The following is a 48,133-nucleotide window of genomic DNA, read 5'->3' as shown; positions in this document are numbered from 1 at the left end:
GAGGCTAATGTCCCCATCTCCGGTGGCTGCCGAGCCGCCGGAATATACAAACCCCGAAGGGGTTTGCGCGAGAGGCGCCGTTTTCGTGCGCTGACCGGCAAAAATGTAGCGCCCCTCATAGCTGCTGTTCCCCAAACTGATGACCTGAGTGATGATCTGGCCTATTTGATCGGCCAGGTTCGCCCGTGCCGAATCGTCGAGGCTGCTGTTAGCCGCTTGTAAAGCGATGGTTCGTGCCTGCTGCAACAGATTGTCGGTACTGCTCAGCGCCGAATCGGTGGTGGACAGAAAGTTTACGGCAAGGTCAATAATGTTGTTGTACTGATTTATTTGCGAGTTAAGCTGTTGCAGCTTCAGCACTTCGCCCGTGCCCACCGGGTCGTCGGAAGGCTGATTGATTCGCTTTCCGGTGCTCACCTGTTTTTCTGCCACGCCAAAGCGCGAGTAGGCGTCTTCTACGCCGAGAATAGTATCTTGTACGATCTGTTGTGTGCTAATTCGCATGGTTCTGACTCCTTTCAGAGGGGCGAATCGCCCGAACGGTTCCAAAGGAAACGGCCTCCATGCCGTCTGTCCCTAGAGATTATCGGTAAAAATTAGGCTCCTACCGGAGTGCTGCCGGCGCCAAGGCCGTTGATAATGGTATCCAGGAAGGTATCGGCCATGTTGATCACTCGTGCGGCCGCCTGGTAGGTGCGCTGATACTGCAACATGTTGGTTAGCTCCTCATCCATGTTCACGCCCGAAACCGACTGTTGCTGGCTTTGCAGCTGTGAGACGATCTGCTGTTGGTTATTGGCTTGTGCTTGCGCCGTCTGCGTGTCCGAGCCAATCGTGGATATCAGCGCGTTATAGTAGTCGTTCAACGTGGCGCCGCCGATAACGGCCGTGTTGGCCAGGTTGGCAATTTGGCTTGCTACATCACCGTTCCCCGGTGCAAGCGGGTTGGGTGGCGTGGGAACCGAAGCCGCAGCGATCTTTTGAGGATCGGCGATAATGGCCGAATTCACCGAGATGGAGGCAGCTGCGCCAGTGCCCGGCGGGGGAGGCGGTGAAGAGAAGAAGAGCGTACCGGTAGACCCATCTAACCCCATGCCGGTTTGATGGATGTTGTTCACCGCGTTGATGAGGTTATAGGCAAGGGTATCGAGTTGGCTCTGGTAGCCCTGAACCATCGCCGACGCTTTCAAAAGTCCGTAAACCTCACCCCCTAAAAGCGGGATGGCGTTTCCTTGCGAGTCCACAAGGCCCAGAGTATTGGCGCTGCCGACCGAAGTTGAGGTGTAGGAAAGCGGTTCGACCGTATCCCCCTGAACCAGGGTAAACCCGCCCACATGCACATCTATCTCCCCATTCGGTTGCCCGGTTTGTGGGTTGATCTCATCCACAATCTGCAGGTTCACCAAACCGCTTAGTTGAGAAAGCAACGCGCTGCGTTTATCTATAAGATCGTTCGGATGTTGCCCCGCGGCGATGCTTACCCCGATCTGGTGGTTCAGAGTGGCGATCTGCGTTGTGATGTTATTGATCTGCTGCACATCTAGTTGAATACGTGAATTGAGGTTGGGCAGCAGTTGGCTCAGCGAATTGCTCACGTTATGGAAGGCATTGGTGAGGGTTACCGCCTGATTGACAACTGTGGCGCGAATGCCGGGGTCTTCCGGATTGGCGGCGAGATTGCTGAAAGCGTTAAAGAAGTTCGTTAGCTGCTGCCCTATGCCGCTCGAGCTAGGCTCGGAGAAGGCCGTCTGTGCCTGGCCGAGCACCTGCTGAAGCGTGTTGTAAGCGCTCTGATCGGAGTTGGCAGCCAAAATTTGGCGATCAAGAAACTGATCGCGCACTTGGTTAATGGCCGTGATCGTGGTACCCGTGCCCAGTTGCCCGGGCGAAAAGCTATCTAGGCCGGGCAGGGTAAACGGAACGGTCTCATCGAAGGCCACCGTTTCCCGCGCATAGCCGGGAGTATTGATGTTAGATACGTTGTTAGAAACGACATCGAGGGCGATCTGGCTGGAGGCCAGTGCCGAATAGCCGATCTCTAATCCGAAAAAGCTAGATGGCATGGTTTCTTCTCCTTGAAGGATGTAGGTCAACCGTATTTTTGACCCCGACGCTTCCGTGCGTCTACAAGATTGAGAATACGAGCAAAGCCTTTAGGCCTTGCTGTCTATGTAAAAACTGGGCGTTACTACCTCGTTAAGATTCGTTCCGTAGCGGGCCGGTTGCAGCGCTGCCGCGGTGAGCAGGCGTAAACTGAAGACGATGTAGTGAAGGCCGTTGCGAAGCAGCAGGCGATTGCGCTCATGCACTGCCGTTATCTCATCATGCACGCGAAGCAGTTCCTTCCGTAGTGCGAGCAGCGCCTCTTGGTCGGGTTTCGTTAAATGCGGTAAGAGCTGCTGCAGGGGTGGAACCCCTTTTAGCCCAAACGCCTTGCCCAGCTTGCACGCGATCTCCACGCGGGTGCGTTCGAGCGCCTCTTGTTCGCTCAGGCAGGCCTGCTGTCGCTCGTTTAGTTGCTGCAACAGGGCGACATCGTTCTTTACCAGCGCGGCGTTCTGCTCTTTGGCGAGTTCAAGCAGTTGCTGCGACAGTACCAGTTGACGCTGTAATATTTTGCGCAGGCTTGTGATCAAATGACTTGTGGATGTTGCCGACATCGTTGATTACTTCTTCCCTTCTGCGGCGGTGCTCGTCCCGAGTAGATGGGGTGCAAGCTCATCGTAGAGCGTTTTGGCCAGACCTAAACCGCCGTTCTTGGCGAGTACCTCGGCAAGGCGACGCTCCATCATATCTTGGTAGTAGCCCATCTCATAGCTGTTGTCAGAAAGCGAATCGCCTCCCACCATCTCTTTCAACGTGGGGCGCAGAAGCGTTGTGAGAAAAAGCGCCTCAAACTCTTGCGTGGCTTTCTTCAGCCGCTCCTGCTGTTGCTGTAGGGTGGTATTGCCCTGCGTTGTCGAAACGACCGGTAGTGGCGATGACACTGTACTCATAATGGCCCCTCCCTTATTGAATATCTATCTCGGCCTGTATCATGCCGGCAGCGCGCATGCCTTGAAGAATGGCGATGAGGTCGCGCGGAGTGACTCCCAGCGCATTGAGGGCATGCACAAGCTGGTCTACCGTTGTTGTTTGTGGAATAACGGCAAGTTGCCCGCCATGTTCTGTGGCCTGGGTGCTCTTCAACGGCACGACGGTAGCTGGCGGCGGGTTGACCGAAAACGGAGGTGGCGGCACCACTACGGGCGTGTTACTTACCTCCACGTTGATGTCGCCGTGGGCTACAGCCCCTGCACCAAGCCTTACATTGCCGCCTATCACCACCGTACCGGTGCGCTCATCCACCACTATGCGTGCGACTACATCCGGCGTGAGGGTTACCTCTTCCACTTTAGAGATAAAGCCCACGAGGTTTTGCCGCCATTGGTCCGGCACCACCACCTCTACGGTGGCACCATCCTCCGCCAATGTGCTCACATTAAGCTGCTGGCGAATAGCGTTGGCCATACGGCTTGCCGTAGTAAAGTCAGGCGACTGCAGGGTGAACTCTAGGGTGGTGCCATCTTGGCTTAGCGGCATCGGCACGGCCTGCTCCACATAGGCCCCTCCGGGGATGCGCCCCACGTTCACATCGTTCTTTTGCACTTTAGAACCGCCTGCCTCATAGTTGAAGCCCCCGATGGAGATAGGGCCTTGGGCTACTGCGTAGATTTGGCCGTTCGCAGCACGCAGGGGCGTCTGCAGAAGCGTGCCCCCTTGCAGCGATTTGGCGTCGCCCATCGAGGAGACCACCACATCTATGCGGCTGCCCGGCTTTACGAATGGAGGCAGGTCGGCCGTAACCATAACGGCCGCCACATTTTTGACCATTACCGCTGAAGCGGGCACATCTATTCCGAAGCGCCGCAGCATGTTCACCAAAGAGGCCTGCGTGAACTGGGTGGTCTGTCCATCGCCGGTGCCTTCCAGCCCCACTACAAGGCCGTAGCCGATGAGCTGGTTGCCTCGTACCCCTTGCAGGTTTGCGATGTCTTTCACCCGCGTCAGCCCATTGATAGGAGCGAAACCGGCGTTGGCCATTGCTTCTGCAGAGGAGGGCGTTGGCCTTGAGGGCTTCAAGCTATTTTGAGCCGGAGTGCTGGAAGGCGGCGCATCGGCCCAAGAGGCGACACAAAGCCCGAACGCCATCATCCCAGCGATCCATAGAACGGTAAGTCGTGCCATTCTCTTTTTGCCTCACTCTCTATCCGTACTTCCCCGCGCTTAAAAGAGGAAGCGAAAGATGCGTGTAAGAATGCCTTCATGCTGGGTATCTCCCACGATCCCTTTGCCATCGTAGGCCACTTTTACGTCGGCTACCAGGCTGGAGGGCACCGTGTTGTCAGGCCCAATGTCCTCTGGACGTACGATGCCGGTAAAGGTAATCTTCTGGGTCTCTTTGTTGATCTTCATCACGCGGGTGCCCTCCACAAGCAGGGTTCCGTTCGGTAGCACCTTTTTCACCCGCACCGAGAGGGTGGTAACAAATGTGCCGGAGCGCGATGTGGTACCGTCGCCGGTAGCGTTGCGCGAGTTCGAGGCCGAGAGCGCCAAGCTACGGAAAAAGTTGTGGATAAGCCCTGTCCCGCCGAAAGCATCCACCGAATCGGTCTGCGAGGCCTTGGTGCTGGCCGTGGTTTGGGCTGTCGTGCTCTCCTCCACCGTGATGGTGAGTACATCGCCTACGTTATGGGCACGAAGGTCGCTGAAAAGGGAGGCGGCGGAGGCACTGCTGCTTCCCTTAAGCTCCTCGTTGGCCTCCTTTACCGGGAAGAGCGACTGGGCCTTTCCTTGAGAGACTGCAAGCAGCAGTCCTAGCATGAAAATCGCGAAAGAAAGAAAGCACCTATAGTTTCTTCGCATCTTTCTATCTCCTTTCAGTTGTCCATCACCTCTGCGGTATGGGCGTCTAGCACCACAGCATCAATGACCTTGTGCGTTGAGGTGATATAGACATGGATGGTATCGCCCACCCGGGCCGACTGTTGTGCGGTGCCATAGGCGGTAATGCGCGCCTGCCCCACGATGTACAGCACGGTAATGATATTTCCGGCCTGCACCACTGGCGGCACCTCGAGAGCGGATGCAGGAATGGGCGCACCGGCCAAAATGCGGCGTGTAGCGCGTTTTCCTATCGCATCTTTGGCGTCGGTAATGGGGTCGTTAAAACCTGGAGGGAGGTCCACTGTCTCCAGCGAAACATCGTCGGGCCGAAGAATATCGCGTGGCTCAAGCGTTCGATTCGCTACCAGAGCCTGTAACTTTCGATGTACGTGAAACGTCACAGTGGTGGCCTGCACCGGCTTGCCGTCCACACAAAGGCTAACGGGCACGAAGAGCGTCCCAAGGTTGGGGTCTCCATTTACCTGGCCGGCGACTATCTGAAGCTGCCCCGTGGGCAGCACCACATTTCCTTCCACCGGATCGGGCACTAGCACGGCTCCTGTAATGCCCTGAACCGCCTTTTGCGCGGCGGCCAAAGCAGCCTGTACGATCTGGCTCGCGGCCACGTTGTTGGCGGCACGTCGCACCAAAATCATCGTCGGCGCCTTAATGTGAACGGAGGGATTGGTCAACTGTGCTTCACGCAGATGCACCAATATGTCGCCTGCCATGATCGAGCGTGATAGGCCGGGCAAGGGCGCTACCCCCACGACAACGGCAGCGATGGCTTGCTGGAGCGCAGGACTTCCGCCCTGAATGGTGGCGATGTCGCCCACGTGAATGAGGTTGCCGTTCACAACGCTTTCGGCTTTGGCAACGATGGTGACCCCAGTAGAGGTGGACTTTTCGGGCTTCTTGGCCGCATACCCCTTGCCATGAAAGCCGAGCACGAGCCAAATGGCAAGAACGAACGCGAATCGCTTCATGACCTTAACCCTGCTTGATGGAGTTTGCAATGCCGAGCATGCTGTCGGCGGATTGAATGACCTTAGAGTTGGTCTCGTAAGCCCGCTGAAGGATGATCATCCGCACCATCTCGGAGACGATATCCACATTGGACGATTCGATGACCCCCTGTTGCAGCGTGCCCGCCCCCTGGGTTCCCGGTGTGCTGTCTACTGCCGGGCCGGAGGCCGGAGTGGGCATGAAGAGATTGCCTCCCATCGCGCGAAGGCCGGCGGGGTTCACAAATGTGGTGAGCTGAAGCTGCCCAACAACGGTCGCCTGTTGCTGGCCTGCACGTCGCACACTTACCTGCCCGTCAGGGCTGACGGAGAAAGAGACCGCATCGGGCGGTATCACGATCTCCGGTTGTAACGCGTAGCCATCTGGTGTAACCAGTTTCCCGGTTCCATCCACTGCGAAGTTGCCGGCCCGAGTGTAGGCCGTCGTCCCATCCGGCATGAGAATTTTAAAGTAGCCGTTTCCCTGAATGGCCAGATCGTATTGCCGTCCCGTCTGCTGTAGTGTGCCTTGTGTGTTCACCGTGGTGGTGGTTCCAGAGGATACGCCAAGCCCTATCTGCTGGCCGGTGGGAAGCATGGAGTTGGGGCCTGTCTGCGTGCCCGGCTCCTGAGGGGTTTGATAGATCAGGTCCTCGAAGTCTACTCGACTGGCCTTAAAGCCCGCCGTGCTGACGTTGGCGAGGTTGTTCGCGATGACATCGAGACTAAGCTGTTGGGCCGCAAGCCCTGTTGCAGCGGTAAAAAGCGCGCGATCCATAGTTTATGCCGTTCCTCCAAAATGGTAGCGTTGTGAAGGGCCAAAAGCCCTTAAAAGCGTTGAGTAGAGCGCCGTCAATCGGACGAGCGCGAACGGCCTCCTTCGGCACGCGCCATGCCGAAAGTCCGGCCGTAAGAGGGCAGGTTTCTAACCCAGCCCTTAAGCCACACTAGGAAACACTGCCCACATTGTTGGTGGTCTGCTTTAACAACTCATCGTGTGTGAGAATGGCCTTCTGAGCCATCTCATAGTTGCGCTGTACGACGATGAGGTCTACCAGACCGGTTACCACGTTGACGTTGGATTGCTCTAGAGTTCCCGGAAGCACCTGCGGATTAGGCACCTGAACAGGCGCCGGGCCGCCGGTAAGGGCGAAGAGCGAATCGCCTTGCTTTTGTAGAAAGTTGGGGTCAATGCGCACGATGCGTAGGCGCGCCACCGGCCGGTTGTTCACCGTAACATTGCCCATACGATCGATAGCCACATTCGGCCCACGCCCAACATTGATCGGCTGTCCTCGATCGTCAAGCACAGGAAAGCCGGCTGCCGTGTAGAGATTGCCCTGACCGTCTAAACGGAAGTTGCCGGCTCGCGTATAGCGTTCTCCTGCCGGCGTGCTCACCGCAAAGAAAAGCCCCTGGCCAAGGCTCGCATCCAGCGGGTTGCCTGTCTGCTCGATGGGGCCGACACTCCAGTCCGTATAGATTCGGTCGGGCATAACTCCTGTCCCAAGCTCCCCGATGGGCACCCCTTGGGCGTTATTCCCGTTCAGACGCTCAAGCTCCAAAGCCGTGAGCGAACGGAAAGTAGGCACGTCCTGCTTATAACCCACCGTAGTTGCATTGGCGACGTTTTGCGCTATCACGTCTTGAATGGTCTGTTGAGCGACCATGGCGGAAGCGGCGGCATAAAGCCCACGTTCCATAACGTTACTCCTTGAAACACCGGGGTTTGTCCTGATCGGTGCCATGCAGAGAGGCTTTTTCGAGGAATCCTCTCGAAAGACACCGGTCTGCGTTCTTCATAAGGGGATTATTGGTAGTTGCATCCCAATTTTGCAGAACTTTCCCGGCCGCACTCTTTCTGCCCCATTGGCATGGCGACCGAAATGCAGAGAGAGGAGGATTTGTAGCAGGGTCTGTTAGCTAGGCCGAGGAAGAGGTGGGGGCGAGTATCTGCCGATAGAGCGCCAAAGTACGAAGCGCACTCTCTTCCCAAGTGAAGCAACGTGCACGAAGAGGCCCTTTTTCCCTCAAACGGTCTCGTAGGTCTGCATCCTGTAGCACAGAGAGGAGGGCATCTGCCCACGCCCACGGATCGTTAGGAGAGATGAGAAGCGCCGCCTCGTCCACCACTTCGGGCATGGGAGGCGCTTGGGCAACGAGGGTTGGCGCGCCACACGCCATGGCCTCAAGTGGCGGAATGCCAAAGCCCTCATAAAGCGACGGATAGGCGAATACGGCGCAGGCCGTGTAGAGGAAAGGCAGGTCTTCATCCGGCACATAACCGGTAAACACAAGGGACTCGGCAGCGGCAAGGCCGCCGTGTTGCGCTACCCGAGCGCGAATGGTCTCCTCCTGAACTCCCCAACCCTTCTTGCCCACAAGCACTAAGGAAAGGGGCTTGCCGTACCGAGCATGGGCGATTCCAAAGGCCGCAGCAAGTGTTTCGATGTTCTTTCTTGGCTGCAGAACCCCCACGGCAAGCACGAAGGGGGTGGAGACTCTGTATTTCTCCATCACCACACGCTGCGCCTCTGCAGGAGCAATCGGCAGGAAAAAGAGGGGAGAGACGGCATTGGGAATGGCAACAACATGTTCGGGAGGGCATCGGTACAGGCGCAAGATGTCCTGGCGCGATGTCTCAGAGACCGTGATCACTTTCGCTGCACGCCTTATAGAGAGAGCGACCCCGATGTTAAGCAGAAGGCGGTGCTTCCATGGAAACCATTCCGGGTGGAGACGAAAGGAGATATCGTGTACGGTGGTGATGACCGGGCAGGAGCAACCAAAAGGAACGGTGTATTGCACATGGAGTAGGTCGCAGCGGTCGTTTCGAGCGATGGCCGGCAGTGTAAAAAGGCTCCATAGCCGCTCATTGCGGGCAGGGATCACGCGCAAAACGAGATTTGAGGCCGAGGGCAGCACCTCTTTAGGAAAAGGACGGTGGCTGTACACATAAAACTGAAGGTCGGGAGCTAGCCCTGGCAAGGCAGAAAGCAGACCACGCCAATAGGAGCGGTCACCGGTAAAGGGGCCGGTAAGGGTTCGCCCATCTATGCCAACACGACTACTCAATCTGGCTCATCTCCGCAGCACGTCCCGATAGAGAGTCACCAAATTGCGGGCCATTTGCAAGTAGGGATGCGCTTTCGCATAGCGCAACGCCGCCTCTTGCAGCATCCGCAGGCCGTGCGGGTCGCCAAGTAGCCCCTCCACAGCCCTCGCCAACGCAGTGGGGTTGCCCACCGTAACGAGATGGAGGCAGGGAGGGTCGGTAGAGGCGGCGATCTCGATATGTGGGGGAATGCTGGAGGCTACAATAGCGCGTCCGTAAGCAAGCAGGTTGGCCAGCGAGCCGGAGCCGGAAGTCTGCAAGTAGGGTGCCAAGGCGATATCGGTGGCCGCCATAACGGTGGGAATAGAGGTCTCAGGCAGATAGTCGGTAACCACAAGGCGACCTCTTAGATTCCACGCTTCAGCTCGCCGATAAATCTGGTCTACGTAGTCGGTGCGATCGTCCGGGTGCCTTCCTCCGGCAAGCAGAAGCACTACGTTGGAAGGCAGTTGACGCAGCGCCTCTAGAGCCACCAGATGCCCCTTTTTCTTGGATATAAAGCCGAAAATGGTGAGTACCCGCTTCCCCTGCAAATTCAAGACCCGTTTGGCCTGCTCCGAGTCGGGCATGGGCGCGGCAGGAGGCACGGGATGCGGCATTCGTACTACCCGATCCGAGTCGCACCCGATGTTCTGCAGCGCCACGCGATCGGCCTCCGTATGGACTACGAGGCGCTGAAGGTTCGGCGCGAGAAAGGAGGCTCGGTTCACTTTAGCAAGTGCAATCCTTTTCAACAAGGAAGAATCCTGCGGTAGGGCAAGCTCATGTACCGTCATAACAACCGGAGGGCGGATCTCTTGGAGGAAGTCTAGAAACCGATTTTTTAAGGGAGAGACACCGCCAAAGAAGAAATACTGATGCTGCACATGGGCGATATGAACGCCTTGTCGGCTCATCTGCTGCCCCAGCGATTGGTAGAGCCGTTTGCGTGCGCCACGCCGCCAAAGCGCCTGCCATGTGGAGAGCTTGGAGGCATCACCGGGTGGTTCTACAATAGTCACATCCTCTACCTCTGGAAGTGCCTTTAAAGCCTCCACAAGATGGCGGCTATAATCGCTAATCCCACACTGTGCCTTCCAGGGAGTGAACATAGCAATACGAAGTGACGATTCGGTTCGCATCTCAATGCTCGAAGCTTGGGCCGCCGTGTTTGCGGATCAGCTCTACGGTCTCTTCCCATCCACGCACGCCACTCGTTGCTCCGAGGGCCATCACGCAAGAAGCCCCTACAGCGTTGCCCAGCCAGGCGCAGCGCTCCAAATCCAACTGTTTCACAACGCCGGCTAAAAAGCCGGCCACCCAGGCATCTCCCGCGCCCAGCGCGTCTACTGCAGGAACCTTAAAGGCCGGAAGCTGCACCTCTTCGCCCGCAGCCGAGCGTACGTAACAGCCTCTTTCACCCAACTTCAACCCCACAACACGCACCCCATGATCGAGGAAGAACTTGGCCACATCTCGCGGGTCGTTGCGCTCTCCCGCTATTTTCCGTGCCTCTTCCCAACTCGGCACGAAGTAGTCCACATGAGGCAGATACGACTGTATGAGGGAGAACCAACGGTCTTTGGCATCCCAAGCCGTATCGAGGCTTGTGATCACCCCGACCTCACGCGCCCGTTTCAGCAGTTCTACCATCGGATGGCCATCCAACCCGGGCAGTAAAAACGCATAGGCGATATGGAGGATACGGCTTTGACGTACCCTCTGAAAATCAATATCCTCTAAAGTCAGCGCGGCGTTAGCCCCCAAGTAGTGCAGAAAACTTCTCTCCCCATCGCCATGCACCAAAACCATCGTCGAGGAGGTCGCCTCCCGCGTGTCACGCACGATCCCCGTGACATCAAGCCCCTGTGCCGCCAAATGATGGGTCAAAAAATCGCCAAAACCGTCCTTACCCACTTTCCCTACGGCAGCCGTTGAAATACCCAAACGGGCAAGCGCCGTGCCGGTATTAGAAACCCCGCCTCCGGCGTGAAGCTCGATTCGCTCCACTAACGCCAGCTTTCCTCTGTCGGGGAAACGCTCTATCGGCTTTCCGACCACATCCGCAACCAACACACCCACACAGGTAACGTCAACCATAAACGTCCTCCTTCTGCTGCTTAGGAGTTAATTCTTTCTCAAAAGTCCATCCTCCTGCAAGGGCTATTGCAAATGCAAGGTAGGAATTGGGTGCTGTTCTGCCGAAATGCCGATTAAACAAGGGAAGGAGCTACGTTCATGCCTCTCATCGGGATCAACGCTTGGTCGTTGCCCTCTGGCCTGCCGCTCCGTCAGGCCTTCCAAGTGGCCAAAGAGGCCGGATTCGACTGTGTGGAGGTGAATTTGGCCGAAGAGGGCGAGGTCTCTTTACAGTCAGATGAGCAAAGCGCCCGTCGTATCGCCGAAGATGCCGCGCAATGTGGGGTAAAACTACTTAGCCTCTCAACCGGTCTCGGCTGGAAATACCCCATCGCCGCGCCAGACCCCGCCATCCGTGAGAAGGGATTCGAGGTGGTGCGATTTCAGCTTCAGGTGGCGAAGTGGCTTGGCGCCGATACCGTACTCGTGGTGCCGGGTGTGGTGACCCCCGACTCCTCCTACGATGCCGTCTATCGGCTGACTTTAGAGGGGTTAAAGCGCCTTGCCCCCGAAGCCGAGCGTCTCGGCGTGCATATCGGGGTGGAAAACGTGTGGAATCGCTTCCTGCTGTCTCCTCTTGAATTTGCCCAGCTGCTCGACGCCGTGGACCACCCCCATGTGGGAGCCTACTTCGATGTGGGCAATGTGCTTACGTTCGGCTATCCGGATCAGTGGATTCGGATTTTGAACACACGCATTCGCAAGGTGCACGTAAAGGATTTCCGAACGACAATAGGCAATATTAGCGGTTTTTGCAATCCGGCTCAAGGCGATGTACCTTGGGAGCGGGTACGTATCGCCCTTCATGAGATCGGCTACGAGGGGCCTATTACTGCAGAGGTAGAAGGCTATCGCACCCTGCAGACGCTGGGGCTGAAGCACATCGCCGAAACGTTGCGTATGCTTTTTGAACCCCGCTCCCATGGAGCGAATGTCTAGAGGGCATCGCGCCTGAAAAGTTGCGATTCGGAAGATATTCTTAAGGAGTTTAGGACTATGTCTATCGAGGCGGAAACACACACCGAGGCGGTGGAAACATCGCGGCGCCTTAGCAGCACCGTGGTAGCTCTTGGGTTCGTAAGCCTTTTCATGGATATGTCTACCGAGATGGCCTACACACAGATTCCCCGATTTCTTACCCTTGTGTTGGGCGTGCCGGCCTCCATTGTGGGGCTTATCGAGGGGCTTGCAGAAAGTGCTGCCAGCCTTTTTCGTCTTGTTTCGGGCTACCTTTCCGATCGTTCTGGGCGACGCAAGCCGCTCACCGTCTTCGGCTACGGCAGCAGCGCTTTGGCCAAGCCTCTCATGGCGCTGGTTACCCTATGGCCATTCGCGCTGCTGCTCCGCCTTATAGATAGGCTGGGCAAAGGCATTCGCACCGCTCCACGCGATGCCCTCATCACGGAAGCCACCCCGATCGCGTTAAGAGGGCGGGCTTTCGGCCTGCATCGTGCCATGGATACCATCGGCGCTGTGGTGGGGCCGCTGCTCGGCATCCTTATATTGAAGGCAATAAGGGGCGACCTATCGCATCAGTTGCGTGCCCTCTTCCTCTTCGCCGGCATCCCCGGCCTCCTAGCCGTTCTTACCCTCCTGCTGTTCGTTCATGAAAAGCGCGACTCGGCGCCCAAGAAACCGGCAACGGCTCTTCCTTTACCCAAATGGTCGGAGCTAAGCCCGCTCTATCGGCGATTCCTCGTCATCGTCTTTCTGTTCAACCTCGGCAATTTCAGCGACGCTTTTCTTCTGTTGCGTGCCCAAGGCGTTGGCTACACGGCCACCGGAGTTATGGCGCTCTACGCGCTTTTTAACGTGGTGGAGGCGCTTTTAGACTACAACATCGGCATTCTCGGAGATCGCATTGGCCGCAGACCGCTGGTTATAGCCGGCTACCTCGTTTTTGCTGTGGTCTATTTAGGCGTCGGATTAGCGCCTTCAAAACTCGTCCTTGCCGTCTTTTTCATCATATACGGTCTCTACTATGCGCTGACTCAGGGGGTTCAGCGCGCTTTTGCCGCCGATTTTTCCGACCCCACCAAACTGGCCACTCAAATAGGAGCCTATCATATGGTAGTCGGAATAGCGCTTCTGCCTGCCAGCCTTATCGCGGGAGCGCTCTATCAATATCGTCCTTTTCTACCCTTCATCCTAGGAGCCTTGCTGGCCAGCCTCAGCGCCCTGCTCCTCGCCAGACTGCCCTCTCCAAATACAAACGGGTAGGTTCAAAGAACCTACCCGTTAACTAATCGCCCCTCTGAGACAGCAGCTTGGCAAGCACTCAAAGCAAGCCCATGGGTCGTACAGGACTCGAACCTGTGGCCCGCTGATTAAGAGTCAGCTGCTCTACCAACTGAGCTAACGACCCTCGCCTGTTTCTTAGTATACTGCGAAGCCCACGAAATTGTCAAAAACCTCATCGTCTACCCAAAAGCGAAGCCTAAGGTTCATAGCCTGGCCCAAAGAGGCCAAGCCTTTAGTCAAACTGGAACTTTGCCGTGTGAAATAGGGTATATTAACCATAGTTCAATTTGGAATGAACCATGAGGCAGCAATGACGGAAACACAAGAAAATCTTCCGGGCCAGTCCGTAGAGGACTATCTCAAAGCCATCTACCACATGGAGTTTGAAGGCCGCACGGCCAACACGGCCGATTTGGCCTCCCGATTGCACGTAAGTGCGCCCGCCGTTAGCAAAATGCTACGTCGGATGACGGAGTTGCAGCTGGTGGAACACACCCCCTACCATGCTATTCAGCTCACCGACCGCGGGCGCAAGGTAGCTTTGGAAATTATTCGACATCACCGACTGCTAGAGCGCTACCTGGTGGACGCCTTAGGCTATAGCTGGGAAGAGGTTCATGCCGAGGCCGAGCGACTGGAACACCACATCAGCGAGGACTTTGAATCGCGCATAGATGACCTGCTGGGTCACCCAACTACATGTCCGCATGGAGCCCCTATTCCCTCGCGTGACCTTAAGGTGATGCCCTCTACAAGTCGTCCGCTTGATGAGATGGCAATTCCCGGTCGCTATACCGTAGACCATGTGGTGGATGAGGACCCAGAGCTATTGCGTTATCTCAAAGAGCGTGGGCTTGTGCCCGGTTCCGTTGTTGCGCTTTTGGAACGCGAGCCGTTTGGGGGCGACTTCACAGCACAGGTGGGGCAGGATATCGTGCGCATCGCCCCTAAAGCGGCCGCCCAGGTTTTTGTTTTACCTTACGAAGAACCAACACAAATCTATCAGAACAAGGAACAGGAGGAGTGAAAGTGGATACCGTTCGCAGCGAAACACCAGAGAGATCGGCCCTCAACGGATGGCATACTCTTCCAAGTCTTCCCTCTCTTCCGGAGGTCTTTCGTTCCATACCTGTCCCTAAAAGTGCCACTTTCTGGCGTAGGCTGCTGGCCTTCGTGGGGCCGGGCTATCTTGTGGCTGTGGGTTATATGGACCCCGGCAACTGGGCTACCGACATCGGCGGTGGGGCAGCCTTTGCCTATCGGCTGCTAAGTGTCGTGCTCATCTCCAGCCTTATGGCCGTATTCCTTCAGGCGCTCTCGGCCAAGCTGGGCATCGCCACAGGGCGCGATCTGGCACAGGCCTGTCGCGATATCTATAAAAAACCCGTCGTCATCTTCCTCTGGCTCTCTGCCGAGATCGGTATTGTGGCCTGCGACATTGCCGAGGTCATCGGCGCTGCCATTGCGCTTAACCTCTTGTTCCATATTCCCTTGGCCGCCGGCGTCATCCTAACCGGTCTCGATGTTCTTCTGCTGCTGGCCCTTCAGCACAAGGGCTTCCGCTGGATAGAGGGCATCGTCATTACGCTCATCGCCACCATCATGGCGGTCTTCTGCATCGAGCTGTTCTACGCGCATCCCTCTTTCCATGCGGTGATAGCCGGCTTTGTGCCCCATAGGGACATCGTGCAAAACGCCGGCATGCTCTACATCGCGCTCGGCATCTTGGGCGCCACCGTTATGCCACACAATCTCTATCTCCACTCCTCCGTGGTGCAGACACGCGATTTCGGCGAGAGCTGGGAGGATAAGAAAGATGCCGTGCGCATGGCCCAAACCGACTCGTTTGTTGCGCTTATGTTGGCCCTCTTCGTCAATGCCGCCATCCTCATCCTCGCCGCAGCCACCTTCTATCGCACCGGCCATCACGAGATCACCGGCATACAAGATGCCTATCGTATGCTTACCCCACTGCTCGGTGTTTCCCTGGCCACCCCTCTCTTCGCTATAGGCCTGCTGGCATCGGGTCAGAACTCCACGCTCACAGGAACGTTGGCCGGCCAGATCATTCTAGAGGGCTTCCTGCACATCCGTATTGCCCCCTGGCTGCGACGACTTATCTCTCGTGGTCTGGCCATTGTGCCCGCGGCAACGGCGGTTATCCTCTATGGAGCGCGCGGGATAGACCAGCTGATGCTTTTTAGCCAAGTCGTGCTTTCCATGCAGCTGCCCTTGGCCGTCATTCCTCTGATTCAGATAACGGGTGACCGCCGACGCATGGGGCCGCTTGTCAACGGGCGTATCGTGCAGATAGTGGGCGTGCTCCTGGCCGTGCTCATCGTCGTGCTTAACGCCTGGCTTATTGTAACCTCCCTCCACGGTGGCCATTAAATTGATGGTGGATCGCTCCAAGTGTGTGCCTCGTTGAGGTAACATCTTAAGCAATGCTGCCGACGTTCCCCCGCGGCAGCATCCCCACCTCTTTTCAGGAGCTATTTTTATGGCCTTCTTAATCGGAATAGATATAGGAACGAGCGGCACAAAAACTATCTTGATAGATGAGAGCGGGCAGGTAAAAGCGCGCGCCACCTACGAATACCCGCTCTTCACCCCCCACCCGCTTTGGAGCGAGCAGAACCCGCATGATTGGTGGGAAGCGACCTGCGCCACGCTGCGACGTGTGTTGCACGATTCCAAAGTAGATGCCAAAGAGATAAAAGGCATCGGACTTTCGGGGCAGATGCATGGCTCCGTTTTTCTCGATGAGAACGATGCCGTCATTCGGCCCGCCATTCTCTGGAACGACCAGCGCACCCAAGCGGAGTGCGACTGGATTATGCAGACGGTGGGACGCGAGAAGGTGATAGAGCTTATATCGAATCCGGTGCTCACCGGCTTTACCGCCGGCAAGATCATCTGGCTCCGTCAGCACGAACCCCACCACTATGCAAAGGTGCGCAAGGTGCTGCTGCCTAAGGATTATGTGCGGTTTCGCCTTACCGGTGAGTACGCTACGGAGGTCTCCGACGCCAGTGGAACGGCGCTTTTCAACGTACGTAAGCGCGCCTGGGCCGATGAGCTGCTCGATGCCATCGCCATCCCGCGGGAATGGATGCCTAAAGTGTACGAATCGCCGGAAATAACAGGGCGTATCACAGCGGAAGCCGCCCTCGCAACCGGACTTGCGGAGGGAACACCGGTTGTAGGAGGCGGTGGCGATCAGGCAGCCGGTGCCGTGGGCAACGGCGTTGTGGAGACCGGCATTGTGTCGTCTACTGTGGGTACCTCAGGGGTTGTTTTCGCCCATAGCGATGCACCTGCCGTAGACCCCCAGTTGCGGCTGCACACCTTCTGCCACGCGGTGCCCGGAAAGTGGCATCTCATGGGCGTTATGCTTTCGGCAGGTGGCTCGCTGCAATGGTATCGCGACACCTTCTGCGAGCCGGAGCGGGCGGTGGCACAAGCGCTAGGGCGCGATCCTTACGAGATCATCTGTGCAGAGGCCGAAAGGGCGCCTGCCGGGTGCGAAGGTCTGCTGTTTTTGCCTTACCTCACCGGCGAGCGCACGCCCTACCCCGATCCGAACGCCCGTGGCGTGTTCTTCGGCATCACACGACGTTGTCATCGTGCCTATATGGCACGTGCCGTTCTTGAGGGTGTGGCCTACGGATTGCGCGACTCTTTCGAGATTTTGCGGGAGATGCAGGTGCCCATCCGGCAGGTGCGTGCTTCGGGCGGGGGTGCGCGCAGCCCTCTTTGGCGCCAAATTCAGGCCGACATCATTGGTCAAGACCACGTCACCATCAATGTGGATGAAGGCCCGGCTCTGGGCGTGGCTCTGTTGGCCGGAGTAGGAACGGGAATCTATCCCTCTGTTGAGGCCGCCTGTCGGAGCGTTATTCAGGTGACGCATCGCACCCAAGTGAACCCACAGAACCAGGCCATCTACAATCGCTACTACCCTCTCTATCGAGCGCTTTACGGCCAGCTTAAAACAAGCTTTGCCGAGGTCACCTCCATCGCAAGCGATCTCGCGGCCACTCCTACCAGTTAAAACGGCTTATCTCCATCAGCCTTGATTGCCGCGCACCCGAAGACATCGCCGTGAAAACGTGCCATAAAACCTGCAACGCGATTGTAGAGGTTGCCTTCGACCATCGGTGCGCAACAAAATCGCGCTCCAGAAGCGCGTCTACCGCAACGTGAGGAAGCGCTTTCGCTTCCCAGCACCGATGACCATCCGCGCCATCGCTAAGGTCGTCAAAGCCTACAAACGTTTTTTCTGTGTGTCCTGTGGCTTCGCTGGGCCGGCAGATGGGATCGGGCTGGTGCTCTCTCGGCGATAGTCGTGTCATCTCGACGCTGTCGCCTCGAAGCGAAGCGAGAGACCTTCGCCTTTAGGCGCGCGGTCGTTTACGACAGCACCAAAGTGCCTTGTCCGAATAGAGTTGCTCCCTACGAGCGGACACGAAGATGCCTTAACTTGCAAGCCGCTCAAAAACAGGTAAACTTGTAGACAAAATTTGAGGAGCTGTTTTGGATGGAGTTTGCCACTCGTGCTATTCATGTGGGGCAAGAGCCGGAAGAGACGACAGGTGCGGTTATTCCCCCCATCTACCCCACGACGATCTATGCTTTCGAGGAGCCAGGCGTAAGCCGAGCCGGCTATGAGTATATCCGTTATGGCAACCCCACTCGTCATGCTTTGGAGGTCTGTTTGGCCTCTCTCGAAGAGGCCCCGGCCGAATGCCCTGCTCTCTGCTTTAGTTCCGGCATGGCCGCCATAGATGCCGCCTTTCGTCTGTTGCGCCCCAACGACCGGCTTCTGCTGGCACGTGACGTGTATGGAGGAACAACGCACCTTGCCGAGACCATTTTGCGCCCCAACGGCGTTATTGTAGAGTACGCCGATGCCTCGAATACGGAGCTATTCATCGAGGCCATCACTCCAGGCACCTGTATGGTCTGGCTAGAAACCCCTGCCAACCCCCTTCTCCAACTCACCGATATCGCTGCCGTGGTGCAGGCCGCACACGACGTGGGCGCCCTCGTCGCCGTAGATAACACCTTCGCCACCCCTTATCTCCAAAACCCGCTTGCTCTCGGAGCCGACATCGTGATGCACTCCTCCACCAAGTACCTCGGAGGTCATTCCGACACGCTGGGTGGGGCGCTCGTTCTGCGCGACCCCGCCTTGCGCGCCCGTTTATGGGAAATCCAGAAAGTTACCGGAGCTGTGGCCTCCCCTTTTGACTGCTGGCTAACCCTGCGCGGCATTCGCACGCTGGCCGTACGCATGCGAACCCACTGCGAAAATGCCCTGCGCATAGCCCAATTTCTTATGGGACATCCGCGAGTCCGCACCGTCTACTACCCCGGGCTAACAGACCCCAATCAGCGCCCTCTGGTGCAGAAACAGATGCGTGGTATGGGGGGCGGCGTGGTATCGGTCGAGTTGGAGGTGGCCGACGCCGAAAAGCTGCTAAAAAGCACCACGCTTTTCGCTCTGGCCGGTAGCCTTGGCGGTGTTGAGAGCATCATTAGCTACCCGGCCAAGATGTCGCACGCCGCCCTGCCTGCGGAAGAGCGTCGAGCGCGAGGCATCGGCGACGGCCTTGTGCGCCTTTCGGTCGGCCTGGAGAATGTGGAAGACCTAATCGCCGATCTAGAGCAAGCCCTTGGGTAAATCTTCTGTGAGGAGCGCCTATGTCCGAGTTCACCTTAAGACCCATGCGTCGAGAAGAGTGGAGTGAGGTTGCCGAGCTAATCTACGTCTCTACGAACTTTTGGTACCAAACGCACGGGCGTCCACCCATCTTCACAGGACCGCCGGAGAGCACACAAGCCTTTTGCCAAATCTACGAGGCCCTCGATCCCGGATGTTGCCTTGTCGCTGTAAGTCATGCCACCGGGCGCATCGCCGGCTCCTGTTTCTACCACCCAAGAGAGACCCATGTCTCTTTAGGCATCATGAACGCCCATCCTAACTATTTTCACCAAGGAGTGGCAAGGCAGCTTTTACAGGCGATTATAACCATTGCCGAAGAGGCCAATAAACCACTGCGCCTGGTCTCCAGCGCCATCAACCTCGATTCCTTCTCCCTCTATAACCGTGCCGGCTTCGTTCCCCGAACGATCTATCAGGACATGCTGATCACCGTGCCGCCCGAAGGCATCGCCTATACGTTGCCAAAAGGCCATCGCATACGCCCCGCTACCCTTGAGGATGTCAACGCCATTGCCGACCTAGAACGCGAGATCGCCGGTATCCGCCGCGAGAAGGACTATCGCTACTTTGTGGAAAATACCGACGGTTTCTGGCACGTTTCCGTGTTAGAGACCGAACAGGGCACCATTGAAGGGTTCATAACGTCCGTTGCGGCCCCGGCAAGCAATATGTTGGGGCCGGGGGTGGCACGTACACAGGAGCAGGCTGCGGCGCTCATTGCAGAGGAGCTGAACCAACATCGAGGGCGCAGCCCCGTGGTGCTCGTTCCCTCCCAGGCCGATGCGCTGGTTCACACGCTGTACGGTTGGGGCGCACGCAACTGTGAACTGCACTTTGCCCAAGTACGCGGGCCGTGGCAAGAGCCTAAGGGTCTTGTTTTCCCCACCTTCCTTCCCGAGACGGGGTAGAATTTGAGTACACCCTATTTTTGTTGGAGTAACCTATGCGAATGCAGAAGAAAATAACCTTAAAAGAGGACGGAAGATACCTGATCTACTACCACTTTCCCGACACGGCCACACCGGAAGAGACGGAGGCCTTCGAGGCTTTGAAAGAGACAGAGGAGTCTATCGAACCGGAAACAGAGGAGGAGCGCAAAGCCCGTGTCTGAACTGCGCTGGAACCCTACTTTGGAGGAGTGGGTTGTAACGGCCACCCATCGTCAAGACCGCACCTTCTTTCCGCCCCCCGACTACAACCCGCTCGCCCCTACCAAACCCGGAGGCTTTCCCACCGAGATACCGGCGCCGACCTACGAGATCGTAGTTTTTGAAAATAAGTTTCCCTCTTTTCGCCGAACACCCCCCGAGCCCTCCGTGCCCTCAACGCCACTTGAACCGGTGAGGCCGGCAGAGGGAATCTGCGAAGTCGTCTGCTACACCCCCCATGCCGATAAAGAGCTGGCTCAACTCTCGGTAACCAAAGTAGAAGAGCTTATTTGGGTTTGGGCCGATCGTTTTGCCGCGCTTGGCGCACGCGAGTTCGTGCAGTATGTGTTCATTTTTGAGAATAAAGGGCGCGAAATCGGGGTCACTCTCTCCCATCCACACGGCCAAATCTATGCCTATCCTTTCATCCCCCCCATCCCACAGCGGGAGTTGAACGCCGCCAAAAAGCATTTTGAACGCACCGGCAGAAACCTTTACGACGACATTCTTCAAGCCGAGCTAGAAGATGGAAGGCGCATCGTGGCCACAAATCGCTCCTTTGTAGCTTTTGTGCCCTTCTATGCGCGTTACCCTTATGAGGTGCATGTGGTGGCACGTTCATCCCATACAGCCATTACCGATCTCGATGGCTCTAAGCGTGCCGATCTTGCGCGTATTCTTAAGGTGGTGATGGAGAAATACAATAACCTTTGGCCGTCGAAGCCCTCACTCCCCTACATCATGGTGATGCATCAACGTCCAACCGACGGGGGCACATATAACTACTATCGGTTCCACATCGAGTTCTACCCGCCCTACCGTACGCCGGACAAACTAAAATATTTAGCCGGTTCGGAGGCAGGGGCAGGTGTCTTCATTAACGACACCCATGCAGAAGACACAGGTCGCACCCTGCGCGACACCCCACCCCACCTGCTAGAGGAGTGACACGAGCTTGTGCGTTTGAGGAATAACGCGCACCTCGCTGAGACGCATGGCCGCACGAGATTGTAGCTCTAGCAGACGCGACGGGGAGACGCCCACCGGCTCATACCCGCAGGGCGTAACCGGCTGCAGGATAAGCGGAATGGAGGCATCCACCGATTCAATAAGGTCTATGGCGCGGTTTAGCTCATCGTCTGTGGTGCGCGGTGTGACAACCAGTTTGGTGTAGACGTTGGTGCAACGCGCCACCTCCAAAAATCGGCGGTGCGTCGGCCACGTCTTCTCCGGCTCGAGACCGGTGGCCGAGGGGGTTTTGATGTCCATAGATACATAGTCTAATAGAGCCACTATGCGCTGAAGGTGCTCCGGCAGCAGGCCGTTTGTTTCTAAAAAGGTTCTCAGGCCTAGCGCCCTCACAGTCGGTAGCCAGGCTTCCAGGAAACGCGCCTGTAAAAGTGGTTCCCCTCCGGTGATGGCCACAGAATGATGGGGCCTCTGAAGAAAACGTTCCACTACCTGGGTAAGTTGTTCCGCCCCAACAGGATTGGGAAGCTTTTCAAAACGTCCTGTGCCTGCCGGCCACTCAATGCGGCAAATCGTTGGCAGAGGGCTTTCTTTCAGCGTCTCCGGGCTGTCGCAATAGGTGCAGCGCAGGTTGCATCCGTACGTGCGGACAAATACTTGCCGATAGCCCACCAAAACGCCTTCCCCCTGCACCGAAGAGAAAACCTCTACAAGGCGCGCTTTGGGCAGGCGTGGCTCCTCATTGAGGGGAAGGGCGTCGGCCTTGAGGGGAAGGGCGTCGGCCTTGAGGGGAAGGGCGCCCTGCCCCAGAAAATCTTGCGATTTCCTGGGGCCCCCTGTATCGGCCTTGAGATGTGTTACTGCATAGGGACCTGAACCGCTCATCCCGGCCACCCCCGAACGATGGCATCGGTCATGCGCACCACACGCACCATCGCCTTCACATCGTGCACACGCACCACATGCGCCCCACCGGCAATGGCCAATGCCACCGTGGCCGCCGTCCCCTCCAGGCGTTCTTCTGGCGGTAGACCTCCAAGCACCTTTCCGATAAACGACTTCCGGGAGGTGCCCACCAGCAGAGGGTAGCCTAGCTGCAGCAGTTCCGGCAAACGACGCAGTAGCTCCAGGTTTTGAGCGGGTGTTTTACCGAACCCGATGCCGGGGTCAATGAGGATTCTGTTAGGGGCGATCCCTGCCGCTTCCGCGCTTTTCACCCGTTCACGCAGGTGCTCAACCACTTCGCGCACCACATCCTCATAATGGGGCGCAGACGGAAGGGCTGTAGGTAGCCCTGGCATGTGCATAAGGCATACCCAAGCGTCGAACCGTTGTGCCACCGAGGCCATCTGTGCATCGGCGCGCAGCGCACTGATGTCGTTGATCAAAACGACGCCTCGCTCCAAAGCCGCTTGAGCCACCTCCGCCTTGTAGGTGTCTACCGAAATGGGCATATCCGGCAGCTGCACACGCAGAGCCTCGACAACGGGGAGGATGCGTCGTAACTCCTCTTCGGCGGGCAGAGGGCGGTTGGAAGTGAAGGTAGCAGGCCGTGTGGATTCGCCCCCGATGTCGAGGATGTCGGCCCCCGCATTGGCCATCTCAATAGCGTGCTCCACCGCCTTCTCTGGGGCAAAGTAGCGCCCACCGTCCGAAAACGAGTCGGGGGTTACGTTCAGCACGCCCATCACTAACGTGCGGGCGCCGCGACGTGCCGACTCCATACATGCCGCCCAGCGTTTTCGCGCGCTCATCGTCTTGAACTCTTCAAAGTACTTATCACCATGCTCCTCAAAGAGAGTATACGCGAAGGGAGCAGAAAAATGCGAGGTACCGCGCCCTCTGGGGAGCTTTTCGTTTCTCCGGCGGCATTCGGGTAGACTAAAAGGGAATCAATATCTAAGGAGATAGTTTGCGTGATAGCTCCCGCTCGACGCTTGGAGAAGATACCACCCTACCTTTTTGGGGAGATCGCGGCCCTAAAACGAAAAGCCCTCGCGGAAGGGCGCGACCTCATTGACCTCGGCATTGGCGACCCCGATCAGCCCACGCCGGTGCCGATCATCGAAGCCCTCAAACAGGCCGCACACGACCCTACTACCCATCGCTACGACGAAACTCCCGCGGGATGGACTCCTTTCCTGCAGGCCGTGGCCACCTGGATGCACCGCCGTTTCGGAGTGGAGATTGACCCCGACAAGGAGGCCCTTCTGCTGATAGGAAGTAAGGAAGGCCTCGCGCATTTGGCTTGGGCCTATCTCGACCCCGGTGATCTCGCGCTTTGTCCCGACCCAGCCTATCCGGTGCCGCGTGTCAACACCCTTTTGGCCGGTGCCGAGGCCTATGCGCTCCCCTTGTTAGAAGAGAACCACTTTTTGCCGGATTTAGAGGCCATTCCTTCCGATGTGGCAAAACGCGCCAAGATTCTTTGGCTTAACTACCCCAATAACCCCACATCGGCGGTGGCTTCGCTCGAATTTTTCCGTAAGGCCGTGGACTTTGCTAAACAGTATGAGCTGCTGCTGGTAAACGATGCGGCCTATGTAGATGTTTACTACGAATCGCCTCCCCCTTCCGTACTGCAGGTGGAAGGTGCCAAAGAGGTGGCCATCGAGCTACACTCCCTTTCCAAAATGTATAACATGACGGGCTGGCGCATCGGCTTTGCGGTGGGGAACCCCGATGCTGTCGGCCTACTGAACAAGTTGAAGTCGAACCTCGATAGCAAGCAGTTTCCGGCCATCTCGTTGGCCGCAGCACACGCCCTGCTGCATGTAGACAACACCCCCACGCTGAACCTCTATAAAAAGCGACGCGACATCCTTTGCGATGGACTGAATGCCCTGGGCTGGCGCGTCCGTAAGCCGGAGGCCACCATCTACGTGTGGGCGCGTGTGCCGGAAGGGTTCACCAGCGCGGAGTTTGCGCGCTTCCTTCTTCAGGAAGCCAGTGTGAACGTTATCCCAGGAACCGGCTATGGGCAGCATGGCGAGGGCTACGTGCGTATGTCGCTTACCGTGCTCGGAGATCGCGAAGGAGAGCGCCTAAGAGAGGCCGTGGAGCGCATTGGCCGGGTGCTGGGTCAAAAAAATCGTAGCTAAGCTCTTGAGGAGGAGACGATGCGGTGCCGCTTTCAACCCTTTCTCGTACTAGCTCTGTTGCTCTTGGGAGCAACCGGCGGTTGCTCGGCCCACTCCGGCAGCGCTCCTAAAGCGCCCATTGCCTCGGCACCGACAGCCGGTTCCGTACGAACCGTCTCTTTTCACACAAGGGATGGCTGGACGATCGTGGGCGATCTCTACCTCCCCAAAGGGCCTTCGCAGGGGGCCGTTATTCTGCTGCACCAACGCGGAGGGCAGGCTTCCGACTGGGAGCCGCTCTCCAAAGCCCTTCAAAAAGCGGGTTATGTGGCTTTGGCCATCGATCAACGTGGGGCCGGGCGCTCCACACAAGGGCCGGGGCCGACCGGTGCGGATGCCCCTTGGGATACCTCTGGCGACATCGCCGCCGCTATTGCCTTTCTGCGGGGAAAAGGCCCCATTGGGTTGGCCGGCGCCTCCTACGGTGCCAATAACGCCCTCATCTATGCCGCCTCCCATCCTCAGCAGGTAAAAGCTCTGGTTCTGCTCTCGCCTGGCGCCAACTACCATGGGCTAGATGCCCTTACGCCGGCCCGGCGCTGCAACACCCCCACCCTCATTCTGCACGATCAGGGCGATTCCATCGCCGACAACGGGCCGCAACAGATCGGCGAACTACTGCCCGGCAACAACCATCTGCTGAAGGTGCTTCCCGGCTCTGAGCACGGAACCGCCTTGCTTAACGAAGACGACACCATCGCCACCATCCTCGATTTCTATAAGAATCATTTGGCCTCGTCCAACGGAGCCAAAGGAAAGAGATAAACGCCATGGGGCTTCTCCTTCTACAGTTACTGCTCGCAGCGGTTATGGCGATGGTGAGTCTGCCGTTTCTTTTGCGCCGTCTCGCCTATAAGCAATTTTACACTAGGCAGTTTCAGAAAGCCTTAAATCTGGCGCGCCGGTTTTACGCCGTTAGCTCCTTCTCCACAAAACTGAGGGCAGAGGCGGCCTTAATGATTGCAAAAATCTACCACTATCTCTATATGTTCGACTGTGCCGCGCCTTATGTAGACGAGTCCTATGCTTACTACGAACGCGCAAACCCGAAGCCACCTTTTATCTCCGAAGCGCCGGCGGTGAAGATCATGCAACTGCTCTACGAGCGCCGGCATGAGGAAGCGGTCTCCCTCGTTGAACAAGAGATGAAGGCGCGTCAGAACACGCACGGAGAGCTAACCATGCTGGCAGTGGCTTCGCAAGTCTACTTTGCGGTAGGTAACTTTGCCAAAGCGGAAGAACTCTTGGATAAGATCATCGTGCTCGGGCGAGATCCCTTAGCATCGCTCCTCATCGGCGGCCTGGAATCGGTCTATCGTCATGCCCTTATGATGAAAAGTCTGTGCCGTTACTTCCAACACGATCTAAAGCAATCTATGGAACTCGCTCAGGAAGCGCGGGATAGGCTGCGCATGGACGTCCCTCGGCCTGAACAGGCCATTCTACACGCGAAAGCGCAAATACTTCGTTGTTGGGCTTGTCGTCGCCGTTTTGACGTCGCTCAGGCTTACGAGCGAGAGATAGGCAAGAAACTGTCCCTGATCGAAGGTTTCTATCGCTCCTTTGTTTTGCGTGCGCTGGCCCTCAAAGCGCTTCTGCAGGGGGATTTCGATCGCGCTCGCCGCCTCGCAGAACACTCTATCCTGCTTAATTTGGATCCGGACGACTATGCCGATGCCCTGATCATCCAGGCGGGTGTCTTCGCCGCACGGGCTAACTACGCCCGTACGGCCTCACTTTGCCACCAGATTCTCGACCTGCAGACGTACGCTTTCTACAATGAACAGGCTGAGAAACTACTGCGCCTTATCGCTGAGGCGGAAATGGAAGGCCGCTCCGACCCCATTTTGCCCGATGCGTGGTGTTTCCCTGAATGGGCCTCTGGAGAGAGAAACAACGAAGTAGACGTTTCAGACAATACAGAGGATTTATTTTGAAGAGTAGTAAACGATGTTATCTCTTTCCTACCAGACTCTGGTAGCCCTGTTGTTGCTTGCATTCTGGGGGCTAAGCCGACGCAACTTGAGGGATTATGCAAGGCCTCCTGCTCACTCCCTACCTAGTCCTACCGCTCTCTACATCCTGCTGCCTGCCCGCAATGAAGCCGAACAGATAGCAGCGTGTCTTGATGGCCTGCTCGCCCAATGCTGGCCGCATTTCACGCTTTGTGTGCTCGACGACGGCTCGGAGGACGATACGGCCGCCATCGTGGGCGCCTATGCCCAACGCGACACCCGCGTAAAACTGCTTACCGGAAGGCCTCTGCCCGGCGGTTGGGCCGGCAAAGTATGGGCTTGTCATCAGCTTTCGGAACACGCTTTGGCAAAGGGGACAGAGTGGCTGCTCTTCCTTGACGCCGATACCCGCACGGCGCCGGAATTCGTTGGTTCTCTGCTCGCCTATGCGCAGCAGCATCAGGCCGGCATGGTCTCAACCTTTCCTCGCCAAGAGGCCGGCTCTTTTTGGGAGCTGGTGGCAGTGCCCATGATCCATTTTCTTGTGCTCACTTTTCTGCCTCTTCGTTCGGTTTGGGAGAACCCACGTCCCCAATTTGCTGCCGCTTGTGGACAGGTGGAGTTGTTTTCGGCAGAGGCCTACCGCGCTTGTGGTGGACACGCTGCCATTCCCCACTCGTTTCACGATGGGTTGCAGCTGGCGCGGCGTGTGAAAGCGGCCGGATATGCCGTTCGCCTCTGCGATGCCAGCCATCTTATTTCATGTCGCATGTACGAAGGCGGCCGCGCTCTATGGAGGGGGTTCACCCGCAACGCCTACGAGGGCTTAGGCAGCTTTCCTGCTTTGCTCATCATGACGGGTCTGCAACTCGGTCTCTTCTTGCTGCCCTTCCTCTTTCTCCTGGATGCGGTCGCCCAGGCGATCACGAAACATCTCTTCCCCTTCTGGGGTTGGCTTGTTTGTCTTCAGGTGGGGCTTATTCTCTCTCTTCGTTGGATGCAAGCAACTCGGTTCGGCCATAGAAAAGCTGTTTGGTTACACCCGCTTTCCATTCTGCTGCTGATTGCGGTGCAGTGGGCCTCCTGGTGGCGGCATATGCGTCGCGAACCCATTCGCTGGCGCGGAAGGGAATATACGGCTTAAATTAATCTCTTATCTCGCTTTTGCATCTCCTTGTCTCCGTTCCATTCGAGATAGAACTCCAAAGAAAATCGAGAGGCCCTTCACAAGCCAGTCTCTGAAATAGGAATTCGCCGCAACAACACCCCTGCCAGGCAGCGCAACCAGTTTCCGCTCTAAACATCTCGACATACTCTCTTTAACATCAGTCTGATAAGGAACGAGCTTTTCTGATCAAAATGCCTCAAAAAGAACGCCTAATCATACTGAAAGCGCATTAGGGCGAGCACAAAAAAGATGACACCAAACCCGGTGAGGATGAACATGGGCATGGCCGCCTCGGAGAACGGAAGATGGCGCAAGAGAAGATCGTTATAGGCATCTAAGGCCCAAGCATGAGGGGTAATGTAGCTGAGCTGTTGCACAAGACGAGGCAACAGCTCCCTAGGGATAAGACAGCCGGAGAGAAACCCCATGAGCAATAGAGCGAGCGTGGTAAGCCCCTGTATCTGCTCCTGCGTGCGTCCAACGGCCGCAATCAGCAGGCCAAGCCCTACGGCAGCAAATAGACACAGGGCGATGATCAACACCTGACCGAAAAACGCCGTGCCGACGGAGAAGTGCAAGAAGGCCCTTCCAAGCTCCATCAACATTGCGACCTGAATAGCCCCTATCACAACCCGCGCGAACATTTTGCCCACAAGAATTTGGCCGGGAGAGATAGGGGCGCAGCGCATGCGACGCAAAGTGCCCTCCTGACGCTCTTGAATAAGCGTTACGGCCACACTGTTGGCCATAAAGAAGATGAAGTAGATAATCAGCCCAGGCATCACCTGATCGCCTGGACTTGGCGCCGCAGCCCCCTTAATAAGCGCTTTGTCGTGCACCAATAAAGCCACCGGAGACTGCTGACTTTGCCGCCCCAACATCCTTTGGGCAAAGCTGCGGTAGAGGGGTGGGACCTTCTGCAGAACCGCATTCCGAATAAGAGGCGCCAAAGCACGTTGAACGGCGCTCTCCATAGAGGCCTTTGTCAGCGGCTCGAATTGGGTTTGAGCCGGATCGATGTAGACGAGCAGCGGCACGGAGGGTGCATCTTGCCCCATAACGGCACGATCGGCCCACCCCTGCAGCAGCGCCGTGAAGGAGGAGGGGATAACAAGCCCGGCCGGATACTTGCCGGTAAGCACAGCCTCTCTGAGATGCCCGATGCTTTGGGTTGGAACCACATGCATCCCCATCTGCTGCAATGCGGTGAGAAAAACTTTAGAGCTAGTTCCCTCATCGTTATTCACCACCAAAAGCCGCAAGGAAATGCCCGCTCCACCTTGCCTGCCGGCTTTAGAGTAAACAAGCCCAAAGATCAATGCAAAGATGAGAGGCAGCCCAAAAATAAAGACCATGGCCGTGCGGTCGCGAAAAAGAATGCGCAAGTCCTTGCGCATGACCCACCAGAAGGCAAAGGATGAGCCGCTAAACGGTAACCGCTTGAGGGGCATTTGGCGCTACCCTCTTAACCTTCAGCGCACGCGCGTGCCGTTAGGAACGGGCCGATCGGGTTGAAGCAGCACCGCCCGCCCATCCACATCCGCAGCCAGCAGCATGCCCTGCGACTCGATGCCGCGCATGCGTCGCGGCTGGAGGTTCGCCACAATCACCACCTGGCGCCCCACAAGCTCCTCCGGTTTATAAAACTCGGCGATGCCGGCCAGAATGGTGCGCACGTCCTCCTCAGAGAGCTGGACGGTAAGGCGGAGCAGTTTGGTGGTGTTGGGCACCGGCTCGGCAGCAAGCACCTCGCCCACCACCAGCTGCACACGCTGAAACTCTTCAATAGAGATGTTCGGGGCACTTGTGGCGATCTCTTCAGGAGGCACGGGCGTCCCCGACGGACGCGCTTGTGTTTCGGCATCTTCAGGAGGTGTCATGAGCGTTGCGATATCCTTTTCTGAGAGATTAAGGTTCTGAATGCGCGGAAAGAGCGGTTGGGGCGCCTTAACCTGCCAGGTGCTGCCTGCAGCCCCCCACTTCAGAGCTTGAGGGCCGGCAGTAGACGCCGGAGAAAGACCCATTTGCGCCAGCAGCCGCTCCGATGCAACGGGCATAAACGGAGAGAGCAGCAGCGCACTCAAACGCGTGGCTTCTAGGCTGGTGCCAAGCACCGTGCGCAACTGAGCAGCAGCAGCTGCATCGCCCGACTCGGCAGCCTTTGCCAGCGACCAAGGCGCTTTTTCATCCAAATATTTGTTCATGCGCCCTACCAGCCGAAACACGGCTTCGAGGGCCCCATTAAGGCGAAACTCGGCCATCGCCTTCTGATACTCTTCATACACTGTTGCGGCAAGCGCACCGATCTCCGAGTCAAGCTGCACGTTCTCCATGAAGCCACCGGTATAGCGGTTCACCATATTTAAGGTGCGGTTTAGCAGGTTGCCCAGATCGTTGGCGAGATCGGTGTTAAAGCGTCGCAAAAAGCTCTCCACACTGAACTCGGTGTCAAGCCCGAAGTTCATCTCACGACACAGAAGGTAGCGCTGTGCGTCGGCAGCAAGGTCAAAATCTATGCCGGCGCGCTCCGCCAAAAAGCGGCTGAACGATGTGGGATGCGGCAACCCTCCGGTGGATTTTCCCGCCTTTTCCCCAGGCTTCAGCCCCGGAATAGTCCAGAAGCCGTGCGCATAGACCTGTTTGGGCAGCGGCAGGCCTACGGCCATGAGCATGGCCGGCCAAAGGGTGGCGTGAAAGCGCACAAAAATCTCTTTGCCCATGAAGTGTAGGTCCGCTGGCCAACGGGTCTGCCAGGCGGGGTCATCCGGCCAACCGATGCCGGAGAGATAGCTGATGAGGGCGTCGAACCAAACATAGATGACCTTGCTCTCATCCTCCGGGAAGGGAATGCCCCAACCTCGGTTGGCGCGCGTAATGCAGATGTCGCGTAGCCCCTCTTCGATGAAACGGATCACCTCGTTTCGGCGAAAGTCTGGCAGCAAGAATTCGGGGTGGGCGTGGATGTGTTCGAGGAGTTTATCGGCAAAAGCAGAGAGACGAAAAAAGTAGTTCTCCTCCTTTACCCTTATAACCGGTTTCCCCGTCTCTTTGGCCACGCCGTTTTCCACATCGCTATCACGATAGAAGGTCTCATCGCTAACGCTGTACCAACCTTCATAAATATCTTTGTAGACATAGCCTCTATCGCGCAGGCGTCGAAAGAACTCCTGCACGGCGCGGCGATGGCGAGGTTCGGTGGTGCGAATAAAACCATCGGCTGCAATATGCAACTCCTGCCAGCTCTTTTGAAAGGCAGCCGAAAGCCGATCCACGAAGAGCATGGTATCGGTGTTGGCCTTTTCGGCGGCCTCTTGAATTTTGGTGCCGTTCTCATCGGTTCCCGTTAGAAGGAAGGCCGCCTGACCACACAGTCGCCGATAGCGCGCAATGGCATCGCAAGCCACCGTCGTTAACGCCGTGCCGATATGGGGTTGACCGTTCACATAGTAGATGGGCGTGGTAACGTAGTAAGTCGTTTTTGCAGAAACCGCCATCGTGTTTCTAGCTCTGTTCCTCCTCCGTTGCAGAGTCCTCTCCTGAGGTCAGGGAGGCGATTCGGGCGCGTGCCTCTGCGGCTTGCTCGGCAGGCACGTAAAGCGCGAGGGGCACCAGGTCGGCTACGGAGGCATGAAGCGCGCCGAGCACGGGGTTCACGCCATCGGAAGGAAGCAGCACGGCAAAGCCTTCCGCTTCCAACGTGGCGCGAAGAGCCAAGGCCTCCTCTACGTTCGCGGCCTCATAAACGGCCACGAACGCGCTCTGTTGTTCTTTAGGTTGGTTCTCGGACATCTCTTTCCCTACAAATGTTTTCTGTTGCCATTAGCGATCTCGACAGCCGCACGCGGCCGGGTTGAGGCTTCAACCACCGCCGCCGGCAAACGTCGAAAGACCGCCATTCTCATTCGTTGCGGTCGGAGCCGTTACCGAAATCAGGCGAACGGTTCGCTTAGAGCCGCAATGTTTGCATAGCACCTCCTCGCACGCATCGGCACGGCGCAGCACTTTAAAGTTTTCATTACAGTCCTTGCAGTGAAACTCGTAGATGGGCATCTGCTGCTCCTATAACAGGCAAACTTACTCTTCGGATGGGCTCTCCTCGGCAAGCTCCTCCCGCATGCGCTCAAGCTGGCAGCCACGGCATTCGGAGCACCGAGTCGTTTTTTCTATACGCAGCTCTGTGGCAGGGAACTCCATTTCGGCCCCGCTCTCCAGCAGTTGCACGATGGCCGTCTCTTTTAAAAGGTTCAGCTCTACCACTTTGCCTTGGCCGCGCGGCGACATCACCAGTTGCCCGATGGGCGGCAAGTGCTCGCGCGCCTCCACATAGGTCTCATGTTCGTAGCGCAAGCAGCACATCAGTTTACCGCATATGCCGGAAAACTTAACCGGATTGAGGAAGAGGCTCTGATCTTTTGCCATCTTCATGGAGATGGAGGCGAACTCGGTTAGAAACGTGGCGCAACAGAGCGTTCTTCCACAAGGGCCAATGCCCCCCAGCATCTTGGTCTCATCGCGTGCCCCCACCTGATAGAGCATCACACGAACCTTAAGACGGGCCACAAGGTCACGCACCAGGTCACGAAAATCTACTCGGGTTTCTGAGGAGAAGTAGAAGGTAAGCTGCTCCCCATCGAAAGTGTACTCCGCATAGAGCGCCTTCATGGGAAGCTCATGCCGGCGAATTCCCTCCTTAAATAGGGCCAAATCGGCCTGAGCCTTCTGACGCAGCTCGCGCTCACGCTGCAGGTCGGCCGCCTCGGCGCGGCGTAGAACACGCTGCAGCGGAGCCTGTAAATCCTCTTCCGCTACTTCTTGAGGGCCGATGCGCACAACGCCAAGCGCCAACCCACGCGACGTCTCGACGATCACCTGATCGCCCTCCCTAAGCTCGATGCCATTGGTATCGAACCAGTAGGATTTTGCTACGCGCTTAAAAGCGACACCAACGCAATAGGGCATTTTTTACATGTTCCTTAAAAATAGCTTGTCTCAAAAAGGGCACAATTTTCAAAGCCGACGCGCCCTTGAAGATCGCGTGGCCCATTGGGTTATCTCCAAGGCGCCAGAAAACGATAGCGTCCCGAATCCAGCTGGAGGACGACACCATCCGACGCCACCTCCAGCAACCTCACCCCCGGACTTTCCGAGAGGGGTTTGTCGCTCTCGAACACATCGGTGTCGGATTTGAGGGGGAGGATCGCCGTAGCCGTGGTGTTTGTGGGAACCTCTACCTCCCACAGAAACCGCCCGTCTTCAATACGCCAGGCGCTGCGAACGAGGCCACAAACCGTCTTTAGCGAGGCTTCGGCATGGGTAAGCCCACCTCCCGGCTTCGGCGCCAACCGAATGTGACGGTAGCCGGGCGATTTCGGATCGAGGTCTATACCGGCAACAACCTGATAGAGCCACGCCCCTACGGCGCCGTAGGCATAGTGGTTAAAAGAGTTCATGGCCGGGTCTTGAAACCCTTTCTCCTCCGTCCAACTATCCCAACGTTCCCATACCGTGGTCGCCCCTTTAGTCACCGGGTAGAGCCAAGAAGGCCAGGTTCGCTGGAGAAGCAACGTGTAGGCCACGTCGAGATAGCCCTCTCGCGCAAGCACATGGAGAAGATAAGGGGTGCCGACGAATCCGGTAGAAAGGTGATTGCCCCGTGCACGAATATCGTTTACGAGCGTTTTTGCAATGGCAGCCCGCGCCGATTCAGGAACGAGATTGAACTCCAAAGCCAGAACACAGGCCGTCTGTGTGCCGCTTACCAAAAGCCCATCCGGTGTAAGAAACCGCCTTTGGAAAGCGCCCCGAATGGCTTCGTACAGCCGACGGTAGCGCTTCTCATCCTCCTCCTTACCCAGCACCTGGGCGATCTCCGCCATGAGAAAGGCATCGTAGGCGTAGAAGGCGGTGCCGATCAGGTCTAACGGAGTCTCTGCGTTTGTAGAGAGCCAGTCGCCAAAACCACGGAAGCCATTGTACTCAGGGTGACTGCGAATGCCGTTGATGGCCGTCTTCTCTAAGTAGGCCATAAAACGCGTCATACTTGCATAGCGGTCTTCTAATATCCGTTTATCGCCGTAGCAAAGATAGAGGGTCCAGGGGCAGATGATACCGGCATCGGCCCACGCCGGCCCACCATCTGTTCCCACCATGGTGGGACAAGGATTTGGGCAAACAGGTGGAATGGCCCCTTCCTCATTTTGCGAGTCCTCCACCGTTTGCAGCCAGCGAGCGAAGAAGCTTTCGATGTCGTGAACAAAGGCACCCGTACGCACAAACACCTGAGCGTCGCCCGTCCAACCTAATCGCTCATCGCGTTGAGGGCAGTCGGTAGGAATGTCTACGGAGTTGCCCTTATGCCCCCATACAATGTTGTGTTGGAGCTGGTTTAGAAGGGGTTCGGAGCAGGAGAACGTACCCGTTAGAGGCATATCGGTGTGCAGCACGATGCCCGTGATAAGGTCTTTACTCGGCTTCTCTGTTAGGCCGGTTACCTCAACATAGCGAAAGCCGTGAAAGGTGAAGTGAGGCTCGTAAATCTCCTCCTCACCGCCACGTAGCACATAGGTATCGGTCTGTTTGGCGGTTCGTAAGTTTTCCGTATAGAGGGTACCGTCGGGTTTGAGCATTTCACCGTAGCGTAGTCGAACGGTAGTGCCCGGCTCGCCCTTTACCTTAAGGCGCACACGGCCCACCATATTTTGCCCGAGGTCGAATATCCAGTGAGGAACGGGCCAGTTTGCGGCCAGCCGCGGCTCTTCGATGGGCGATAGCTCCTCTTTTCGTCGCACGGGAGGACATTTGCGAGCGCAAAGGGGGGCCGGCCACGGCGCAAATACCTGTACCGGTTTCCAGCCCTCTGCCGAGAATCCGGGGCTGTCCCAGCCGGGCATCTCAAGGCGTGCATTGTACGTCTCTCCCATAATAAGGTCGGCCTCGATCAACGGGCCGGTGGAAAACTGCCAAGTGGAATCGGTGGGGACACAGTGGGTTTCGCCGTTCTCATAATGAATGACGAGCTGTGCCAAAAGGCGTGGTGCCTCTCCATAAATTTGTCGGCCCCACCAAGCGATATGCCCACAGAACCATCCATCGCCAAGAATAACTCCAATTGCGTTGGCACCGGTGCGAAGTTGCTCGGTAACATCGTAGACTAAATACTCTACGCGCTTGTGGTACTCCGTCCAGCCCGGAGTGAGGGCGGCGTCGCCCACAGGTTGCCCGTTGATGCTGGCCTCGTAGAGACCAAGGGCGGTGATGTAAAGACGCGCTTGCCGAACAGAGCGCTCGACGGAGAACTCTTTGCGCAGATAAGGACAGGGCATACTAGCGCGACGCCCACCCACAATAGAGGCACCGATCCACTCGGCTTTCCAGTCGTCAGGCTCCAAAAGCCCCATCTCCCACCAGGCCGGCTCGGCCCAGGACGAGGGTTGCCCTCGATCATCCCAAACGCGCACACTCCACCAGGCGCGTTGCAGGGAACGCAGAGGCTTACCCTCATAAACAATGTGAAACGTACTCTCCGAATCGATCTTGCCGCTGTCCCACAGGTCTGCCTCGCCGGCGAGAAGCGCCTCACGGGAGGAAGCAACGCGAATGGCATAGGCGGTTTGGCGTGCCCCGCGTCGTTCCTCGCGAAGCTCCCAACTAAGGCGCGGTTGCAATACATCTATGCCTAACGGGTTTGAAAGATATTCACATCGCAAGTTTTCTATGATCATGCGGCTAAGAACGCTCTCCTTCAGTAGGGTTTGCCTTTTGTGCAGAGAAGTTTCTCCTCTTGAAAGCGTTTCTCCTGCAACCTTTCGAAATCTTAAGAGTGCCTAGTGGAGGTTTCCTAAAAACTAGCATTTCCACCGATAAATGAAGGGCTTCAATCTGCCGTTAATCTCTGTGTCAATAACCTGAATGCCCTTGAGGGTGAGGAACCGGTTGCATCTGATGGCTCCTGAGGAGGTTACAGCAAAATGATGGGAATTTTGGAAGCAAAAGCGCTGGTGGGCAAAACCTGCGAACTCGAATGGAAAGATAGGCTCGGCAATGTGCACAAAGCAATTTCGCTGATCTACGACGCCACCTTTGTCCCTTTATACGGCGGCTACCTCATGACGGCCCAAGAGGACATCCGTTTAGACCGCCTCATAAGCGTTCGCGTTTTAGAAGCCAAACCTGCCGGCGCCTCCCCCACCGCTTCCTCCTCCACGAACATGCAAAAAGCGGCCGCCTAAGAGTGAAAGCATGGTGGAGAGGAGGAACCTATGCCCTCCCCTCCACCCCAACAAAGAAGCTTTTGAAGCAGCAACTTCGGAGCTTGCTGGCTATTTTTAACGGGTGTAGTCAGGGTTTTCAGCTTCTGGATAGGTATAGATGCCCATATGCTGATACTCCCACATGATTTGGGCTTGCGTTTTAGGAGTGCCATCTGGATTGAGGAATGGAGGGTCTTTGAACCATTTCACATGCCCGTCGCAGAAAATCCAGTTGCGCCCTAGCGCATGCCGCTTCCCTTTTGGCCATCTCCCTTGCCCTGCCGCGTCGTTATCGTATCCAGGGGCGATATACCAGCCCGCGAAGATGACACCATTCGATAAAAGCCTTGATCCTACGTCTGTAGCAAAAAAGACGTTGGATGGACACTTGTAGTAGGCCAGTGGATACATCTTGCCTCCTCGATATCCAGAGGGGTTCAATGTGCGATCGTAGGCCGAACTCAAAAAGTAGTTTCCCGCATAAGAGAGAGGAAAAGAACGCAGGAAGGCGTTCACATCCTTTCTCATTCCCGCATAAGAGTTCGGCATACGCACTGCCAGCAGCTGGGCTTCGTAGCAGTAGGAATAGTACTTGTTAAACCCACCTTTATCGGGGTCGCTGGGGCAGCTAAATATCTGCCAGTTTTTAATGTAAGGAGCCGTAGCGATGGGGAAAGAGAAAACCCCGCTGAAATACTGGTCTCCGAGTGGATAGTTGCCATTTGCATCTGGAATAGGGCTGCTGCAAGGGCCTTCCCATCCCGTTTCAGGTGGTGTCTCATCGTAGTCCTGTGCGTACATAAATACACCCGTGCTGATCTGTCTGAGATTGGAGATACAAGTTGCCTTCCTGGCAGCCTCTCTTGCCTGGGCAAAAACCGGGAAGAGGATAGCTGCTAATATAGCAATTATTGCTATAACCACAAGCAGCTCAATCAGCGTAAAGGCTTTTCTCGCGAATTCCATTGGTCTTTCTCCTTTCGGCTAAGCTGATGGCGAGTTCACAGCACATCGGCAGCCACCGCAAACTCGCCACATGTATCCTATCTCCCTGCCGATTAAGGATGAATTAAAACCATGTTAATTTTTCGTTAAGATTCGTTGTGTTCCATTCGCTGTATCTCTGATTCTAGACAAGGCTATCCCGTTCTGCTCAAATTTCGTAAGGTATAGTAGAAGGCAGTTGCACGAACAGACTTTTTGTGTTAGAATAGAATTCAGAAGAAGAATCACAAAAGAACAGACCAACCGTCTTCCATAGGACGCATGCAAACTCGTACTCTTGATCAAAGGCCTTGGGTTCCAGCCCTTCAGCGAAGAGCCTGCCAGCTCTTGGGCTTTACGCTGATGGAGCTGCTCTTCGTCATGGCTATTCTCGCGGTGCTGGGAGCCGTGCTTCTGCCCGTTTTTCTCTCCGGGAGACGCTCAGCCCAAAAGGCGGCCTGCCTGCAGAACCTTCACCAAATCGGCATCGCCCTGGCCCTCTATGTTCAAGACTATGATGAAGCGTTTCCCTCCTACACCGTAGACCCAGACAATCGCGCGCACCCGGATGATCTCCTCGCTTGGCATAACAATTTCTGCCGTGCGGAAGATCTCAAACCCTCTGAGATATCGTGGGCCTCCCTGGCACTTCCCTATGCCCTCAGCGACCTTTACGGCATGTCAACGCAGGGCGATTCCCCCCTCTTCTGCCCAGCAGATACCGACCGGAAGGCGCGTCCCGTAACCTCCTACGAGTTTAAGATGTTCCTCTCCGAAGGCGTTCACATCAACGACGTGGAATATCCTGCCGACACCGCCATGGTGTGGGAACAGTGGGACTATCATGATCCGGAGCACTATTCGGAGCACGACTCGCGTGCCCATCTCAACACGGTGTTCGTGGATGGACATGCCAAAAGCGTTTGGTTGCAGGATACCACGAGCGCACGCTACGGCAACGGTCCCGACCTACACTGGCCTTTTATAGGACAGGGCAAAAGCGCGCCCTATACCTACCACGATACGTTACCGTGAAACGGCCGTTTCACGGTGCCCAACTCTGCGGCCTCTCTTCCCCCTGTCTTGCCCCACACAGAACCCGCGCTCTTATTCTGAAAGAGACGAGCCAACGATGCGATAGAGATGCACATCGTAGGGCTGAAAAGCATCCTCAAACTTGCCGCCAACCACCGAGAGGCTTCGATTTTCGCCCAACACCTCCGCAGTCGCCTTCGCAGGTAGGTTCTTTACATCGAAAGTGCCCTTCGTAGCTCCATTGCGCATGGCAACCGCAAAAAGGTAGGTTGCGCCTTGGTAGCGCTTCACCATGATGTCAATGGGCACTTGAGCAGAGGAGGAGACCACCGTGGCAGCCTGCTCTAGAGTAGGGCTGTTCAAAACAGGGGCGAGATGATGAATCTGTTGGTTGATCTGGGTTACTGCTGCCAGCATGGGCGGGTCGTCGAGCAGTGCATGTTCATCGAAGGTCGGTTTGAACTGATGCACAAAGTAGATAAGCCCACGCGAGCCGTGAATGAGCGCCATCCATACCTCCGCGCGCACCTCATGCGGTGTCGCCTTTTTGGTGCTGCTTATCCGCGTGCATTCAATGCAGTTCCACACCACCTTCTGCCCTTTTGTCCAACGAACCAACCGTTCGACGCCTTTGGCCACATACCACAGGTAGTTCTCACCATCCGGCCTATCTAAACCGGCGACCGGATAGACATCAAAGGAAACGATGTCACAGCCCTTGACATAGGTCTCATAGTCCGACAGTTTTGCCCCCGGTCCGCGCCCATACCAGGCGTCGTTCGCAACCCCCTGCCCTAAATTGAGCATGATGGGGCGGGTGGGGTCGGCCGCACGAAACCTCTCGTACTCGGCCACAATGCGTTCCGGCGGCACACAAGGCCCCCAGCTCTGTTTGCCCGTGTTGGGGTCTACCACCGGCTGGGCGTTGTCCGGCTCATCGTCGTGCATCCAACCAACGATAATGGGATCGTTTCGGTGCGCCAGCCCTACCGCGTTCTGCGCACAAATCACCGGCATATGGGCCGCCTTGAGCGCGGCAAGCTGCTCCTCTGTAGGGCCTTGCCAAAGCCCTACGTAGAGGTTAAAACCGGCCGCTTTGTACTTTAAGGCGTTCTCCGGAGATTGTAGCCAAACGGCGATCGGAAAATAGTTCGGTGTCGCCGGAGGGCCGTATTTCCATTGCCCATAGGGCGCTCGACCCGCTGCCGTGTGGGCCGGTGGCATCGAAAACGTCTTAGGCCTCCCTCCTGCCAACTCCAACAGGAGGATGAAGCCAAGCCCGATAAGACGTAAATATTGGAGACGCATTTTATGCTTCCTTTTTTGTTGAGTCTGCTAGGGTAAAGTTATGTGTAAAAAAAGCGTATAGATTCTTGAATGCGGTGCCCACTGCCGTAGGGGCAGGTCTCGTGCCTACCCTTCTCAAAGGATACCGTGCCTACCCTTTTCAAAGGACACAGCCCATGAGCGGTTGGCGCCAGCGTGTGGTATACTAGCATACCCTTATAGAAAGCTCTATTTATACGGTACCGGTTGCACAAGGAACGCACGTATGTCGGAAACCACACAAGAGGTCTCCAGAACTCCCTTTGGTGCCGATGCTGGCCAAGACCTGGAAAATATTCTGGAACGTCTCGCAGCCTATCGGCCTGAGGCGGATGAAGACCTTGTGCGCCGTGCCTACGCTTTTGCCGCCGAAAAGCATTGTGGGCAAACCCGCAGCGATGGCTCGCCCTATATTACCCACCCTCTCGCCGTCACGGCCATTCTGGCCGAGCTGGAGATGGACGAAACGACGTTGGCCGCCGCGCTTCTGCACGATGTGGTAGAGGATTGCGGAGTGCCCCTTGAGGAGATTCAAAACCGATTTGGCCCTGCTGTAGCGCAGCTGGTGGACGGCGTTACGAAACTGCAGATTATAGGGGTAGATGAGGGAAAAACGCGCCCCAATCTGCCCGAAGACGAAGAGGAGCTTACGCCAACGGCTATTGACCGGCGCAAAAAGCAGGCCGAGATGGCCAAAAAGGCTGCCAACCTACGTAAAATCTTTCTGGCGATGGCCCGCGACCTGCGGGTCATTGTCATTAAATTGGCCGATAGGCTTCACAACATGCGCACCCTTTCGGCTCTGCCACCCGCCCGCCAAATGCGCATCGCTCAAGAGACCCTGCAGATTTTCGCCCCCTTAGCCCATCGGCTCGGCATTTGGCGCCTGAAATGGGAGCTAGAAGACCTTGCCTTCCGCTACGTTGAACCGGAGGCCTACGAACAGATTGCAGCTATGGTGGCGCGCACTCGGGCGGAACGCCAAGCGGAAGTAGACGAGGCCGTCGCCATTCTCCAGCAGAAGCTGAAAGAAGAGGGGATAGATGCCCAGGTCATGGGGCGCCCGAAACACCTCTACAGCATCTACAACAAAATGCGACAGCAAGGGTTGGATTTCACCCAACTCTACGACCTTATTGCCCTCCGAGTGATCGTGCCAACGCGCCCCGATTGCTACCATGCCCTCGGAGTGGTGAGCGCCCTTTGGGCGCCCATTCCCGGCATGTTTTCCGACTATATCGCCCAGCCCAAAAGCAACATGTACCAGTCCATCCACATTAAGGTGATCGGGCCGAAGGGCACGCCCCTAGAGGTACAGATTCGTACATGGGAGATGCATCGTACCGCGGAGTTCGGTGTGGCGGCGCATTGGCAGTATAAAGAGGGCGGCAAAACCAACGATCAGTTCGAGCGTCGTCTCTCTTTTCTTCGCCAACAACTCTTCGATTGGCAAAATGATAGCAAAGATAGCGGAGAGTTCTTACGTAATATCACGGAAGACCTGTTCACCGATCAGGTCTTTGTGCTGACCCCGAAAGGCGATGTTATAGACCTCCCTGCAGGCAGCTGTCCCATAGACTTTGCCTATCGGGTGCACAGTGAGGTAGGCGATCACTGCGTGGGGGCAAAGGTGAACGGTCGCCTGGTGCCTCTCTCCTACCAGTTCCGTAACGGCGATACGGTGGAGATCATCACCCGCCCAGGCGCCACCCCAAGCCGGGACTGGCTGGCTTTCGTGAAGACCTCCCACGCGCGTGCAAAGATCAAGAACTACTTCAAACGGCTTCATCATCGCGAAAATGTGGAGCGCGGGCGCGACCTTCTGGAAAAGGAGCTGACCAATCAACTCGAGCGCGACCCTCATGGGTGGGGCGAGAACCCACGTGACCTTCTGAAAGATGAATCGCTACGCAGTGTGGCCGCCTCTTTCAACGTGCCCAGCGAGATCGAGTTGCTGGCCTCTATCGGCTACGGCACCATTGCTCCTCTCACCGTGCTGAACCGCCTACGCCCCGTTGCGCCTACCGAAGTGAGCATACCCATCGGTGGAAAACGCGCCAGTGAAGAGAAGCTCCATATCGTGGCCGGTGGGCTTGATACCGAGAATCTGCTCTTCCGTCGCTCTCGCTGTTGCTTGCCTATTCCCGGCGACGATGTTATCGGCTATATCACGCGCGGGCGCGGCATGGCCCTCCACCGCCGAGAGTGTCCCAATGCACGCTACTATCTCGCGAACGAGCCAGACCGCTGTGTGCCGGTAGAGTATGTGGGCAACGATGGACAGGTCTATCAGGTCTATCTGACCATCGTTTGTTTGGATCGTACCGGGCTATTGGCCGATATTGGCTCCGTCTTTGGGGAGAACAAAACCAATATCACCGCGCTACGAACCCAATCGCATCGTGACAAAACCGCCACCCTCGAACTTGCTATTGAGGTGCGTAACACAGAACACCTCGACGACATCATCAAGAAGGTCTACGCCATTGGCGATATTTTGGACGTACACCGCGCTTTCGGTAGCCGTGACGAAGGCAAAACAAAATAGCCCTTTCGTCGGTCTAATCTATAACTAAAAGTAAGGGAAAGACCGATGAAAGGCACAACGTGGGTTCGTCGTCTGCTGTTTTCTGGAGCGTTCTTCCTCCTGGTTGGGGGGCTTTCGCTTCCGCAAGCCACACCGCCTTCACCAAAAACCGACTTCCCCCTCAATGTGCTGATCGTTGGCGGAGGGCCGGAGCCTAGCTATAACCAGGTGGCCATAGAGAGCAATGTGCGCTACGTTCAACGGCTCCTTCCGGCCAATGCCCAATGCACCACTCTCTTCGCCGATGGCAATCCGAACCATGAAACCGTCTACTACACCGATCCGGCCCCTATCCCTATCGGCCAACACCTCTACGATCTCCTCATCCATGAGGACAGCACCTACTCTGCCGATCGCTATCGCCCTCCACAGCTGCTCCACGGCCCCGATGGCCCCTCGCGCCTTCCGGCCATTCGCCGCTTTTTTGAGCGCATGCATCAACAGTACGCAACCTCTGCCGACGATCCCACACCGCTGTTGCTCTATTTCACCGGCCACGGCAGCCCAGACCGCCCTACCTATGCCAACAATCGGTACGACCTTTGGAAACCGGGGCCCGACCTGGATGTCCACACTCTGGCCAATCTCCTTGAACAAATACCGCCCAACGTGCCTGTGACGCTCATCATGGTGCAGTGCTTCTCCGGCGGTTTTGGCGATCTCCTTTTCGGCGGAGGCGACCCAGAGCGCCCTTATCTCGATAGAGACCTTGTCGGATTTTTTGCCGCCGTGCCGGAGCGCGAGGCCGCCGGCTGCACCTCCGAAGTAAACGAGGCCGAGTACCACGACTTCACCTCCTATTTCTTCGCAGCCCTCACCGGCCGTGACCGGCTAGGACGCCCCGTTACCGGTGCCGACTATAATCATGATGGACGTGTGGGCATGGATGAGGCCTTCTGCTATACCCTCATCCACGACCCCTCCATAGACACCCCCGTCTGTACCTCCGATGTCTTCCTTCGCCATTTTGTACAGGCAAGCGATCAGGAGGTGTTCTCCACACCGTGGCACGATCTGTTAGCATGGGCCACCCCGGCGCAGCGCGCTGCTCTCGAAGCGATCTCCGACCAGCTGCAACTTCAAGGCGAAAATCGGGCACAAACCGCCTTTAATCTCGCACAAGACGATTCAGACCTCAGAACTTTGCGTGCCCGCTTTGCTAACGCCGAATCGGAACTGGAGGGCCAACTGCGCGACGATAAAGAGATTCTCCTGGATAACTTCCCTAAACTGCGCGGTCGCGGAGCCGACAGAGAAGATGCCAAAAAGGCCGCCATAGATTGGCTCGCTCAAAATGCACAAAAGTCTCCTTGGAAAGACCTACTCGATGCGGAGAAGCGCGTGGAGGACCTAGACGCTCAGGAAGAGCAGGCAGAGTGCACTCAGGCACGCCAAATTCGTTTCCTGCGCCTCTGCAAAACCGTGGTCTTAGCACATAAACTGCTTGCCGGCGACGACGACGTGCTCAAAGAGCGCTATCTCAAACTTATCAAAGCGGAGAGCCGTAGTTTGTTACCACCCGCACCCGCCTTCACAGAGACCTTAGGCCAAAAGGGCGACTATGCCCTCCTTATCCCCCATGCTACGTTGCGCCCCTGTGGCTGTGGCCAGAGCAGCGACCATTTGGTTAAAGTGTTCTGAGCTTTCGCCCTACGAGGCAGAACGCCTGTGTTTGCAGACAGGTCTCTATTTTGCCTTTTGTGCTTCGGCGTGCGAGGCGATAACGTAGAAGGCCACATCGCGCGCAATCGGTGGAGTGGCTATCGTCGTCTTTTCTGTGCCGTTCACCGTTAACCGGCTTTCCGATAGCGCCTTACCGGCATGGGTATCCCACCAAACGAAGCGATAGGTTCCAGGGGCTAGCGCAGGCAGTGTAAGTTGCCCATTGGCCGGAACCGGCTGCGCATCGGCAGGAGCGTAGATACCGGAGCGATTGTACACCCAACCCGCTGCATAGTTCTTGCCAACGCGTGCCAAACACTGTAGGGCCAAGGCATAGTTCTTGAGAACGATACGGCGAATCTGAACCCAATCCGACCCCGTGTCCTGCAGAGTCAACGTGTGTTGCCCCGCAGGTAGGTCGAAGGTAAGGGTGCCCTGATCCTTATCTGGAGTGTAGTCGCTATCTGCCGCGTCGAATTTGCGCGTGGTCACCACCTGCCCATCCACGCCAATTTGAAGGACAGCACCGGCCTTTGCAACGCGATTGATCTGCACCTCCCCTTTTATCGGCCCCGCACAGTTCACCTGCAGGGTAAGCGGTTCGGGCATCATATCACGATGGAACTGCCCCTGCAAGAAGGAGGGATAGGTTCCGAAAGCGGCAGGAGCCCCTTCTGGGCTTATGGTAAAGGTAGATTGTTTTGCCGGCTCGAACCCGCCGCCGGGAGCGAGCACCAGATCGGCATGTTGTTGGGTCTCCACCGACAGTGTGGCCGACTGCAGCCCCCTCTGCTCCGGCAGCTCAGAGGCGTTCAGAAACGCGGTAGCGGCCGCGTAGTTGCCGTAGAGGTCGTGCTGTTCGATAACGTCCCATGACCAGTATTCGGGGGCGCCGGAGGGCCAGCGCATAAGGCCAGCCCAGAGGCCATCGTGTAGCGCCATGCCATTTGGATCGTCCAACGTTGCCGGCCCAAACTCCCCCACAAAGATCGGTTTGTTCAACTTTAAGGCTTGAGCCGGTGGGCCGATAGCCAATGTGGTTAGCGGATCGGGCGGATAGGAATGCACCTGGATGTAGTCCATACTTTGCCAAATGGGGCTATCGTAGGGTACATCGGGCGCCGAACTGGTGGTGATGAGGTGATGATTGATGTCGTAGCGCCTAAGGAAATCGGCCATTTCACGGTGCCACTGGGCGATGGCGGCATCGTGTTTGTGCTGGTAGGCATCGGTGAACTGCACCTCATTGAAAAGCTCAAACGCCATAATGTTGGGTGAATAGCCCCATCTCGCAAGAATATAGTAGAGCTTCCGCTTTGTAGCCTCAATGGCCTGCGGGTTGGTAAAGAAATCGTCCGGTGCTTGCAGAAAGCCACCGTTTTTCACGTTGTAAGGGTTCTCGTTCCAGTTCGGATTCACATTCGAGGAGTACTGCCCGTGATGTTGCAGCACCATCTGAAAGTAGATGCCGTTTTGCTGAGCGGCCTCCACGATCTTATCCCAACGTCGAGCCACATCGAGATCGATATCTCCAGGAGCTATCTTTTTGCCCGGCACCCAATCCAGATTTTGGTTAGCCCAATGGGCCATCCACACGCGTGACCAGTTTTCGCCGGCCGCGTGCATCTTTGCAAAGAGAGCGGGGATATCGGGGAGGTTTGGAGAAGGCCATGCCTCATTGTTGCCCACGGGGTAATAGGTGTTGCCGTTGTCAAAAACGAAGCGTGTGGGATCGGCCGGATTGATGCGAATGAAGCCGGGCTCGGGCGTGCCGGAGACGTTCCATTGTGTGGGGTTCAGGTTCGTTTCATGGGCGATCTGGCCGTTTAAGAGCACCTTTTGCACGATATAGCGGCCAGGCGTGATGGGTGTGTAGCGGGCACGCCAGGTTTGATCGCCGTCATAGAAGGCCGGCACCGAAACGGTGCCTCCATCCGGCCTCTGGAAGACAACCTGCACGTTCACCTTTTCAAAATCGAAGGGGTCGCCGGGCACCTTAGCGAGTTGAAACGAGGTTTCGATCATGGGATAACATCCTTGTCCGGGCAAGAGTCGAGCGGCCGTGTTTCGATTTTGCATCGCGATGGGTGTGTTGTAGCCTGGAGCGATGTCGCCGCTAAGGTTTTGTTGAAGGCCTCCAAAGTCGGCCCCGCCACATCCGGCACACAACGCCACAAGAACGCCGGGGAAAAACCCGCATAGCCACCAAAACCATCGCCGATTTCGCATCCTCTTGCCCTCTCTAAAACACTCTCATCAAACTATCTACCCGATTCCGAGGCAGCCCGTGACGCCTCAAAGCGATAGGTATAAAGCTCCGCTCCCACCTGGCGCGCCGCAGCCACCATGTGACGGTAGGGCCTATCGGTTTGTGACACAAACCCGATGTTATAGTTTTCACCGTCCCACGTTCGCCCCGTCAGCGGCTCATCCACATACTGGAACCAGTGGCAGCCCACGAAGGCGGGGTTATCGAGCACGCTGTGCACGTAGTCAATAAACATCTGGGCGCGCGCCTCCTGGTTCGGTGTGGAGACAAGCCCCGGATGCCACATCCCTCTATCCAGCGCGCCAAAATGGAACTCCCCAATAATGCAGGGACGATTGAGATCGGCCAAATAGCCCCATTGGCTGGCATCCACACGCGGGGCATAGATGTTGAAGCTTACCACATCGCAGTACTTTGCGGCCTCCTCCACTTCGGCTCGGCTGTGCCAGGCGAAACGGCAACCGAGATAGAGATGGTTGGGATCGTATCGTTTTAACGCCTCTCGAACGGTTTGGAAATACTTATCGGCAAAGGCGCGCACAAACGTCTCGGCGTCTTTGTGCGCCTCCTGGGTCAGCGGCAATGAGGCTTTGTAGGGCGCTTCGAGCTGCTGCCAGGAGGAGACATCGGCCTTCCAAGCAGCATTGAAGTTCGCGATGTCGCCGTACTTCTCTTGCAGTTGATGCAGAAAAGCGCGTTTGGCCGGCGATTTCGCCGCATCCTCTTTCAGAGCGCCAATGGCAAGTCCCACATCTCCATCCGGCCCTGAGCCGGCCCAACTTAGCTCGTTGTCTATAAAGTAGCCTATGCACCACGGGGAGTTACGCACGCGGGCGGCTAGGTCTTTCATATCGGCATCGGCGGCAGCGGCAAAGTGTGGATCGAAGGGATCGGGCATGCGGCCCCAATAGTCGGAGCCGCTGCTCACCGTGGCGAAATCGCCGTGAACACCGCCCGTTGCTACAAAGGGCACCTGTTGGTTTTGATAGAAAACGGGGTCAGACCAGTTTCCTATGGTGTTGAACCCCCAAGAAGGCAGGCGCTTTAAGGCCATCTGCTGCCATACTGCCTGGTAATCGGCACCGTACTTGCGATAGAGGTTGGCACGATAAAAGTCGAAAGTCTTGCCCTGCTTGCCTGCCAGCGGCCCCATGTAGGCACCACTCTCGCCGTAAAAAGCGCCCAGCGGCCCGTTAGGGTCTGGAAGGGCGGCAAACAGCGATTCGCGACCGGTGATAAAGGTAGGTGAGTTCATCTGCACCACATCTATGCCCAAAGAGAAGAACAGATGCCCCGAAGGCGTCACAAGCATCCACTTGCCGTCGTATTTCGCCGTTCGGAAATAGCCGGTGGCCTCCAGTTTGGGGCCTTGTGCCCAGCCGCCGTACGGATCGCGATCGGGCAGGGGTGGGTGTGCTTTCAGATCGGCCTCCTCCTCGCTTCGTTGTCGCATCAGGTCGGCATCGCTATGCACTTTGCCAGGCCAATTGGCTTTAGCATACTGGCCATAGGCGTCCACCACGCTCTTGAGGTCTTCTCGTTGCAACGGCAAGGTTTTGAAGGGCGACAGCAGCAGGGTTTCGTTTTGGTGGGGGCTATGCAAGAACAACTGAAACTGCACTATATGCTCAAAGCTGAAGGGGTTCCCACCGGAGACGCCCAGGGTCACCATGCCGGGTATGGGAGGAAGCCCACGCATTCCGAGGCTCATGGGGTCGGGGCCAAAGCGCACGGCAAAGGTCTGGGTTTGGCCGGGCGCGATGCTGCCGTTTGCCGTTCGCGAGTGGTTATAGCCGTCTGCTTCTATCGAGTCGTCCATACGAAAACCGAACGCGATAGGGCGTTTTCCCGGATTGCGGAGGGTAAAGGAGATGGCCTCCATTCCACTCCAGTCCAGAGGGTTGGCGGGCTTAAAGAGCACATGGGGCCACTCTGCATTTTTATGAAAGGTGATGCGCAATGCGGTTTGTCCCTGTTCGGTAACTACCGTACCGTCAGCATCGCTTAGCTGCAAAGGGAGGCCGGAAAAGTGCAGGCTGGTACCACTCTGCGCACGCGCCCAGAGCGTTGCCGAGGTACCTAGGAGCAAAAGCAGCGGATAGAGCTTCATGGGCTTTTTCCCATCCTTGAAACGTTTGGTACTATTTTAGCAGAGATTCGGGCGATCCCGCTTGAGGGTAGGCTTAAGGAAGGCAGGCGCATAGAGTGAAAGGCGAAATAGCGTTAGACTATGCCCAAGGGAAAGCAGGGGTAGGCTTAAGGAAGGCAGGCGCATAGAGTGAAAGGGACGGTATTTATTTTTGGCATAGCGACTATTTTGAGAGAGATTGAGAATAGATGAGATTAGGGAGTAGATTGTGGCGGAAACGTTCGCGAAATTTTTTAGGGCAGCCCTTGACAATTTGCGTAGGCTATGTTATAATGGGAGTTGAGAATACGAATTCACTGAATTCCTATTCTGAGAACCAGTCGGAACCAGAAAATCGTGCCCGGTCTAACCCAATTGGAA

42 protein-coding genes and 1 tRNA gene are annotated in these 48,133 nt (G+C 56.6%); 17 read left to right on the top strand and 26 right to left on the bottom strand.

Annotated elements, in window-relative coordinates; translation table 11 throughout:
* The 12 genes from flgL to VKV18_RS15610 form a co-directional block, all read right to left on the bottom strand.
* On the bottom strand, positions 1-504 hold a 504-nt coding region (gene flgL, locus VKV18_RS15665; RefSeq protein WP_324205118.1), incomplete at its 3' end, for a flagellar hook-associated protein FlgL.
* A gap of 92 nt (positions 505-596) precedes the next feature.
* Entirely contained in the window at positions 597-2,063 is a 1,467-nt protein-coding gene (gene flgK, locus VKV18_RS15660; RefSeq protein ID WP_324205117.1) for a flagellar hook-associated protein FlgK, read from the bottom strand.
* A 90-nt stretch (positions 2,064-2,153) separates the two neighbouring features.
* Positions 2,154-2,660, bottom strand: coding sequence for a flagellar protein FlgN (locus tag VKV18_RS15655; RefSeq protein WP_324205116.1), 507 nt, complete (start codon positions 2,658-2,660; stop codon positions 2,154-2,156).
* A gap of 6 nt (positions 2,661-2,666) precedes the next feature.
* On the bottom strand, positions 2,667-2,996 hold the full coding sequence (locus VKV18_RS15650) for a rod-binding protein (RefSeq protein ID WP_324205115.1): 330 nt from the start codon (positions 2,994-2,996) through the stop codon (positions 2,667-2,669).
* 13 nt (positions 2,997-3,009) lie between these two features.
* Positions 3,010-4,227, bottom strand: a complete 1,218-nt coding sequence (locus tag VKV18_RS15645) for a flagellar basal body P-ring protein FlgI (protein WP_324205114.1) — start codon at positions 4,225-4,227, stop codon at positions 3,010-3,012.
* 39 nt (positions 4,228-4,266) lie between these two features.
* Positions 4,267-4,905 (bottom strand): flagellar basal body L-ring protein FlgH, encoded by a 639-nt coding sequence (locus VKV18_RS15640; RefSeq protein ID WP_324205113.1) that lies wholly within the window; start codon positions 4,903-4,905, stop codon positions 4,267-4,269.
* Between the two features lie 14 nt (positions 4,906-4,919).
* Positions 4,920-5,912, bottom strand: a complete 993-nt coding sequence (flgA, locus tag VKV18_RS15635) for a flagellar basal body P-ring formation chaperone FlgA (protein WP_324205112.1) — start codon at positions 5,910-5,912, stop codon at positions 4,920-4,922.
* 4 nt (positions 5,913-5,916) lie between these two features.
* Positions 5,917-6,708: a flagellar basal-body rod protein FlgG gene (gene flgG / locus VKV18_RS15630; RefSeq protein WP_324202154.1), complete on the bottom strand. Its 792-nt coding sequence runs from the start codon at positions 6,706-6,708 to the stop codon at positions 5,917-5,919.
* A gap of 169 nt (positions 6,709-6,877) precedes the next feature.
* A complete protein-coding gene (locus tag VKV18_RS15625) occupies positions 6,878-7,633 on the bottom strand; it encodes a flagellar hook-basal body protein (protein ID WP_324205111.1) in 756 nt (251 codons plus the stop codon).
* 220 nt (positions 7,634-7,853) lie between these two features.
* Positions 7,854-9,005, bottom strand: coding sequence for a glycosyltransferase family 1 protein (locus tag VKV18_RS15620; protein WP_324205110.1), 1,152 nt, complete (start codon positions 9,003-9,005; stop codon positions 7,854-7,856).
* 6 nt (positions 9,006-9,011) lie between these two features.
* A complete protein-coding gene (locus VKV18_RS15615; protein WP_324205109.1) occupies positions 9,012-10,166 on the bottom strand; it encodes a glycosyltransferase in 1,155 nt (384 codons plus the stop codon).
* A 1-nt stretch (position 10,167) separates the two neighbouring features.
* Entirely contained in the window at positions 10,168-11,124 is a 957-nt protein-coding gene (locus tag VKV18_RS15610) for a carbohydrate kinase family protein (RefSeq protein ID WP_324205108.1), read from the bottom strand.
* Between the two features lie 138 nt (positions 11,125-11,262).
* Here VKV18_RS15610 and VKV18_RS15605 point away from each other — a divergent pair, with 138 nt between their 5' ends.
* Both VKV18_RS15605 and VKV18_RS15600 read left to right on the top strand, forming a co-directional pair.
* Complete coding sequence (locus VKV18_RS15605; protein WP_324205107.1) at positions 11,263-12,102, top strand: sugar phosphate isomerase/epimerase family protein; 840 nt, start codon at positions 11,263-11,265, stop codon at positions 12,100-12,102.
* Positions 12,103-12,159: 57 nt separating this feature from the next.
* Complete coding sequence (locus VKV18_RS15600; RefSeq protein ID WP_324205106.1) at positions 12,160-13,383, top strand: MFS transporter; 1,224 nt, start codon at positions 12,160-12,162, stop codon at positions 13,381-13,383.
* 72 nt (positions 13,384-13,455) lie between these two features.
* On the opposite strand, the gene VKV18_RS15595 is transcribed toward VKV18_RS15600, so the two are convergent.
* Positions 13,456-13,528: transfer RNA gene (locus tag VKV18_RS15595), tRNA-Lys, on the bottom strand.
* A 186-nt stretch (positions 13,529-13,714) separates the two neighbouring features.
* On the opposite strand from VKV18_RS15595, the gene VKV18_RS15590 reads away from it, so the two are divergent.
* From VKV18_RS15590 to xylB, 3 genes are all read left to right on the top strand, one after another.
* Positions 13,715-14,431 (top strand): metal-dependent transcriptional regulator, encoded by a 717-nt coding sequence (locus VKV18_RS15590; RefSeq protein WP_324205105.1) that lies wholly within the window; start codon positions 13,715-13,717, stop codon positions 14,429-14,431.
* Between the two features lie 2 nt (positions 14,432-14,433).
* Positions 14,434-15,795, top strand: a complete 1,362-nt coding sequence (locus VKV18_RS15585) for an Nramp family divalent metal transporter (RefSeq protein ID WP_345786431.1) — start codon at positions 14,434-14,436, stop codon at positions 15,793-15,795.
* Positions 15,796-15,904: 109 nt separating this feature from the next.
* Complete coding sequence (gene xylB, locus VKV18_RS15580; RefSeq protein WP_324205103.1) at positions 15,905-17,458, top strand: xylulokinase; 1,554 nt, start codon at positions 15,905-15,907, stop codon at positions 17,456-17,458.
* Here xylB and VKV18_RS15575 read toward each other — a convergent pair.
* A complete protein-coding gene (locus VKV18_RS15575) occupies positions 17,448-17,759 on the bottom strand; it encodes a hypothetical protein (protein ID WP_324205102.1) in 312 nt (103 codons plus the stop codon). The two genes, xylB and VKV18_RS15575, sit on opposite strands and share 11 nt — an antisense overlap.
* A 185-nt stretch (positions 17,760-17,944) precedes the next feature.
* On the opposite strand from VKV18_RS15575, the gene VKV18_RS15570 reads away from it, so the two are divergent.
* Genes VKV18_RS15570 through galT form a run of 4 tightly spaced genes read left to right on the top strand, consistent with a single transcriptional unit; the run spans position 17,945 to position 21,228 of the window.
* A complete protein-coding gene (locus VKV18_RS15570) occupies positions 17,945-19,090 on the top strand; it encodes a PLP-dependent aspartate aminotransferase family protein (protein ID WP_324205101.1) in 1,146 nt (381 codons plus the stop codon).
* 20 nt (positions 19,091-19,110) lie between these two features.
* Complete coding sequence (locus VKV18_RS15565; protein ID WP_324205100.1) at positions 19,111-20,040, top strand: GNAT family N-acetyltransferase; 930 nt, start codon at positions 19,111-19,113, stop codon at positions 20,038-20,040.
* A gap of 35 nt (positions 20,041-20,075) precedes the next feature.
* Positions 20,076-20,243, top strand: a complete 168-nt coding sequence (locus VKV18_RS15560) for a hypothetical protein (protein WP_324205099.1) — start codon at positions 20,076-20,078, stop codon at positions 20,241-20,243.
* The gene (galT, locus tag VKV18_RS15555) at positions 20,236-21,228 is read left to right on the top strand and encodes a galactose-1-phosphate uridylyltransferase (RefSeq protein WP_324205098.1); all 993 of its coding nucleotides are present in this window, start codon (positions 20,236-20,238) and stop codon (positions 21,226-21,228) included. The genes VKV18_RS15560 and galT overlap by 8 nt, the downstream gene beginning before the upstream one ends.
* Here the strand turns inward: galT and VKV18_RS15550 are convergent.
* Complete coding sequence (locus tag VKV18_RS15550) at positions 21,217-22,134, bottom strand: 7-carboxy-7-deazaguanine synthase QueE (protein ID WP_324205097.1); 918 nt, start codon at positions 22,132-22,134, stop codon at positions 21,217-21,219. The genes galT and VKV18_RS15550 overlap by 12 nt on opposite strands.
* Positions 22,131-23,003, bottom strand: a complete 873-nt coding sequence (gene folP / locus VKV18_RS15545) for a dihydropteroate synthase (RefSeq protein ID WP_324205096.1) — start codon at positions 23,001-23,003, stop codon at positions 22,131-22,133. The genes VKV18_RS15550 and folP overlap by 4 nt, the downstream gene beginning before the upstream one ends.
* A gap of 162 nt (positions 23,004-23,165) precedes the next feature.
* On the opposite strand from folP, the gene VKV18_RS15540 reads away from it, so the two are divergent.
* Genes VKV18_RS15540 through VKV18_RS15525 form a run of 4 tightly spaced genes read left to right on the top strand, consistent with a single transcriptional unit; the run spans position 23,166 to position 27,488 of the window.
* On the top strand, positions 23,166-24,350 hold the full coding sequence (locus VKV18_RS15540) for an LL-diaminopimelate aminotransferase (RefSeq protein ID WP_324205095.1): 1,185 nt from the start codon (positions 23,166-23,168) through the stop codon (positions 24,348-24,350).
* A gap of 18 nt (positions 24,351-24,368) precedes the next feature.
* Positions 24,369-25,154 (top strand): alpha/beta hydrolase, encoded by a 786-nt coding sequence (locus VKV18_RS15535; protein WP_324205094.1) that lies wholly within the window; start codon positions 24,369-24,371, stop codon positions 25,152-25,154.
* A gap of 5 nt (positions 25,155-25,159) precedes the next feature.
* Entirely contained in the window at positions 25,160-26,326 is a 1,167-nt protein-coding gene (locus VKV18_RS15530; RefSeq protein WP_324205093.1) for a hypothetical protein, read from the top strand.
* 13 nt (positions 26,327-26,339) lie between these two features.
* Positions 26,340-27,488 (top strand): glycosyltransferase family 2 protein, encoded by a 1,149-nt coding sequence (locus tag VKV18_RS15525; protein ID WP_324205092.1) that lies wholly within the window; start codon positions 26,340-26,342, stop codon positions 27,486-27,488.
* Between the two features lie 233 nt (positions 27,489-27,721).
* Here the strand turns inward: VKV18_RS15525 and VKV18_RS15520 are convergent, their stop codons facing one another.
* The 6 genes from VKV18_RS15520 to VKV18_RS15495 all read right to left on the bottom strand — a co-directional run bounded on the left by VKV18_RS15520 (position 27,722) and on the right by VKV18_RS15495 (position 35,233).
* A complete protein-coding gene (locus VKV18_RS15520) occupies positions 27,722-28,963 on the bottom strand; it encodes an ABC transporter permease (RefSeq protein ID WP_324205091.1) in 1,242 nt (413 codons plus the stop codon).
* A gap of 21 nt (positions 28,964-28,984) precedes the next feature.
* Positions 28,985-31,006 carry a methionine--tRNA ligase gene (gene metG, locus VKV18_RS15515; protein ID WP_324205090.1) on the bottom strand — a complete coding sequence of 674 codons (2,022 nt, stop codon included), beginning with the start codon at positions 31,004-31,006 and terminating at the stop codon, positions 28,985-28,987.
* 7 nt (positions 31,007-31,013) lie between these two features.
* A complete protein-coding gene (locus VKV18_RS15510; protein WP_324205089.1) occupies positions 31,014-31,301 on the bottom strand; it encodes a hypothetical protein in 288 nt (95 codons plus the stop codon).
* A 69-nt stretch (positions 31,302-31,370) separates the two neighbouring features.
* Entirely contained in the window at positions 31,371-31,562 is a 192-nt protein-coding gene (locus VKV18_RS15505) for a zinc ribbon domain-containing protein (RefSeq protein WP_324205088.1), read from the bottom strand.
* Positions 31,563-31,586: 24 nt separating this feature from the next.
* Positions 31,587-32,471 carry a regulatory iron-sulfur-containing complex subunit RicT gene (locus tag VKV18_RS15500; protein WP_324205087.1) on the bottom strand — a complete coding sequence of 295 codons (885 nt, stop codon included), beginning with the start codon at positions 32,469-32,471 and terminating at the stop codon, positions 31,587-31,589.
* An 89-nt stretch (positions 32,472-32,560) separates the two neighbouring features.
* Positions 32,561-35,233 (bottom strand): glycoside hydrolase family 78 protein, encoded by a 2,673-nt coding sequence (locus tag VKV18_RS15495; RefSeq protein ID WP_324205086.1) that lies wholly within the window; start codon positions 35,231-35,233, stop codon positions 32,561-32,563.
* 246 nt (positions 35,234-35,479) lie between these two features.
* Between VKV18_RS15495 and VKV18_RS15490 the strand changes: the two genes are divergently transcribed.
* Positions 35,480-35,740 (top strand): hypothetical protein, encoded by a 261-nt coding sequence (locus tag VKV18_RS15490; protein ID WP_324205085.1) that lies wholly within the window; start codon positions 35,480-35,482, stop codon positions 35,738-35,740.
* Between the two features lie 96 nt (positions 35,741-35,836).
* Here the strand turns inward: VKV18_RS15490 and VKV18_RS15485 are convergent, their stop codons facing one another.
* The gene (locus VKV18_RS15485) at positions 35,837-36,727 is read right to left on the bottom strand and encodes a DUF1559 domain-containing protein (RefSeq protein ID WP_324205084.1); all 891 of its coding nucleotides are present in this window, start codon (positions 36,725-36,727) and stop codon (positions 35,837-35,839) included.
* A gap of 366 nt (positions 36,728-37,093) precedes the next feature.
* Between VKV18_RS15485 and VKV18_RS15480 the strand changes: the two genes are divergently transcribed.
* Positions 37,094-37,780: a type II secretion system protein gene (locus tag VKV18_RS15480; RefSeq protein WP_324205083.1), complete on the top strand. Its 687-nt coding sequence runs from the start codon at positions 37,094-37,096 to the stop codon at positions 37,778-37,780.
* 72 nt (positions 37,781-37,852) lie between these two features.
* Here VKV18_RS15480 and VKV18_RS15475 read toward each other — a convergent pair whose 3' ends face one another.
* Positions 37,853-39,088, bottom strand: a complete 1,236-nt coding sequence (locus VKV18_RS15475) for a hypothetical protein (RefSeq protein ID WP_324205082.1) — start codon at positions 39,086-39,088, stop codon at positions 37,853-37,855.
* Positions 39,089-39,332: 244 nt separating this feature from the next.
* Between VKV18_RS15475 and VKV18_RS15470 the strand changes: the two genes are divergently transcribed.
* Together VKV18_RS15470 and VKV18_RS15465 are read left to right on the top strand one after the other, a co-directional pair.
* Positions 39,333-41,654, top strand: a complete 2,322-nt coding sequence (locus VKV18_RS15470) for a bifunctional (p)ppGpp synthetase/guanosine-3',5'-bis(diphosphate) 3'-pyrophosphohydrolase (RefSeq protein WP_324205081.1) — start codon at positions 39,333-39,335, stop codon at positions 41,652-41,654.
* Positions 41,655-41,699: 45 nt separating this feature from the next.
* Positions 41,700-43,334 (top strand): hypothetical protein, encoded by a 1,635-nt coding sequence (locus tag VKV18_RS15465; protein ID WP_324205080.1) that lies wholly within the window; start codon positions 41,700-41,702, stop codon positions 43,332-43,334.
* A gap of 45 nt (positions 43,335-43,379) precedes the next feature.
* Here the strand turns inward: VKV18_RS15465 and VKV18_RS15460 are convergent, their stop codons facing one another.
* A complete protein-coding gene (locus VKV18_RS15460) occupies positions 43,380-45,584 on the bottom strand; it encodes a DUF5060 domain-containing protein (protein WP_324205079.1) in 2,205 nt (734 codons plus the stop codon).
* 32 nt (positions 45,585-45,616) lie between these two features.
* A complete protein-coding gene (locus VKV18_RS15455; RefSeq protein ID WP_324205078.1) occupies positions 45,617-47,734 on the bottom strand; it encodes a beta-galactosidase in 2,118 nt (705 codons plus the stop codon).
* Positions 47,735-48,133: the final 399 nt, after the last annotated feature.

It is taken from the genome of Chthonomonas sp. (genome assembly GCF_035294505.1).
Taxonomy (GTDB): Bacteria; Armatimonadota; Chthonomonadetes; order Chthonomonadales; family Chthonomonadaceae; genus Chthonomonas.
This window is presented reverse-complemented; position numbering and strand designations above follow the sequence as displayed.

Excerpts from the sequence above, each read along its gene's own strand:
- VKV18_RS15520 (WP_324205091.1), bottom strand. The coding sequence starts at position 28,963 with ATGCCCCTCAAGCGGTTACCGTTTAGCGGCTCATCCTTTGCCTTCTGG.
- VKV18_RS15655 (WP_324205116.1), bottom strand. The coding sequence starts at position 2,660 with ATGTCGGCAACATCCACAAGTCATTTGATCACAAGCCTGCGCAAAATA.
- VKV18_RS15590 (WP_324205105.1), top strand. The coding sequence starts at position 13,715 with ATGACGGAAACACAAGAAAATCTTCCGGGCCAGTCCGTAGAGGACTAT.
- VKV18_RS15650 (WP_324205115.1), bottom strand. The coding sequence starts at position 2,996 with ATGAGTACAGTGTCATCGCCACTACCGGTCGTTTCGACAACGCAGGGC.
- VKV18_RS15605 (WP_324205107.1), top strand. The coding sequence starts at position 11,263 with ATGCCTCTCATCGGGATCAACGCTTGGTCGTTGCCCTCTGGCCTGCCG.
- VKV18_RS15535 (WP_324205094.1), top strand. The coding sequence starts at position 24,369 with ATGCGGTGCCGCTTTCAACCCTTTCTCGTACTAGCTCTGTTGCTCTTG.
- xylB (WP_324205103.1), top strand. The coding sequence starts at position 15,905 with ATGGCCTTCTTAATCGGAATAGATATAGGAACGAGCGGCACAAAAACT.
- VKV18_RS15485 (WP_324205084.1), bottom strand. The coding sequence starts at position 36,727 with ATGGAATTCGCGAGAAAAGCCTTTACGCTGATTGAGCTGCTTGTGGTT.
- VKV18_RS15530 (WP_324205093.1), top strand. The coding sequence starts at position 25,160 with ATGGGGCTTCTCCTTCTACAGTTACTGCTCGCAGCGGTTATGGCGATG.
- VKV18_RS15645 (WP_324205114.1), bottom strand. The coding sequence starts at position 4,227 with ATGGCACGACTTACCGTTCTATGGATCGCTGGGATGATGGCGTTCGGG.
- VKV18_RS15510 (WP_324205089.1), bottom strand. The coding sequence starts at position 31,301 with ATGTCCGAGAACCAACCTAAAGAACAACAGAGCGCGTTCGTGGCCGTT.
- flgK (WP_324205117.1), bottom strand. The coding sequence starts at position 2,063 with ATGCCATCTAGCTTTTTCGGATTAGAGATCGGCTATTCGGCACTGGCC.
- flgG (WP_324202154.1), bottom strand. The coding sequence starts at position 6,708 with ATGGATCGCGCGCTTTTTACCGCTGCAACAGGGCTTGCGGCCCAACAG.
- folP (WP_324205096.1), bottom strand. The coding sequence starts at position 23,003 with ATGAGCGCGCGAAAACGCTGGGCGGCATGTATGGAGTCGGCACGTCGC.
- VKV18_RS15615 (WP_324205109.1), bottom strand. The coding sequence starts at position 10,166 with ATGCGAACCGAATCGTCACTTCGTATTGCTATGTTCACTCCCTGGAAG.
- VKV18_RS15455 (WP_324205078.1), bottom strand. The coding sequence starts at position 47,734 with ATGAAGCTCTATCCGCTGCTTTTGCTCCTAGGTACCTCGGCAACGCTC.
- VKV18_RS15550 (WP_324205097.1), bottom strand. The coding sequence starts at position 22,134 with ATGAGCGGTTCAGGTCCCTATGCAGTAACACATCTCAAGGCCGATACA.
- VKV18_RS15570 (WP_324205101.1), top strand. The coding sequence starts at position 17,945 with ATGGAGTTTGCCACTCGTGCTATTCATGTGGGGCAAGAGCCGGAAGAG.
- VKV18_RS15575 (WP_324205102.1), bottom strand. The coding sequence starts at position 17,759 with ATGACACGACTATCGCCGAGAGAGCACCAGCCCGATCCCATCTGCCGG.
- VKV18_RS15525 (WP_324205092.1), top strand. The coding sequence starts at position 26,340 with ATGTTATCTCTTTCCTACCAGACTCTGGTAGCCCTGTTGTTGCTTGCA.
- VKV18_RS15560 (WP_324205099.1), top strand. The coding sequence starts at position 20,076 with ATGCGAATGCAGAAGAAAATAACCTTAAAAGAGGACGGAAGATACCTG.
- VKV18_RS15490 (WP_324205085.1), top strand. The coding sequence starts at position 35,480 with ATGATGGGAATTTTGGAAGCAAAAGCGCTGGTGGGCAAAACCTGCGAA.
- VKV18_RS15465 (WP_324205080.1), top strand. The coding sequence starts at position 41,700 with ATGAAAGGCACAACGTGGGTTCGTCGTCTGCTGTTTTCTGGAGCGTTC.
- VKV18_RS15565 (WP_324205100.1), top strand. The coding sequence starts at position 19,111 with ATGTCCGAGTTCACCTTAAGACCCATGCGTCGAGAAGAGTGGAGTGAG.
- flgA (WP_324205112.1), bottom strand. The coding sequence starts at position 5,912 with ATGAAGCGATTCGCGTTCGTTCTTGCCATTTGGCTCGTGCTCGGCTTT.
- VKV18_RS15625 (WP_324205111.1), bottom strand. The coding sequence starts at position 7,633 with ATGGAACGTGGGCTTTATGCCGCCGCTTCCGCCATGGTCGCTCAACAG.
- VKV18_RS15460 (WP_324205079.1), bottom strand. The coding sequence starts at position 45,584 with ATGCGAAATCGGCGATGGTTTTGGTGGCTATGCGGGTTTTTCCCCGGC.
- VKV18_RS15610 (WP_324205108.1), bottom strand. The coding sequence starts at position 11,124 with ATGGTTGACGTTACCTGTGTGGGTGTGTTGGTTGCGGATGTGGTCGGA.
- VKV18_RS15600 (WP_324205106.1), top strand. The coding sequence starts at position 12,160 with ATGTCTATCGAGGCGGAAACACACACCGAGGCGGTGGAAACATCGCGG.
- VKV18_RS15505 (WP_324205088.1), bottom strand. The coding sequence starts at position 31,562 with ATGCCCATCTACGAGTTTCACTGCAAGGACTGTAATGAAAACTTTAAA.
- VKV18_RS15495 (WP_324205086.1), bottom strand. The coding sequence starts at position 35,233 with ATGATCATAGAAAACTTGCGATGTGAATATCTTTCAAACCCGTTAGGC.
- metG (WP_324205090.1), bottom strand. The coding sequence starts at position 31,006 with ATGGCGGTTTCTGCAAAAACGACTTACTACGTTACCACGCCCATCTAC.
- VKV18_RS15640 (WP_324205113.1), bottom strand. The coding sequence starts at position 4,905 with ATGCGAAGAAACTATAGGTGCTTTCTTTCTTTCGCGATTTTCATGCTA.
- VKV18_RS15500 (WP_324205087.1), bottom strand. The coding sequence starts at position 32,471 with ATGCCCTATTGCGTTGGTGTCGCTTTTAAGCGCGTAGCAAAATCCTAC.
- VKV18_RS15475 (WP_324205082.1), bottom strand. The coding sequence starts at position 39,088 with ATGCGTCTCCAATATTTACGTCTTATCGGGCTTGGCTTCATCCTCCTG.
- VKV18_RS15470 (WP_324205081.1), top strand. The coding sequence starts at position 39,333 with ATGTCGGAAACCACACAAGAGGTCTCCAGAACTCCCTTTGGTGCCGAT.